Here is a 55,785-nt window from a genome sequence, read left to right on the forward strand (position 1 = left end):
GCGTGGTCACTACTTTAGCGGAATTCCTCGGTGACTCATAATCGAGCCGCGGTCCGAATTTCGGCATGCCGAAATTGTTTCCGGTGAGGAGTCGTGCAGTAGTGGTGTGCCGCGAAGCGGCGGATGGCTGCCGTGGGGCCGGTTGGCTCCGTGGCAACTCGGAGCACACTACACGAGCCCCTGAGGTGCTTCAAACCCGTGCCGGGCAAGGGATTCGCCGGTACGTTGGCCCCATGAATCCGCATGCGCACGGACAGCAGTGGTGGCCCGCCTGACGGCGGCCGACCACCAGCGCATGCATGACCACGGCCGCCGCTTCGGCGGCCGTTCGCGTATCTCCATCCCGCAGCCGGCCGGCGAGGTCCGGCGGTCCCTGAGCGTGGCGCCCGCAGTGGCGGGCGCGCGGTGCGTAGGCACCGGAAAGGGACGAGATGGCGAGGAAGCAGTTTTTCAGCGGTGTGCAGCCGTCGGGGCATCTGACGCTGGGGAACTATCTGGGGGCGGTGCGCCGCTGGGCCGATGAGGACCAGGACCGTGCGGATGCCCTGTTCTGTGTGGTGGACCTGCACGCGCTGACCGTCGAGCACGATCCGGCGCGGGTGCGGCGGCTGAGCCGGCAGGCGGCGACGCTGTTGCTGGCGTCGGGGCTGGATCCGCAGCGGTGCACGGTGTTCGTACAGAGCCATGTCGACGAGCACGTGCGGCTGTCGTACCTGATGGAGTGCACGGCGTCGGACGGTGAGCTGCGGCGGATGCGCCGGTACGAGGAGAGGACCGCGGGCTCGCGGGCGCGCGCGGGAGAGGTGCGGCTGTCCTTGCTGACGTGTCCGGCGCTGATGGCGGCTGACGTGCTGGCGTACGGGACGGATGAGGTGCCGGTCAGGGAGGGCCAGGCGCAGCAGTTGGAGCTGACGCGGGAGCTGGCGGTGCGGTTCAACCGGCGATACGGGCCGACGTTCGTGGTGCCGAAGGCCACCCGTCCCCGGGTGGCGTGGCGGGTGAGGGACCTCCAGAAGCCGGCGTCGGAGATGGGGGCGTCGCAGGCCGGTGCCGCGGGGAGCATTTTTCTGCTGGACGAGGCGGAGACGGTCCGCAGGAAGGTGCTGCGGGCGGTGACCGACGGCCGTCCGGATGTCGCGTACGACCGGGTGGAGCGGCCCGGGGTGGCGAATCTGCTGGATGTGCTGGCGGCCTGTTCGGGAGGTGAGCCGGAGGCGCTGGCCGGTGCGTACGACGCGTGCGGGGCGTTGAAGGAGGACGCGGCCGATGCGGTGGTGGAGCTGTTGCGCCCGGTGCGGGAGCGGCATGCGGAGCTGGCGGCCGATCCCGGGTACGTCGATGCGGTGCTGCGGGCGGGGGCGGTGCGGGCCAGGGAGCTGGCGCGGCCACGGGTGGATGCGGCGTATCGGGCGGTGGGGTTGCTGCCTGCGGTGTGAAAGCAGGGGGGAGAGGGGGAGGGGGCGCGTCCCCTCCCCCCCTTTCTTTATTGGCTGTGGGTCAGCCGTTGCCGGTGGCCAGTTCGCGGCTGCGGTCGCGGGCGGCTTCCAGGGCGGCGAGCATGGCGGCGCGGACGCCGTGGTTCTCCAGTTCGCGGATGGCGTTGATGGTGGTGCCGGCCGGGGACGTGACGTTCTCCCGGAGCTTGACCGGGTGTTCGCCGCTGTCGCGGAGCATCACGGCGGCACCGACCGCGGCCTGCACGATGAGGTCGTGGGCCTTGTCGCGGGGCAGCCCGAGCAGGATGCCGGCGTCGGTCATCGCTTCGACGAGGAAGTAGAAGTAGGCAGGCCCCGAGCCGGAGAGCGCGGTGGCCGCGTCCTGCTGGGTCTCCGGTACCCGCAGGGTCTTGCCGACGCCGGAGAAGATCTCCTCGGCGCGGGTGAGGTGGTCGCCGGTGGCGTGGGTGCCGGCCGAGATGACGGACATCGCCTCGTCCACGAGGGCGGGGGTGTTGGTCATGACCCGGACGACCGGGGTGCCGGCGGCCAGCCGTTCCTCGAAGAAGGCGGTGGGGACGCCTGCCGCGCCGCTGATGACCAGGCGGTCGGCGGGGACGTGCGGCGCCAGCTCGTCGAGGAGGGCGCCCATGTCCTGCGGCTTGACGGTGAGGATCAGGGTGTCGGCGGCCTTGGCGGCCTCCGCGTTGCTGACCGCTTCGACGCCGTAACGGGCGTGCAGTTGTGCGGCGCGCTCGGGGCGGCGCGCGGTGACCAGCAGGTCGCCGGGCGCCCAGCCGCCTCGGATCATGCCGCTGAGCAGGGCTTCGCCGATTTTGCCGGTGCCGAGTACTGCGACCTTCTGGGTCATCGTTCGGGTCCGCCTTTCCGCTGCGCTGGGCTTTCCCGGCCATCCTCGCATCGTGCGGGCGGCGGGTGCGGGGGTGTCCGGTGGGCGGAGGGACGGCGGAGGGGCGGCGCGTCGGCCCGTGGCTTTCGTCAGGCCGTACGGCGTCGGGGTGGGGGCGTGCGGAGGTGTGAATTGCGCTCCGGGGGAGCGCCGGAGTGATCGGAGCTGATCGTTCTCGTCCGATAACTCCGCGTTCACAGGACGGTTACACAGCGGATTGCCTTCCAAGCCGATCGCTTGGACACAATGAAACAAGCTGTCCAACCGCGCCGGAGGGGGGCGACGATGGTGACGTTCACAGTCGGCGCCCGCACGCCGGCCGGGAAACGCCGCGACCGCACGGCGGCGCTGGTCCGGCTGCTGCTGGTGGCCATCGCCCTCATCCTGTCCGTGCCCGCGGCGCCACCCGGTACGTACGGCGCGTCCGCCGCGCGTCTTGTGGCGCCCGTCGCCGCGAACCTGCCCGGCCCGTCCGGCACTTCGGCTCCGCGCACCTCAGCGGTCGCCCGCGACGCCGAGGAGGAGTCGGTGGGCGAGCGCATCCAGCCGCGCCGCAGCGGCCGGTCCGTGGCCGCGCCGTCCGCACCGACGCCGCACTCCGTTCCGCTGCCGTCGTCCGCCCCGGTCCGTACGGCGGGCGGCCTCGCGCTGACGGCTTCGCTGACCGCGCGGCACGCCGTGCCCTTGGCGAGGTCCGGCGAACTCCCGGTCCGGCACGGCGTGTTCCGCTGCTGAGCGGGCCCGGCCCGCGTCGTCAGCTCCTCGCGTCACCTCCTTGCGTCAGCCCCTTGCCGTGACCCTCGTGCCGTAGGCGCGACGTCACAGGCGCAGGTCCCTGACGTCGTAGGCGCAGGTGTCACGCCGTCCCGTCGTGGGCGTCACGCCGTCCCTTCCAGGCCATCCCCGTCCCGAAGGCGTCCCGGGCATTCCAGGTAGCCCGTCCCACGGGCCGTTCCAGGCGCTCGTGCCAGGGGGTTCGTCCCGGTCCGTTCCAGGTGGCCGTTCCCGCACCGTTCCAGGCGTTCGAGGCACGCCGGTCGCGCCGTGCCCGCGACGTCCTGTCCGCACTCGTCCTCGCGACGTCCTGTCCGCACCCGTTCCCGCAGGAGGCATCCGCATGCAACGCATTCCTGTCATCCGCTCCCTACCAACGCTGCGCGCCGACGTCACCGCGTCGCTCGTCGTCTTTCTCGTCGCCGTCCCGCTGTGCGTCGGCGTGGCCGTCGCCTCCGGCGTCCCGGCCGAACTCGGTCTGGTCACCGGCATCGTCGGCGGCCTGCTGACCGGCCTCCTTCCCGGCAGCAGCCTTCAGGTCAGCGGTCCGGCGGCCGGGCTGACCGTGCTCGTGTACGAGGCCGTGCAGGAGTACGGCCTCAGGGCGCTGGGCGCGCTGGTGCTGGCGGCCGGTGTGCTCCAACTGGCCACGGGGGCCCTGCGTCTCGGCCGGTGGTTCCGGGCCATTTCCGTCGCCGTCGTCCAGGGCATGCTGGCGGGCATCGGCCTGGTGCTGATCGCGGGCCAGTTGTACGCGCTGACCGACGCCAAGGCGCCCGGCAGCGGGCTCGCCAACCTGGCCGGGCTGCCCCGGCTGGCCGTCGCGACCGCCGGTTCCGATGCGGCGCTCACCGCGTGCGCCGTGGGGGCGGGCACCATCGCCGTCCTGGCGCTCTGGCCGCGCTGGCGGCCGGCCGCCCGGCTGCTGCCCGCCCCGCTGGCCGCGGTGGCGCTGGCGACGTCGGCGGTCTTCGTCCTCGATCTGCCGGTGGCCAGGGTCGAGGTGCGCGGCCTGCTCGACGCCGTGCAGCCGCCGGGCGGCGCGGACTTCGCGCGGCTCGTGGAACCGGGTGTCGTCCTGGGCGTCCTGGGGACCGTGCTCGCCTTCACGCTGATCGCTTCGGCCGAGTCGCTGTTCAGCGCGGCGGCGGTGGACCGGCTGCACGACGGGCCGGGCACCGACTACGACAAGGAGCTGATGGCGCAGGGCGCGGGCAACGCGGTGTGCGGAGTGCTCGGCGCGCTGCCGATGACCGCGGTGATCGTGCGCAGCGCGGCGAATGTGCAGGCCGGGGCGCGGACGAAGCTGTCGCGTGTGCTGCACGGCGGGTGGATCCTGGTGTTCGCCGCGGCGTTCCCCGCGGCGCTCGGCGTCGTCCCGCTCGCGGCGCTGGCCGGCGTACTGGTGCACGCGGGCTGGAAGCTGATCCCGGTCAGGTCGTTCGGTCCGCTGTGGCGTGCGCACCGGGGCGAGGCCGTGGTGCTGGCCGCGACCGCGGTGGCGATCGTGGTCACCAACATGTTCGAGGGGGTGCTGCTGGGACTCCTGATGGCCGTCGCCAAGTCGGCGTGGGAGACCTCGCACGTCCAGCTGGAGATCACCGACCCGGAGCGTTCCCGGCCCAGGGCGTACCGGGACGAGGCCACCGGGCTGCGGCCGATCCGGGTACGGGCCGTCGGCCATGCGACGTTCCTGCGGCTGCCCAAGGTGCTGGACGAACTGGAGGCGCTGCCCCGGGACAGGGAGATCACGCTCGATCTTTCCGGGCTGCGCCACCTCGACCACGCCTGCGCGGCGGCGCTCGGCGCCTGGGCCGAGGAACGCCGCCCGGCCGGATCCGACGCCGCACCCCCGGCCCCGGCCCCGGCCGACGAGGGGCCGCCCGCCTGACGCCCCCTCTCCCCTCGTTGTCCGCCAAAGGAAGGAAGTGATGTTGCGGCGGAATTGACCGTAGGGTCGTGAGGCTCGTGACCACCGACGGCACGAGCGGTGGGTGCGACCGTCAACAACGCCACCGCCCGCCCGCGCCGTCCCGGCCCACCGGCCGACCGGCCGTCCGCCCGACCCTAGGAGTCCTGTGAACCGCCGGCCCCTCCGCTACTGCGGTGCGACCGCCGCCCTGTCCGTCGCCCTGCTGCTGTCCTCCTGTACGAGCGGGACGGTGGCCGTCAAGGGAACGGCGGGCGCGGGCGGGGTCGGCGACCCGCTGTTCCCCGCGCTCGGCAACGGCGGCTACCAGGTCAGCCACTACGGACTCGACCTCGCCTACGACGTGCCGAAGCAGCACCTCGACGCGACCGCGAAGATCACCGCCCATGCGTCCAAGGACCTCAGCTCCTTCAAGCTCGACCTCCAGGGCCTGAAGGTCTCCGGCGTCCGCGTGGACGGCGAGGACGCCGGCTTCAGCCGTAAGGGGCACAAGCTGACGGTCCGGCCCGCGCAGGCGCTCAGGAAGGGCGCCGAGTTCCGTACGACCGTCGAATACAGCGGCGTACCGCGCGAGTTGAAGGATCCGGACGGCGACACGGACGGCTGGGTGAAGACCTCGGACGGCGCGTTCGTGTCCGGCGAGCCCGCCGGGGCCATGACGTGGTTCCCCGGCAACAACCACCCGTCGGACAAGGCCGCCTACGACTTCCGGATCACCGTGCCCGAGCGCTACACCGCGATCGCCAACGGGGAGCTGCGGTCGAAGAAGACCGCCAAGGGGCGCGCGACGTACAGCTGGCACTCGGCCGAGCCGATGGCGACGTACCTCGCCACCGCCACCATCGGCACGTTCGACGTCCACCAGTCCCGCACATCCGACGGGCTGCCGCTGTACGTCGCGGTGGATCCGAAGGAGGCGAAGGCCAGCGAGAAGGCGCTGGAGCAGCTGCCCGCCATCCTGGAATGGTCCGGCAAACTGTTCGGCGACTACCCCTTCTCATCGGCCGGCGCGATCGTCGACCACACACCGCCGCGGATCGACTGGATAGCGCTGGAGTCGCAGACCAAGCCGGTCTACGCGGGCGCGCCGGACGCCGCGACGGTGGTGCACGAGACGGCCCACCAGTGGTTCGGCGATTCGGTGACGCCGAAGACCTGGGAGGACACCTGGCTCAACGAGTCGTTCGCGACCTACGCCGAGTGGCTGTGGGAAGAGCACAAGGGCGGTCGCACACCCCAGGAGCGGTTCGACGAGCTGGCCGAAACGGACGAGGACGACGATCTCTGGGAGTTCCCGCCCGGCGACCCCCAATACGCCGAGAACGTGACGGCGACGCCGATATACGACCGCGGCGCGATGGTCCTCCAGCAGCTGCGCAACGCCGTCGGCGACAAGACGTTCTTCGGCATCCTCAAGTCCTGGCCCGCCAAGTACCGGCACTCCAACGCCGACACGGATGACTTCATCGACTTCTGCCAGGAGCGCACGGACGAGGACCTGACCGACCTCTTCGACGACTGGCTGTACGGGGAGGGCCAGCCGGATTGGGAGTACTGAGCCGGGGCGGGCCGGGCCGCTTCCCGGCCGTGCCGCTTCCCGGCGGGGCCGGTACCGGCGGCCGGATCGGTCCCCCGGCGGAGGCCGCACGCCACGCCGCTCGCGCATCCCGGCCGGTCCCCCGGCGGGCCCTGTCCGCGCGTCCCGGTCAGTCCGCCGACGGCCGCAGGGCGACCGTGAGGTACACCGCGTACGCCTCCTCCACGACGCCGTCGGGGAAGACCTCAAGCAGCGCGGCGCGTTCGTCCGCCAGCACGGGGGCGCTCGCGGCGGGGCCGATCGTGGCGAAGTAGGAGCGGCTGCCGAGCATGGCGAGGTGGGTCTCGACGGGAATCCGGCGGGTCCAGCGCACGGTCCGCAGGACGGGCCGCAGGCCGAGGCCGAGGCGGCGGATCAGGTCGGGGGCGCGGCGTACCACGTCGTGGCGGTGGTAGCCGGGCAGCCGGCGGGCGAGCCGGTCCTCCTGTTCGGCGGCCCAGGGGACGTCCGGGTCGGGGACGTTCCACCACAGGGCCAGGGCGCCGCCGGGCCGCAGCACCCGCAGGGCCTCGGGGACGGAGTGCGCCGGGTCGGTCCAGTGCCAGGACTGCGCGTAGCAGACGAAGTCGAGGCCGGCGCCGCCGGAGAGGGGCAGCGCGTCACCGAGTCCGCGGATCAGCGGGACACCGGGGTGCGCGGACCGCAGCTCGGCGGCCATCGCCGCCCCCGGCTCCACCGCCGTCACCCGGGCGCCGCGCGCGGCCAGCAGGCCCGTCGAAATGCCGGTCCCGGCGCCGACGTCCAGCACCCGCGCCCCGGAGAGCGGCCGTCCCGCCAGCTCGTCGACCGCGTCGAAAAGCTCCGGCGGATACCCGGGCCTGGCCGCCGCGTACTGGGCGGCGACGGCATCGAACGACCTGGCCAACGCCGCCGTATCGGGCGCTCGGCGGTTCCCGGACGGCATCGGGCTTCGGCGCGGTGAGGAAGAGGGCACCGGCCAAGCCTGCCCCGTCGGCCGCCCCGCGTACAGGGTGCAGGGCCCCCGCTACCGCCGCTTCTTCCCCTTCGGCTTGGGCTTCTTGGCGGCCGGATTGCCGGTGCGGGAGGTGCGGCGGCGTTCGTGGCGTTCGCGGGCCGCGGTGTATTCGGCGCGGCGGAGTTTTTCGCCGGGTGCCTCGATCAGGCTGCGGCAGAAGTAGGCGAGCAGCGAGCCGATGAAGCCGATGAGCAGCAGGCTCTGGGCGGATTTGTCGGCTGCGCTGTCCGATGCGGGCGCGGGGCGGCGGACGTACCCCTCCCAGGTGCGGCGGAACGCCAGCGCGCTGCAGACCGCGAAGCCGACGACGACCAGGAGGCTGACGAACGGGCCGACGTCCCCGAACTCAAGCCCCTGGAAGGCGAAGCGGAGGATGAGCGCGCCGACCGCGGCGAGCAGCAGCGAGCCGACCGCGACTCCGGCCCTGCGCAGGGCGTAGCCGCGGTCGTGGCGGACCCAGCTGGTGCCGAAGAAGCGGATCTCCTCCGGCTCGGGCCCGCCACGCTCCTGGCCGCCGCGCTCGGTGGCGTCCCGCTCGGGGCCGCCCGGTGGCGTCTGCTCGTCGCTCATGCCACCGATTATCCCCGGCGGCAACGGCTCAGGCCGGGCTCAGGCCATGCAGCGCTGCGCGACGAAACCGTCACTGCCCGTCCTGACATAGCTGTCGGAGATGTACTGCCCCGGCCCGATGTTGTCCCAGATGTTCGAGGTGCCGTACGGGCCGACGACCCACTGCCCGTACCGCTGGCAGAGGATCCGGACGTGCGCGCCGTCCGGCAGGTGTCCGACGACCGGCGTGTTGGTGCCCGCGCCCTCGCGGATGTTCACGCGGTAGCCGGGTGCGAGAGGGTACGTGGCCCGCTCGGCGGCCAGGGTGCCGACGGCCGCCTCGCCATCGGCCGGCTCCGCGGCGCGGTTGAGCTGGTCCTGTGTGCTGCTCATGTGTTCTCCCCCGTGGAAAACGCGCACCCCATCGGTGCGCTGTTGCGCGCCGCCCAAGCCGGGCCGCGCGTCCTGCAACGCGCACGCTAGCAAGCCTCGTTCGTCTCGCACGTGTCATCGACTAGGCTCCGCGCGTCGCACCTGCGACCGAATCTCACGGGGGTGGAATCGATGGGGTCGCTGCGTGATCTCGGTCTCGACCCGGAAGCGGAACGTCCGGAATACGCTGGGCAGTACCGCCTGGAGGCGCGTCTCGGGGCCGGCGGCATGGGCGTGGTCCATCTCGCGCGCTCCTCGTCCGGGCTGCTGCTCGCGGTCAAGGTCATCCATGCCGAATTCGCCCAAGACCCGGAGTTCCGGGGGCGGTTCCGGCAGGAGGTGGCCGCCGCGCGACGCGTCAGCGGCGCCTTCACCGCGCCCGTTGTGGACGCCGACCCGGACGCGGGGCGCCCCTGGATGGCGACCCTCCACATCCCCGGACCCACCCTCTCCGACCATGTGAAGCGGAACGGCCCGCTGGCCCCCGGCGAGGTCCGCAGGCTGGCGTCGGGACTGGCCGAGGCGCTGCGCGACATCCACCGCGCCGGGGTCGTGCACCGCGATCTGAAACCGGGGAACGTCCTGCTGGCCGCCGACGGCCCGAAGGTCATCGACTTCGGCATCTCGCGCCCCTCCGACAGCGAGATGCGCACCGAGACGGGCAAGCTGATCGGCACGCCGCCGTTCATGGCGCCCGAGCAGTTCCAGCGCCCGCGCGAGGTGGGCCCGCAGGCGGACGTCTTCGCGCTGGGCTCGGTCCTGGTGCACGCCGCCACCGGCAGCGGCCCCTTCGACTCGGAGAGCCCGTACCTGGTGGCGTACCAGGTGGTGCACGACGAGGCCGATCTGGCGGGTGTGCCCGACGAGTTGGCGCCGCTGATCGCCGCCTGCCTGGCCAAGGACCCGGCACACCGGCCGACACCGGACGCCCTGATGGACCTGCTGCGGACGGACCTGCCCACACCGGCGCACACCGACCTGCCGGACGAACTGCGGGACGCCCCCGGGGAGAACCCGCGAAACGCCTGGGCCCCGTACGCCGCGTTCCCGGAGGCCGTCCCAGGGTCTGCCCCAGGGGCCGCCCCCGAGGCCATCCCGGGGCCTGCCCCTGACGGCTTCCCTGACGCCGCCCCCCATGCCGCCCCCCACGCCGCCCCGGAGCCGCGGATTCCGGGCCAACGCCGCCCGGTACGCGTCGAATCCGCCCCGTCCCCCGGCCCCGCCGACGCCACCCACGGCCCCGCCGACGCCACCCACGTACGCGCCCGCAGCCCGCTCACCACCCCACCACCGGCCGCCCCCGCGAACCGCACCGACGACGACAATCCCCCCTTCACCGCCGACCGCCCCCGCTCCCCCTCCCCCTCCCTCACCACCAAACGCCGACGTCGCCGCCGCGCCTGGCCGGTCTGGGCCGCCGCCGCCCTGATCGTGGCCGGCGCCGGCACCTTCGCCGGCGTACGCGCCCTGTCCGACGGCGCCCCGACGCAGCCGACCCGCCCACCACGCGCCGCGGACGAGTTCAGGCCCTGGCGGACCACGCTGGTCCACCGCCCGGCCGGCTACCGCGCCGAAATGCCGGCCTGCGCCCCCGGAGCCACCCACGGCGACGGCCCCGACGCCCTCTTCTGCGTCCAGCCAGGACTGCTCGCCGCCCGCGTCGACGCCGGCACCGGCACGGTCCGCTGGCGCCGCACCGGACCCAAGCGCGGCCCCGAGGACGCACCCCCCACCCCGCCGGTCCTCTCCGGCGGCCTGCTCTACGTGACCTCCCCCGACGGCACCCGCATCGACGCCCTCGACCCGTCACCCGACGGCCACGGCGCCACCCGCTGGAGCAAGGACCTGACCGGCTACAAAGGCGGCTCGGCCGTCATCGGGAACGTCCTGCTGCTGACCGCCGACGACGGCACCGTCACCGCCCTGGACAGCGCCACCCACCGGCAGCTCTGGCACAAGCCCTTCCCCGGCCACGCCCTGCCGTCCTTCAAGACGTACGGCGCCCCCACCCTCGCGTACGCCGCCGAGCCCTCCACCGACGGCTCCACCACCCGCGTCACCGCCATCGACCCGCGGCACGGCACGGTCCGCTGGCACACCCGCATCGCGGGCTCGCTCACCCCCGTCGGCACCGGCGCGTCCGGCACCCTCTATCTCACCGCGGCCGACCCGAAGTTCACCTTCCGCACCACGGCCGTCGTCCGCTACGACCCGAAGCGCGGACGCGGCGAACGGCTGCCGCTCGCCGCACCGCTCGACGGCGTGACGGCCACCGTGCACGGCGAGACCGCGTACCTGCTCGCGGAGGGCGGCGCACTCCAGGCCGTCGGGGAAAGGCACTGGGACGTCGAAACGTCGGTCGCCCGCGGCTCGTCCCCGGTGGCGACGGCGGACGACCGCCTCTACCTGACCTCCGCCGACGGCCGCCTCCTCGCCGTCGACACCCGCACCGGCGGCCTCACCGGACAGACCCGGGCCCGCCTGACAGCCGCCCGCCACAACGGCTTCCTGGAGTCGCTCCCCGCCCCGGTCCCCGACCCACACCGAGGCCGCATCTACGCCGCCGCCCCCGACGGCACGGTCTTCGGCGCCTCCACCAAGAACCCATCCACCTGGTGACGACCGGGCCTTCGCGCCCGCACGTCCCCCACATGACACGGACACACGCACACCTCCCGCCGCACCCCAGGCACCGGCCGGACAGGCCCCAACTCCCCCTTCTTGCACGCCCCATGAGTGCCGACGTGGCACGCGGGCGACACGTACGGAGCGAGCACGTACGGCCGCGCGGTCACCGCGCCGTCGCCCGCTTGATCACAGCGATCAGCCGCGACGCCGTATCCAGATTGCACCGCCCCAACTCAACCAGGACACCGGCCCGTTCGTAACCGTACGAAGCCGCCTCCACTCCCAACGACGGCAGCACGATCCCCGCCTCTTTGAGTGCCCCCGCCAATTCCTCGCAGGCCGACTCGGCTTCCTCGATGCGGTCTGTCGTCATGGCATTGCTCTCTGCCTGGCGTTCCGATGATTCGACCGTCCCGCCTCGGCTCGCCGGCTTCTGCTTCGAAACCGCCGGAGCGCAGGGCCGACTTGGTCATGCCATGACTATCGATTCGCACCCACGACGCGTGCAGGGGCGTTTCCCTGCCATCCGCGACTCGTTGGCCGTACCGTCGGAAGTGGCAGAAACGTCGAGGGGAAGACCTTGGACACTGCGCTATGTGACGCTATGGAAGCTGCCGAAATGAGCGCCGTCAGGCTCGCACGTACAGTCGGTGTGGACGTGGAGACCGTCAAGAAGTGGCGGGCAAACCCGGCCCGCGCGCCGCACGGGACCACGCGTGCACAGGTGTCGAAAGCGCTTGGAGTGGACGAAATGATCTTGCGGCCCAGGGGCGTGCGCAGCGTCGTGAAAACGGGTGCGAGCCGGGAGATCGTCGCCGCGTACCCATACCGCAACGCCTGCCCAACAATCGTGTGGGGCCGCCTCATTGACGCCGCCGAACGCGACCTCACGTTCGCCGGCTACACCAACTACTTCATCTGGCAGGAACACCAGAAGATCGCCGACCGCCTGCGGGCGAAAGCGGCGTCCGGTGCGGCCGTGCGCTTCCTCGTCGGCGACCCGGAATCGCGGGTCACCAAGGACCGCGAAGAGGTGGAGGGCGTCCCGCTGACGGTCGGAACCCGCATCCGGATCACCCTGGACGCCCTGTCGCGGCTCCAGGACGAGCCCGGTGTATCCGCGCGCCACTCCGACGCGCATATCGCCCTGAGCGTCTTCACCTTCGACGACGACATGCTGGTGACACCCCACCTGTCCAGCCTGCTGGGACACGAGTCCCCCATGCTGCACCTGCGACGCCTCGGCCCGGACGGGCTGTTCGACCGGTTCGCCGGGCACGTGGATGCCCTGTGGAAGGACGGGCGGCCGGTCGAGTTCTGAGGCCCCGGGCACTGGGCACCGGGAGCGGGCGGAATGATCTCGTGGTCCACGGGCATCAGGATCAGAGTCCGGGTATTGCGGCCGTCCTCCGATGTGCGTTCGAGCCCCTCCACTTCAGCTGACTTCATTCTTATTCGCGAGCTTCAGGCCCGCGCTCCCATGCCCTGGTCAGAGCCGATCGGAGAGTAGCCGCGGTGGCCCCTGGCCCGCCTATCGCGGTGGCTGGAACCGGACGGTCGGCGTTTCGCACAACGGTTCAACGGTAATCGGTCGAACCCGGCGAACTGCGCGCGTCAGCGCACGCCCAGAGCGGCATCGCCGACGACATCAAGAAGCCCTGCGACAAGGCCGTCACCGAAACCGGCACGGCCGCGGACTCCGCTCACGGATGGTCGGTCGCCTCGGGGCTGCACATGATCGGCGAGACCTGGAAGCCGGCCCTCGACGGCCTGCACAAGCGGCTGTTGTGGGGCGCGGGCAACCTGCGCGACACCGCTGACAACCATGAGTGGAACGAAGACATGGTTGATCAGGACTTCGAGGACTTCGACGGGGACATGGAGGACGTGATCATGTCCGCGCCCGCCACGGGACCGGCCCTCACCTCGGGGCCCGCGCCCGCCACGGGGCCCGCGCCCGGTTCGGGGCCCGCGCCCGGTTCGGGGCCCGCGCCCGCCGAGCCCGAAGGGAATTCCGCTCGGCGGAGCGCCGAGGCCGAGGACTTCCTCGTCGACGACTCCGGGAGGGTGATGGAGGCCGTCTGCGACGCGGACGAGTCACCGGAGGAGACGCAGGCCAAGCTGGACCGCGTCCAGCGCTTCCAGGAGGAGATCGACACCGCGGTCAAGGACGCCCGCAAGGCCGGCGCCGACGGCCACAAGGCCCTGTCGGAACTCCGCGGCGACCTCATGGACCGCAAGAACAGGCACATGGCAGCCGAGTCCGCGGCCGACACCCAGGAGGCCATGAAGGACCTGGGCATCGAGGGGCCGCAGATTCCCAAGGACCCCAAGGACGCCGCCGCTTGGTGGAAGGGCCTGGACGAGGACACCCGCCAGGAGTACGCCACCATGTACCCGGAGCGGATCGGCAAGACCAACGGCCTCCCGAGCGACGTACGGGACGACGCGAACCGGCTGTCCCTGGACCAGCAGCTCAACTTCGTCGCCGGCAGCGACCAGTCGATATCCGGAATCTCCCAGGACCGTCACAACCTGGAGACCCTGAAGGCCGAACTCGACAAGCGCGACGGCGCGAAGGGGAACAAGAAGCTCTATCTCCTGGATTTCGACGAGTTCGAGGACGGCAAGGCCGTCATCGCCATGGGAAACCCGGACACCGCGGACAACGTCGGCGTACAGGTCCCCGGAACCGCGACGACGATGGACTCGACGGGCGGGCAGCTGTCGCGGATCGATAAGTTGCAGCGGTCGGCCGAGCGGGCCGACCCGTCGGCGAACACCTCGATGGTCTACTGGCTCGGCTACGACGCTCCGGAAGTTCCCGTCTCGGAGGCCCCGAACCTCGCGGTGGGCGGCACCGGCCGGGCCGACGACGCGGCACCGGACCTCCGGGACTTCACCCACGGCCTGCGTGCCTCACACGAGGGGTCCGACCCGGCACACATGACCGTTCTGGGGCACAGCTACGGCGCCACGGTCGTGGGGGACGCGGATGCCGGCGGCAAAGGGGCTCGGCGCCGACAGCATCTCCGTCGTCGGCAGCCCGGGAATGACGGTCGGCAGCGCATCCGACCTGCACGTCGGATCGGACCACTTCTACACCGGGCTCGCCGACGACGACAAAATCAAACTGGCACAAGGGCTGACGCTCGGGCCCGACCCGAACACCGGCGCCTTCGGTGGAACGCGGTTCGTCACTGATACGCATGGCCACAGCGGCTATTGGGACGACCACAGCAAGAGCCTCGCCAATCAGGGGCGGAGCATTGCCGGCCAGGAGCCGGACAAGGCCATTCCCACTCCCATCAACATGTGAGAGCCATTCTTGAGAGGCGCTGTTTCCCCGTGGCGGGCAACGTTTTTGCGACGCACCCTCCCCCTTGTCCTGGCCGCCTCGGTCATCCTGTCCACCGGAGCTTGTATGTCCCAGAATTCCGACGATGCCAACAAGCCGCTGCCGCGTAAGAGCCGTGAGAACGCGCTGACTTGGGCGAAGCGCTACACCTCGACCATGGCGCATTTTGCCGAGGTGAAGGTGGGCAACACGTATGGCCCGTTCACGGACTTCGAGGACTGCGTCGGCCAGAGTGACGAGGTGGCTGAGGACGGCCGGTACACCCTGACCTACACCGTGTACGCCGATCTCCCCCGGGAAGAACACATCGCGGCGGTCCGCAAACTCCGGGCGGCGCTGAAGGAGCACGGCGTGGACGTCTCGTCGTACGAGGAACGCCCGCACACCCATCAGGTCATCCTCGACGGCTACCACGAAAAGGAGAATTTCTCCCTCATCGCCGACACCGCAAAACCCCCCAACACCCTCCGCCTCTCCGTCAGCACCCCCTGCTTCCTGCCGCCCGGCGCGAAACAGCAGAAGTTCTAACGCCCGTTCACGGGCATTCCATCCCGCTCAGCATGCGTTTGATGATGGCGCAGACCATCTCCTCGATGGATCCGGGATCAAGGGGATCGCCCTTGTCCCCCTTTTCGCCTTTGTCGCCACGCGGGCCGGGGTCGCCCTTGGGCCCGGGGTCGCCCCGCTCACCTCGTGGGCCGGGCTCACCCGCGTCGCCCCGCTCACCCGCTTCGCCGTCCCGGCCGGAGCATCCGGGCTCACCACGCTCGCCTTGTGCGCCCGGCTCGCCCCGGGGGCCGGGCGCACCCTCATCGCCTTTGTCGCCCCGCTCGCCTTTGCAGCCCGCCTCGCCCCGCTCCCCCTTGTCGCCTTTCCGGCCTCGTTGCCCCGGGTCGCCCTTGTCGCCCCGCTCGCCTTTCTCGCCGTCCCGGCCCGGATCCCCCCTCCCTCCCTTTTCCCCCTTGCTTCCCTTTTCCCCTTGATCTCCCTTCTCCCCGCGTTGCCCGGGATCACCTCGATCGCCTTTCTCGCCCCGCTCACCCTCGTCGCCCGCATCTCCTTTTCGTCCGCGAGGCCCGGTTTCACCCTTCTCGCCGCGGAATCCCGGAATCCCTCTGGGGGGATCTTTGATGGCGATGCAAACCGTTACGGTGACGCATTCACATTCCGTCCCTTTCCTGAGCATCAGGTCGGTCTCACATAAGGGGGCCTGCGGAGATACTTCGAAATCCCCCACCCAGTAGCACGTTCCGGAAATAGGCGTGAGGCTGTGCCAGATACCTGAACCGCCAGTGACGGCGGAGGTGCTGTATTCGACTTCTCCGCCGCCTGCCGGCCTGGGCCAGTAGACGATAATCTTGGCGCTCACTCCGGGATACAGCGGATCCCCGAAGAAAACGAGGAGGGAAGAGTTCTGATGATCGACAGGCGTGGCCATGTCTTCTCCTTGAGGCTGGCGCTGGAGGGGGTGGGCGGGGCACGTGGGCACTGCTCCCGCGCTTGATTCGGGGGAGCAGAAGCCAGAGAAATCGGGCACGCCGACGTCACGTGGACGAATTCTGTGCGGCCGAGCTGGTGCATCCCCGGAAAACGAAACCTGGTACCGGATGGGGCGCCGACGTCAAAACGCTGCGCGTCGTACTCATCCGGCTCTATACCCACGCAGCCGTCGACTATTTATCGATGTGCCGGGAGCATATGGTTTTAACCCAGTGGAGTGAATCGTAAGGTGATGTACAAAAGCCCGCCCGGCCCCGGAAACAGCAAGAGGCCCCCGTCACCCGACGGGGGCCTCTCAACTGCCGTTCCCTCAGCCCAGCTTGCTCACATCGCGCACCGCGCCCTTGTCCGCGCTGGTGGCCATGGCGGCGTAGGCGCGCAGGGCCTGGGAAACCTTGCGCTCGCGCTGCTTGGGGGCGTAGACGCCGCCCAGGGCGAGCCGGCGGGACTCCAACTCGACGTCGCTGACGAGGAGTTCGATCGAGCGGTTGGGGATGTCGATGCGGATGCGGTCACCGTCCTCGACGAGGGCGATGGTGCCGCCGGATGCCGCCTCCGGCGAGGCGTGGCCGATGGAGAGGCCGGACGTGCCGCCGGAGAAGCGGCCGTCGGTGACCAGCGCGCACGCCTTGCCCAGGCCGCGGCCCTTGAGGAAGGACGTCGGGTAGAGCATCTCCTGCATGCCGGGGCCGCCCTTGGGGCCCTCGTAGCGGATGACGACGACGTCGCCCTCCTTGACCTGCTTGGCGAGGATCTTGTCGACGGCCTCTTCCTGCGACTCGCAGACCACGGCCGGGCCCTCGAAGGTCCAGATCGACTCGTCGACACCTGCGGTCTTCACGACGCAGCCGTCCTCGGCGATGTTGCCCTTGAGGACCGCCAGACCACCGTCGGCGGAGTACGCGTGCGCCAGGTCGCGGATGCAGCCGCCGGCCGCGTCCACATCGAGCGAGTCCCAGCGCTCGGACTGCGAGAAGGCGGTCGCCGAGCGCTTGCAGCCGGGGGCCGCGTGCCACAGTTCGACGGCCTCGGCGGAGGGCGAACCGCCGCGCACGTCCCAGGTCTTGAGCCATTCGGCCATGGAGTCGCTGTGCACGGTGTGCACGTCCTCGTTGAGCATCCCGGCGCGGTACAGCTCGCCGAGGATGGCGGGGATGCCGCCCGCCCGGTGCACGTCCTCCATGTAGTACGTGCCGCCCGGCGCGACGTTCGGGGCGACCTTCGCCAGGCAGGGCACCCGCCGGGAGACCGCGTTGATGTCGTCCAGGTCGAAGTCGAGTCCGGCTTCCTGGGCGGCGGCGAGCAGGTGCAGGATCGTGTTGGTCGAGCCGCCCATGGCGATGTCCAGGGCCATGGCGTTCTCGAAGGCGGCGCGGGAGCCGATGGTGCGCGGCAGGACGGTCGTGTCGTCCTGCTCGTAGTGCCGCTTGGTGATCTCGACGACGGTGCGTCCGGCGTTCTCGTACAGCGCCTTGCGGGCGGTGTGGGTGGCCAGCACGGAGCCGTTGCCGGGGAGGGAGAGGCCGATGGCCTCCGTCAGGCAGTTCATGGAGTTGGCGGTGAACATGCCGGAACAGGAGCCGCAGGTCGGGCAGGCGTTGTCCTCGATGCGGAGGATGTCCTCGTCCGAGATGTTCTCGTTGACCGCGTCGGAGATCGCGTTGATCAGGTCGAGCTTGCGGACGGTGCCGTCGACGAGGGTGGCCTTGCCTGCCTCCATCGGGCCGCCGGAGACGAAGACGGTCGGGATGTTCAGGCGCATCGCGGCCATCAGCATGCCGGGGGTGATCTTGTCGCAGTTGGAGATGCAGATCAGCGCGTCCGCGCAGTGCGCCTCGACCATGTACTCGACGGAGTCGGCGATCAGGTCGCGGGACGGCAGGCTGTAGAGCATCCCGCCGTGGCCCATGGCGATGCCGTCGTCGACCGCGATGGTGTTGAACTCGCGGGCGATGCCGCCTGCCGCGTGGATCGCTTCGGAGACGATCCGGCCGACGGGCTGGAGGTGGGTGTGGCCCGGCACGAACTCCGTGAAGCTGTTGGCGACGGCGATGATCGGCTTGCCGAAGTCCTCGCGCGCTACGCCGCTGGCCTGCATAAGGGCTCGGGCGCCTGCCATGTTGCGGCCATGGGTAACGGTGCGGGACCTCAGATCGGGCACGATGGTCACTCCCTCGGGGTTCGTCCGAACGACCGCCGCGTCCGCCGCCGGACCGTGCCGGGGCGGGCGGCGTCATATAGCAGCCGTCCTTTATCAGCTGAACCCGAGATTACGCTCCCGATCCGCGATCCGGACAGCGCCTCCGCAATGTGAGACGGATGACCGGAGTGCGGACGGACCGCCACCCACCGGTGACGGGCCTCGGCTCACGACCCCGGCACCCACGTCGGCGAGGCGAGATGGAGCCGGGTGAAGGCCAGCGCCTCGGCGAGATCCGCCTCGCGCTCGGCCGCCGACATCGCGCGCCGGGTGTTGACCTCGATCACCACGTGCCCGTCGAAGCCGCTGGTGGCCAACCGTTCCAGCAGGTCGGCGCAGGGCTGGCTGCCGCGGCCAGGCACCAGGTGCTCGTCCTTGTTGGAGCCGTCGCCGTCGGCGAGGTGGATGTGGGCGAGCCGGTCGCCCATCCGGTCCACCATCGCCAGCGCGTCACTGCGCGAGGTGGCGGTGTGCGAGAGATCGACGGTGAAGTGCCGGTAGTCGTCCTGCGTCGGATCCCAGTCCGGTGCGTACGCCAGCATCTCGCGGTCGCGGTAGCGCCAGGGGTACATGTTCTCCACGGCGAACTTCACGTCCGTCTCGCCCTCCATGCGCCACACCCCGCGCACGAAGTCCCGCGCGTAGCCGCGCTGCCAGCGGAACGGCGGGTGCACCACGACCGTGGAAGCCCCCAGCTTCTCCGCGGCGTTCTTCGCGCGCTGGAGCTTGACCCACGGGTCGGTCGACCACACCCGCTGGGTGATCAGCAGACACGGCGCGTGCACGGCGAGCACCGGCACGCCGTGGTAGTCGGAGAGCCTGCGCAGCGCGTCGATGTCCTGGCTGACCGGATCGGTCCACACCATGACCTCGACGCCGTCGTAGCCCAGGCGGGCGGCGATCTCGAAGGCCGTCGCCGTCGACTCCGGGTAGACCGAAGCCGTGGACAGCGCGACCTTCGCATCCGGGATGCGCACCACTGGCTCTGTCACGAGGAACAGCGTACGGGCCGCCCCGCTCAGCCCGGGGGCAGGTGGTCGAGCCGGCGCAGGATGACGCCCTCGCGCAGCGCCCACGGGCAGATCTCCAGCGACTCCACGCCGAAGAGGTCCATCGCCGCCTCCGCCACCAGCGCCCCCGCCAGCAGCTGCGCCGCCCTGCCCTCGGACACCCCGGGCAGCCCGGTCCGCTCCTGCACGGGCATCGCCGCCAGTTTCGGCACCCACTCCTCCAGCTTCTTGCGCTCCAGCTCCCGCAGGACGTAGAGCCCGTCGCCCGAGCGGGCGGCACCGGCGATCCTGGCCAGCTGCCGGAAGGTCTTGGAGGTGCCGACGACGTGATCGGGGGCGCCGTAGCGGGTGAAATCGCTCACCACCTTCGCGATCTCGGCGCGCACCCGGCGCCGCAGCGCCCGTATGGCGTCCGCGCCCGGCGGATCGCCCGGCAGTGCGCCGCTGGTCAGCCGGCCGGCGCCGAGCGGCAGCGACACCGCCGCGTCCGGCTCCTCGTCCAGGCCGTACGCGATCTCCAGGGAGCCGCCGCCGATGTCCAGGACCAGCAGCCGGCCCGCCGACCAGCCGAACCAGCGCCTGGCGGCGAGAAAGGTGAGCCGCGCCTCGTCCTCACCGGAGAGCACCCGCAGCTCGACGCCGGTCTCCTGGGCGACCCGGCGCAGCACGTCCTCGCCGTTGGCGGCCTCACGGACCGCGGAGGTGGCGAACGGCAGCACGTCCTCGACGCCCTTGTCCTCGGCGACCTCGATCGCCTCGTGGAGGGTGGCGATCAGCTTGTCCACCCCCGCGTCGCTGATCGCGCCGTCCGCGTCCAGCAGTTCGGCGAGCCGCAGCTCCGCCTTGTGCGAGTACGCGGGCAGCGGACGCGCGCCCGGGTGCGCGTCGACCACCAGGAGATGGACCGTATTCGAACCCACATCGAGGACACCGAGTCTCATACGGGGAAACCTACTGCGGTGGCAGGAGTAGGAGTCACGCCGCCTTACGCTGGAGACGTGGCTAAGACGAAAAAGGCGAAGCACGATAAATCCCTGAAGAAGGACACAAAGCGGCAGGCCGGCGAAGCGGCGGCGCAGGGGGCCACGGCCGACGAGGTCGGCCTCGACTTCGCCCGTGCCTGGGTCACCTTCCCCGACCCGGCCGACGACGAGCAGCTCTTCCGCTGCGACCTGACCTGGCTGACCTCCCGCTGGACGTGCATCTTCGGCAGCGGCTGCCAGGGCATCGCGGCGGGACGGGCCGACGACGGCTGCTGCACGCTGGGCGCGCACTTCTCCGACGAGGAAGACGAGGAGCGGGTCGCCAAGAGTGTGGCCCGGCTCACGCCGGAGCTGTGGCAGTTCCACGACGTCGGCACCGAGTCCGGCTGGGTCGAGGAGGACGAGGACGGCGACCGGCAGACCCGGCGCTGGGACGGCTCGTGCATCTTCCAGAACCGGCCCGGCTTCCCCGCGGGCGCCGGCTGCTCGCTGCACATCCTCGCGCTGCGCGAGGGCCGCGAGCCGCTGGAGACCAAGCCGGACGTCTGCTGGCAGCTGCCGGTGCGGCGCACGTACGACTGGATCGACCGGCCCGACGACACCCAGATCCTCCAGGTGACGATCGGCGAGTACGACCGGCGCGGCTGGGGCCCCGGCGGCCATGACCTGCACTGGTGGTGCACGTCCGCCACCTCGGCGCACGGCGCGGGCGACCCGGTCTACGTCTCCTACAAGCCCGAACTCACCGAGCTGATGGGCAAGAAGGCGTACGCCAAGCTCGTCGAACTGTGCGAGGAGCGGCTGGCGGCGACGCTGCCGATGGCGCCGCACCCGGCGGATCCGCCGGTGGCCCCGAAGCCCCCGAAGGACTGACGGGCCGGCCGCGTCCCGGCCGGCCGCAGGTCAGCGCGGTGCCTTACCGGTGGCAGGCAGGGGCGAAGGGCTGCCGGGACCGGGGCCGTGCGGGGCCGTGCCGCTCGGCTCGGGCGCCGGCTCGGCCTGCGCCGGCGCCGTGTCACTCCGGCCGGGGCCCTGGTCCTTCGCGCCGTGCCCCTCGATCGTGACGGCGGCGCCGCCGGGGCCCAGCACGACCCGGTTCCGCCAGTGACCCGCGGGCTCCTGGTCGTGATCGACGAAGACCGTGACCGTCACCGTCTGCCCCGGCTTCAACTCACCGGCCGTACGGCTGATTTGGAGCCACGACGCCGCGGTGGCGGCCGTCCAGCGCACCAAAGCGCCGCCGGATGCGCTGAGGGTGATGACGGTGGTCTCGCCGCTCGGCTGCGCGGCGACGGTCAGCCGGCCTGGGCCGCCGCCGGGCGGCTGCGGGGAGCCGTCCGCGCCGGCCACCTCGACCGAGACGTCGGGGGTCCTGCCGCCTGCCAGGAACCTCGGCTGCGGCGTCCTGCTGGCGTTGCCCGCGTTCTCGTACGGGCGGCCGTCCAGCCGGGAAGTGTCCACGTCGCGGGCGGTCACCGACTGCGAGGGATCCGGATCGCCTGCCATCGGGGCGCTGCGGTACGCGGCCCACAGGGCGAGCACCGGCGCGGCCAGCACCGTGGCGACGATGGTGGTCGTCATGGCCCGACTGCGCAGTCGGCGGCGGCGGGCCGCGCGGTCGGTGGGGCCGACCGGGAATCCCGCCCGGTCGTAGCGAGGAGAACCGTTTGGCCAGCCGCTGCGGCCCGCGCGCCTGCCGCCTGCCGCGGTCCCGGCGCCCGCCACCCCCTCGGCACGCGCCGAGCGGCTGCGCCTGGCCGCGGCCAGCGCGCCGAACACGGCCTCCCGCGGCGCCTCGACCAGCGGCAGGGCACCCTGTGCCGCAGGCGCGGTGCCGGGCCAGGGGCCCGCGGCTGTGGCCCGCTCCGCGGTACGCCGGCACTCGGCGCACTCGTCGACATGCCGCACCAACTCCCGCCGCAGCGCGGCCCCGAGCAGCATCTGGGAGCCGCCCGCCGGCCGCGCCACGTCGGGGCAGCGACCGCGTTCGACGACGGCCAGCGCGGCCCGGGTCCGCTCGACCTCGCAGGAGGCGGCGGCCAGCAGGGCGTGGGTGGCGGCGGGTTCGGTGCCGAGTACCGCGGCGACCTCGTCGGCCGCCAGGCGGTGGCGTACCGAGAGCTCCAGCGCCTCGCGCTGCTCGGGTGTGGTGCCCGCGGCCTCGGGCCAGGCCAGGACGGCCAGCTCGCGCCGCTCCGCCTCGGGGTCCGCATCGGCGTCCGGCGCGGCGGACTCGGCGAGCCGGCGCAGGCAGGCCCAGCGGGCGAGCGCGTAGAGCCAGGGGCGGTAGAGCGGCGGCCCCGGCCGCTTGCCCTGCTGCCGCTCGGCGAGCGCGAGGGTCTCGCCGAGCACGGCGCTCGCCGCGTCGTGCGCGCACAGGACGGACAGGCAGTACGTGAACAGCCCGTCCAGATACGGCTCGTAGGGGCGTTGGGGGGGGTCGTGACGGGTGTGGCGATCGGGGCTTGAGTGGTGGTCGTCGCGGGCTGGGCCACCAGGGTGGCGCTGGGCGGTGCCGCGCGACCGGGGTGCGCCGGTGGTGTGCGTGGGGTGCTCGGGCCTGCTCATCACCCGGCGACGGTAGGCGGATGATGCAGCGGTGCTCCCTCTCCGGGCACACATTTGACCCTTACGAGTGACCATCTCACTCAAAAGGGGACAGGAACCACTCGTTCCGCCCATGCCGCCCGCGCGGCAAGCGTGCCCCGGGCCCTCCGCAGGCCACCCGGTCGGCGCAGCGGCCGACGTTGTCACACCCCACGGTTACGGTGGCCGCATGGCAACCCGTAAAACGTCGGCCAAGGAGCGCCCCTCCTATCGCTGCACCGAGTGCGGCTGGACCACCGCGAAGTGGCTCGGCCGCTGCCCTGAATGCCAGGCGTGGGGCACGGTCGAGGAGACCGGCGGCTCCCCGGCGGTGCGGACGACCGCTCCCGGCAGGGTCACCACCGCCGCGGTGCCCATCGGCCAGGTCGACGGGCGGCGGGCCACCGCGCGCTCCACCGGCGTGCCCGAGCTGGACCGCGTGCTCGGCGGCGGCCTTGTCCCTGGCGCCGTGGCGCTGCTGGCCGGCGAGCCGGGTGTCGGCAAGTCCACCCTCCTCCTGGACGTCGCCGCCAAGGCCGCGTCCGGCGACCACCCCACGCTCTACGTCACGGGCGAGGAGTCCGCGAGCCAGGTCCGGCTGCGCGCCGACCGCATCGGAGCGATCGACGACCACCTCTACCTCGCCGCCGAGACCGACCTCTCCGCCGTCCTCGGGCACCTGGACAGCGTCAAGCCCTCGCTGCTCGTCCTGGACTCCGTGCAGACCGTCGCCTCCCCGGAGATCGACGGCGCGCCCGGTGGCATGGCCCAGGTCCGCGAGGTCGCCGGCGCCCTCATCCGGGCGTCCAAGGAGCGCGGCATGGCCACCCTCCTGGTCGGCCACGTCACCAAGGACGGCGCCATCGCGGGGCCGCGCCTGCTGGAGCATCTCGTCGACGTGGTCCTCCAGTTCGAGGGCGACCGGCACGCCAGGCTGCGCCTCGTCCGCGGCGTCAAGAACCGCTACGGCACCACCGACGAGGTCGGCTGCTTCGAGCTGCACGACGAAGGCATCACCGGCCTCGCCGACCCTTCGGGCCTCTTCCTGACGCGCCGCGCCGAGCCCGTGCCCGGTACCTGTCTGACCGTCACCCTGGAGGGCCGCCGCCCGCTGGTCGCCGAGGTCCAGGCGCTCACCGTCGACTCGCAGATCCCCTCGCCGCGGCGTACGACGTCCGGCCTGGAGACCTCCCGGGTGTCGATGATGCTCGCCGTCCTGGAACAGCGCGGCCGGATCAGCGCCCTGGGCAAGCGCGACATCTACAGCGCCACGGTCGGCGGGGTGAAGCTCACCGAACCCGCAGCCGACCTCGCGGTGGCGCTCGCCCTGGCCAGCGCGGCCAGCGACACCCCGCTGCCGAAGAACCTCGTCGCCATCGGCGAGGTCGGTCTGGCCGGCGAGGTCAGGCGGGTGACCGGCGTGCAGCGCAGGCTCTCCGAAGCCGCCCGCCTCGGCTTCACGCACGCGCTGGTCCCGTCCGATCCGGGCCGGATCCCGGACGGCATGCGGGTCCTGGAGGTCGCCGATGTCGGCGAGGCGCTGCGCGTGCTGCCCAAGCGGGCGCGGCGAGCGGCCCCGCAGGAAGAGCCCCCGCAGGAGAGGGAGGTCCGCCGGTAGACTTTGCCCTGGTCTCGCCCAGCGCCGCAGTCTTGCCGTCGGCACACGTACGCTCCCTGGTACGTCCGCCGCAGCAGGGGCCGGGCGGCCTGCGGACCGACAGACCTTGCGACGGAGGAGTGCAGTGGCAGCCAACGACCGGGCATCGTCTCCCGGCAGGTCCGGCGGGAGCTCCGGCACCGACGCCCTGATGCGCGCCTCGCTGAGCGCGGTCGCTCCCGGTACCGCCCTGCGCGACGGCCTGGAGCGGATTCTGCGCGGCAACACCGGCGGGCTGATCGTGCTGGGCTTCGACAAGACCGTCGAGTCGATGTGCACCGGCGGCTTCGTGCTGGACGTCGAGTTCACCGCGACCCGGCTGCGGGAGCTGTGCAAGCTGGACGGCGCGCTGGTGCTCGACAAGGACATCAGCAAGATCCTGCGGGCCGGTGTGCAGCTGGTCCCGGATGCCTCCATCCCCACCGAGGAGACCGGCACCCGGCACCGCACCGCCCAGCGCGTCTCGATCCAGGCCCGCTTCCCCGTCGTCTCGGTCAGCCAGTCGATGCGGCTGATCGCCCTGTACGTCGACGGCGAGCGCCGCGTCCTGGAGGAGTCGGCCGCGATCCTCTCCCGCGCGAACCAGGCGCTGGCGACCCTGGAGCGCTACAAGCTCCGCCTGGACGAGGTCGCCGGCACCCTCTCCGCCCTGGAGATCGAGGACTTGGTGACGGTGCGGGACGTCTCCGCCGTGGCCCAGCGCCTGGAGATGGTCCGCCGGATCGCCACCGAAATCGCCGAGTACGTCGTCGAACTGGGCACCGACGGCCGCCTGCTGACGCTCCAGCTGGACGAGCTGATCGCCGGTGTAGAGCCCGAGCGCGAGCTGGTCGTCCGCGACTACGTCCCCGAGCCGACCGCCAAGCGCTCCCGCACCGTCGCCGAAGCCCTCGCCGAGCTGGACGCCCTCAGCCACACCGAGCTTCTCGAACTCCCCATCGTGGCCCGCGCGCTGGGCTACAGCGGCTCCCCCGAGACGCTGGATTCGGCGGTCTCGCCGCGCGGCTTCCGGCTGCTGGCGAAGGTCCCCCGGCTGCCCGGCGCGGTCATCGACCGCCTCGTCGACCACTTCGGCGGCCTCCAGAAGCTGCTGGCGGCGAGCGTCGACGACCTCCAGGCGGTGGACGGCGTGGGCGAGGCCCGCGCCCGCTCGGTCCGCGAGGGCCTGTCCCGCCTCGCCGAGTCGTCGATCCTCGAACGCTACGTCTGAGACGAGAACCCGGGCGAAACGTTCCGGGGCGGGTACGGGGCACCGCTCCAACAGGCCCCGCCCGCCCCACCGTTCAGCCTGTCAGCCCGTCAGCCCTCCCCCCGGAACGCCGCCTCCTTCTCCGGCGGCAGGCCGACCGCCGGCCGGCCAGGACGCTGCGGCGCCACCCCGCCGAGCGACCGCAGCCACTCCCAGGTGTCCGCCACCGTCTCCCCCACGGGCCGGCACCGCAGCCCCGTGGCCAGCGCCTTCGACACGTCCCCGCGGTGCAGCGTGTCGTGCGCCTCGCCCGGCGGCAGCCAGACCGGCAGCTCCGTCCAGGGCTGGATCCCGGCGGCCTGCACCGCGTCCGGCGCCGCCCAGCGCAGCTCCGCGTGTGCACCTGTCACCCGCACGCAGTGGTCGAGCAGTTCGCCCATCGTGGTGTGCCCCGGCGCGCTGACCAGGTTGTACGGGCCGCCCGCGATGCCGTCCCCGATGCCGTCAAGCAGCCATTCCGCGAGGTCGCGGGCGTCGATGTACTGGAGGGGCAGCTCGCGGGGCCCTGGCGCGAGCACCGGGCCGCCGCGCGCGATCCGGTTCAGCCACCACGGCAGCCGCCCGATGTTCTCGTACGGGCCGAGTATCAGCCCCGCGCGGGCCAGCACCGCCCGGTCGCCGAAGGCTTCGGCGGCGGCGATCTCGGCGCCCCGCTTGGCCTGCGCGTAGTCGTCCGCCGTGGTGGCGTCGGGCGAGCCCGGCACCAGCGGCCCGCTCTCGTCGAGTCCTGCGGCGCACGGGAACGGGTGCACGGACCTGCTGGAGACGTAGACGTAGCGGCCCGCACGGTCCGCCAGCAGCCGCGCCGCGTCCCTGACCGCGACCGGCGCGCCGCTCCAGGTGTCGACGACGGCGTCCCACTCACCCGCCGCGAGGGCCGCGAGGCCCGCCGCCGTGCTCCGGTCGCCGTGCAGCGCCGTCGCGCCAGGTGGCGGGGCGTGGTGCCCGCGGTGGAACACCGTCACCTGCCAACCCCTGGCCAGCGCCGCCTCGGTGACCGCGCGGCCGACGAACTCCGTTCCGCCCAGCATCAGTAGTCTCATGCCGCGACTGTGCCGCACGGCCCGCGGCCCGCGGGGCCCTGCACGCTGTGGGCGGATCCCCTACGAGCGGAACAACCGGAGGAGGCCGCTCCGGACGGGCCCGTTCAGTCCTTGGCGAGCACGAACGACGTACGGGCCGCCGCGAGCCCCGGCACCTTGGCCTCGATCTGGTACTTGCCCGCAGGAACGGCCGCCGCGCTCGGCGTCGCGCAGTCCGGGTGGCTCACCTTGCGGTCCCACGTGACGGTGCGCTGGAGCGAGCCGTGCGCCGGGATCTTCACCGGCGCGGCGGCGGCGCCCGCGGGGCAGTCGTCGGACGCCCACACCGGGTCGTCGCCCGCGGTGTCGGTGATCGTGAGCACCGCGGCCTTGCCGCCGAGGTCCACCTTGCAGTCGGCGCCCGCGGTGTTCTTGACCGTCAGCTCGAACTTCGGCTTCTCGCCCGGCCGGTAGGAGTCCTTGACACTGTGCAGCGCCAACTCCGTGCCGCCATCCGCGCAGTTCGCGAGGGAGCCGCCGGCCGCCACCGCGCCGCCGCCCGTGCCCTCGCCGATCGGCGTGCCGCCGGAGCCGCCGGAACCCGCGCCCGCGCCGCCACCGGAGCCGCCGCTGCCGCCCGCACCCGAGCCGCCGCCCGACCCCGAACCGCCGCCGTCACCGCCGCCACTGCCCGACTCATCGCGCCCGCCCGGCTTTTGACTGATCGCCGGTCCTGTCGATGAGGGACCTGGCGTGATGGACGTCGCGGGCCCCGAGCCGTCGTGGCCCTTGCTCTCGGCGCTGGTTCTGCCGCTGCCCCCGCCCAAGTTGAGGAGCCACACCACCAGGAGGGCGAGCAGCGCGAAGATGCCCAGCGCAACGGCCCTCCGCCGCCAGTAGATGGAGGAGGGGAGCGGCCCGATCGGATTGCGCAGTGATCCCACGCGGAAACTCTACGAGAGAACCCTGGGCACACCGGCCAGTACCCGCCGCACAGAACGGCAACTTTTCCCATGATCGGCCCGGATCCGGGTCCGCGGACCCGATTCCCACCCGATTCCGGTTCCGCCTCCGCCTCTCCCGCCCCTTCCACCCCGCCGCCGCACACCTCCGGGCAGCCACCGCCCCGGCACGGAACGTCACCGAACCCCCACCCGGTGTTCGCCGGAATGCCCTCCGGACGTCGTTCAGGTGCGATCAGTGCCCGGCATTACGTACCGTCGTCCCTCATGAACAGCACCGATCTCTATCGCGACGTCACCGACTTCGCGCATGGCACCCCTGGATGGGTCCATTCCTTCGCCGACGCCGGCACCGAAGGCGGGATTCTGCTCCTGATGGCGGTGGCCATCCTGGGATGGTGGCGGTCCCGTCGGCACGACCCGCGCGCCGTCGCCCTCGCCATACTGGTGCCGGTCGGCACCGTCGTCGCGTACGTCCTGAGCGAGATCGTCAAGGGCATGGTGGAGGAGGAGCGTCCCTGCCGTGCGGTGGCACACGCGGCGGCCTCCATCGCGACATGCCCGCCCGAGGGCGACTGGTCCTTCCCCAGCAACCACTCGGTGATCGCCGCCTCCCTGGCCGTCGGCATCGCCATCGCCTGGCGGGCCGCGATCTGGCTCGCGGTGCCGGTGGCCCTGCTGACCGGCTTCTCCCGGGTCTTCGTCGGCGTCCACTACCCGCACGACGTGGCCGCAGGACTCGCCTTCGGCGCGGTGCTCGCCGCCCTGACCATCCTGCTGCTCAGGCGGCCGATGACGGCGCTGGTGCTGCGGCTGCGCTCCGGGCCGCTGCGCCCGCTGGTCGAGGCGCAGCGGGGCTCGCACGCGGCGGTGTAGGGCCTCCGTTTGGGTCAGGCCGGCGGAACGGGCCGCGTGACACCGCGCAGGGGTTGTCTACGGAGTGGCGGTCGCCGGCCGCCACTCCTCTTTGTGTCCGAAGCCCCGGCCGTTGTCGATCAGCCGCAGCCAGTCGGGGCGCAGCTCCCACAGCTCGGTCCGCTCCAGGGCCGCGCGCAGCCGCTCGTCCGCCGCGACGAACGGGAACCGCCCGGTGTACGCGGCCCAGCCTGCCGCCCGCTCATCGCCCGCCAGCACGCGGCAGCGGCCCCGCCCCTGGAGGCCGGTCAGCGCGGTCCACTCCTGGCCGTCCCGCTGCGCCGTGAACGCCACCCGCGCACCGGGCTGCCGCAGCGCCCTGCCGTGCCGGGTCGTGCCCGAGGTGACGAAGTACGCCACCGGGCCCGCCGCGTCGCCGCCCGCGGCGTAGAGCACCGCACACGCCTGCGGCCCGTCCGCGTCGCCGTACGCCAGCGTCAGCGTCGTGTGACCGGCCAGCGCCCGCAGAATCTCCTCCGGACAGCCGCCGCTCCGGCCCGCGTCCTGCATCTCGCCCGCCCTGCCCATCTCGTCCATCTCCTCCGCCTCGTTCGCTTCATCCGGCATCCCTGCCACTCCTCTCCCGCTTCTCCCGCTTCGCTGCCCGGCTCCGCCCCTGGTCGCATCCTCGCGCGCGGCCCGCGGCCGGCGCGCACCGGCTCCGTGCGGGGCGGCGCGGGCCCCGGCCGCGTACCGCCGGTAAGCGGCCACCCGTACGTACCGGACCGTCCCGCGTGCGGGTGGGCGCGCGACGGCGCGGCCCGGCGCGTTTCCCGGGCGCCGCCGCTCGTGCCACCATCAGCGGTGCCATGACTTCGACGCCTGTCTCCCCCGCTGCCACTGCCACCGCCGCCACTCCCGCGCCCGCCGCCGCACCGGCCGCGGACGCCACCGACGGGACCGGACTGCACGGCCCCGTCACCGCCTGGTTCGACGCCCATGCCCGTGATCTGCCCTGGCGCCGCCCCGAGGCCGGCGCCTGGGGCGTGATGGTCAGCGAGTTCATGCTCCAGCAGACACCCGTCAGCCGCGTGCTGCCGGTGTACGAGCAGTGGCTGGCCCGCTGGCCGCGCCCCGCCGACCTGGCCGCCGAGGCACCGGGCGAGGCCGTCCGCGCCTGGGGCCGGCTCGGCTACCCGCGGCGCGCCCTGCGCCTGCACGCCGCCGCATCGGCCATACAGGAGCGGCACGGCGGCGATGTGCCGCGCGAGCACGCCCAGTTGCTGGCGCTGCCCGGCGTCGGCGAGTACACCGCCGCGGCCGTCGCCTCCTTCGCGTACGGGCAGCGGCACGCGGTCCTGGACACCAACGTGCGCCGGGTGTTCGCCCGCGCGGTGGCCGGCCGCCAGTACCCGCCGAACGCCACCACCGCCGCCGAACGCAAGCTCGCCCGCGCGCTGCTGCCCGACGACGAAGGGGTCGCGGCGAAGTGGGCGGCGGCCACGATGGAGCTGGGTGCGCTGGTGTGCACGGCGCGCGGCCCTGAGTGCGCACGCTGCCCGATCGCCGCGCAGTGCGCCTGGCGGCTGGCCGGATCCCCGGCGCACGAGGGCCCGGCGCGCCGCACCCAGAGCTACGCGGGCACCGACCGCCAGGTGCGCGGCAAGCTGCTCGCCGTGCTGCGCGAGGCCGTCCACCCCGTGCCGCAGGTAATGCTCGACGCGGTGTGGGACGAACCGGTGCAGCGGGCCCGCGCGCTGGACGGACTCGTCGCCGACGGTCTGGTGGAACCGCTGCACGGTGGCCGTTACCGTTTGCCGCTGACGTGAAGCGGCGCACCTGCCCCTGATGGGAATTGAGGGACGCACCCGCGGGTGCGTCCCTCCGTCCGTCCGGCGCACCCCGCTCCGAAGCCCCCGGACCCCCGGTTCGCCGAACGCCCCCCGGAAAACGGCCCGTCGGTCTTCCGGCGGGGACGTCGTCCCCCCGGAGGATGACGCCCCGGGCCCCGCCGTCCCTCCGGAGGAGGACCCGCGGCCCGCTGTTACACAACCGAGGGTTTTCCGTGCACTGCCTGTGGGGCCGACGCACATTACGCCGCAACACCCCCTCCGTAGCGTCCTTCTCGTGCTGGAGACGACCACCGGCACGGTCAACGTGGGGAAGCGCAAGCGGATCGGAGGCGTCGGGATGGCGACCAGCGGCGGCAAGGTACTGGACTTCGAAGAGTACGTACGGACGCGGCAGGAGGCCCTGCTCCGCAGCGCCCGACGGCTGGTGCCCGACCCTGTCGACGCCCAGGACCTGCTGCAGACGGCCCTGGTCCGCACGTACGGCCGCTGGGACGGCATCGCCGACAAGTCGCTGGCCGACGCCTACCTCCGCCGCGTCATGATCAACACGCGGACGGAGTGGTGGCGGGCCCGCAAGCTGGAGGAGGTGCCCACCGAGCAGCTCCCCGACGCGAGCGTCGACGACGGCACCGAGCAGCGCGCCGACCGCGCCCTCCTGATGGACATCCTCGGCGTGCTCGCTCCCAAGCAGCGCAGCGTGGTCGTCCTGCGACACTGGGAGCAGATGAGCACCGAGGAGACCGCTGCCGCGCTCGGCATGTCGACCGGTACCGTCAAGAGCACGCTGCACCGCGCCCTGGCCCGGCTGCGTCAGGAACTGGCGAACCGCGACATCGACGCGCGGATGCTGGAGCGTGGCGAGCAGGAGCAGGAGCGGTGCGCGGCCTGACGGGCGGCGTACGGCGCCGCGCACGGCGCACCACACTGAGCAGCACACCGGCCACGGCATCCGTCCGGGCGCCCGCCGGTGCCACCACAACAGCAACAGCGGCAGGATCAGCGGCTGTGCGAGCAGCACGGTGAGCAGGAGCGGATTGTCCAGGAACAGGTTGACCATGGACAGGTTGACCAGAGGCGGCGCAGCCACGGCGGGGGTGGCCGCCGTCGGCCTGCTGCTGGCCGGCTGCAATCCCGGCGGCGGAGGCGTCCGCAGCGAGGGCTCGGCCGGGCCCACACCGGGCACACCGCCCCGGGGCGCGGCGACCGCGTCCCCCAGCCCGTCCGCCACCGCCGGGTACAAGAAGGTCGACGCGGTCGGCCTGCTGAAGAAGGACCCGAAGGTCGGCGCGGACGTGAAGCGGACCCTCGCCAAACCCTGCGCCGCCGACGAGTACCCGGTCGAGGTGACCTATGCGTCGGTGACCGGCAGCAAAGCTCCCGACGTCATCGTGAACGTCATGACCTGCGCGGACTCCATGGGCATCGGCTCGTACGTCTACCGCAAGGACGAGGACGCGCACGCCGGGACCGACGGGTATGACAACGTGTTCAGCAACGAACAGCCGTCGGTCTCCGCCGGGGTCAACAAGGGCGACCTGGAGATCTCGAAGCAGACCTACGGCAGCGGTGACAAGGTGTGCTGTCCGTCCGGCGAGGACGTGACGACCTACCGTTGGTCCCAGGACCGCTTCACCGAGTTCGCGCGGTCCCACACGGACTACAGCAAGACCGGCGTCGACGGCACCGCGCCCGAAGACGGCAACGCATCGGAGGGTTGAGACAACCGCATGGCCGACACCCATGTGCTCTTCGTCGAGGACGACGACGTCATCCGCGAGGCCACCCAACTCGCCCTGGAGCGGGACGGGTTCGTGGTCACCGCGATGCCCGACGGGCTCGCGGGCCTGGAGGCGTTCCGCGCCGACCGGCCCGATATCGCGCTCCTGGACGTCATGGTGCCGGGACTTGACGGCGTCAGCCTGTGCCGCCGGATCCGGGACGAGTCCACGGTGCCGGTGATCATGCTGTCGGCGCGTGCCGACTCCATCGACGTGGTGCTCGGCCTGGAAGCCGGCGCCGACGACTACGTCACCAAGCCGTTCGACGGTGCGGTGCTGGTCGCCCGGATCCGCGCCGTGCTGCGCCGCTTCGGGCACGCCAGCGGGCCGGACGGCGCGGGCGCCCGCACGGCCGACGCACCGGAGCCCGCCGAGGCGATACTGCGCTTCGGCGATCTTGAGGTGGACACCGAAGGCATGGAGGTCCGCAAGGGCGGTGTGCCGGTCGCGCTGACGCCGACCGAGATGCGCCTGCTGCTGGAGTTCTCCGACGCGCCGGGCACGGTCCTCTCCCGCGACCGGCTGCTGGAGCGGGTCTGGGACTACGGCTGGGGCGGTGACACCCGGGTCGTCGACGTCCACGTCCAGCGGCTGCGCGGCAAGATCGGCCAGGACCGCATCGAGACGGTCCGCGGCTTCGGCTACAAGCTGAGAGGCTGACGGGCCCGGTGGTCAGGCTGGCCCTGCGCACGGGCCTGAGGTGGAAGCTCAGCGCCGCCATCGCGCTCGTCGGAGCGCTGGTCGCGATCGCGCTGAGCATCGTCGTACACAACGCCGCCCGGGTCTCGATGCTCGACAACAGCCGGGACGTGCAGGTCGACCGTCTTGACATCGTCCAGCGGATGTTCGAGTCGACCGGCCGGCTGCAATTCGGCGCGAAGATCGACGATCCCGCGCTGCCGCCCGAGCTGCGCAAGGAAGTCACCGGCTACAAGCGCGCCACCTACCTCCAGGACACCGGCGACACCGCCCCCGAGGTCTGGGCCGCCGCCCCGCTCGGCAACGACCGGGTGCTGTCGATCCACAACCGTTTCCCCGACAGGTTCGCCGTCCTCGACGACCTGGACCAGGCACTGCTCATAGGGTCGGTCGCGGTCGTGGTCGGCGGCTGCGCGCTGGGCGTACTGGTCGGCGGCCGGCTCTCCAAGCGGCTGCGCAAGGCGGCAGCCGCCGCAGGGAAGCTCGCCGACGGCGACACATCCGTCCGGATCCGCGACGAGGTCGGCGGCCGGATCAGGGACGAGACGGACGACCTGGCCTGGGCCGTCGACGCCATGTCCGACGCGCTCCAGAAGCGCATCGAGGCCGAGCGCCGGGTCACCGCCGACATCGCGCACGAGCTGCGCACCCCCGTCACCGGACTGCTCACCGCGGCCGAACTGCTGCCGCCGGGACGCCCCACCGAACTCGTCAGGGACCGGGCGCAGGCGCTGCGCACCCTCGTCGAGGACGTCCTGGAAGTGGCCCGCCTCGACGGTCACGCGGAGCGCGCCGAGCTGCAGGACGTCGCCCTCGGTGAGTTCGTCCGCCGCCGGGTGCGGTCCCTGAACACCGACGTCGGCGTCGAGATCGTCCGCGACGCGGAGGTCACCACCGACCCGCGCCGCCTGGAACGCATCCTCGGCAACCTCATCGCCAACGCCACCCGGCACGGCAAGCCGCCGATCGAGGTGACCGTCGAAGGCCGGGTGCTGCGGGTACGCGACCACGGCACCGGCTTCCCCGAGGCGCTGCTGCGCGAGGGCCCGAGCCGCTTCCGCACCGGCAGCAGCGACCGCGCGGGCCGCGGCCACGGCCTGGGCCTGACCATCGCCGCAGGTCAGGCCCGCGTCCTAGGCGCCCGTCTGACCTTCCGCAACGCCGACGAGGCCGCCGAAGGATCGACCGGCGCCGTCTCCGTCCTGTGGCTGCCGGAGAACGCGCCGACGGCCACCGGCAGCTTCCCCGTCATCCACCTGCCGGACCGCTGACCTGCTGGGCCGGCGGCCCCGCGGGCTCCTCGCCGGCCCCCGTCCCATCGGCCCCCTTCCCGTTCCCCTTGCCCTTCCCGTTCAGGGAGCCGCTCCAGTAGGCGTCCTCCCACCGGCCGGCGTCCGGGCTGAACTCGACCTCGGCCCTGTCGGCGGCATCGGCGGGCAGCGAGAAGGCGTACTTCCCGACGGCCTTCCTGCCGGGGAGGACGTAGCCGGTGATGACCTTCTGCCGCCCGCTCCCGTCGATCACCAGCGACGCCGAGGCTCCGTCGGCGTCGTTGACGTCGGGCAGCCCGGTCTCGACCGCGATCCGCTCGCTGCCGGTGTTGACGACCGTGACCGTCACCTCGACGGCCTTGTTGCCCTTGGCGTGACCATGGGCGTAGGCGTCCGGGGTGAATGGCTCCGGCTTGGCGACCGTGACCTTCAGACCGTCGTCGAAGGTGTACGACTCGCCGAAGGACAGGTGCCGGGCCTCTTCCGCCGCCTCCTCGGACTCCGCCTCGGCCGACGCGGAGGCTTCCGCCTCCTTGATCGTCGTGCGCGCGCGGTCAACGGCCTTGTCCACCACGATGATGCTGAAGACGCCGCCCCCGACCGCGGCCAGCAGCCCGGCCACGCCCAGCACCACACCGGTCACGGCCATGCCCTTGTTCGTCGCCAGGCCCCTGCGCACCTGGCTCAGCCCGACGAAGCCGAATATCAGGGCCAGCAGCGCCGGCAGCCAGGACATCCAGAACAGGAAGACGAACAGGCCGAGCACGACACCGCAGATGCCGAGCACCAGGGCCGCGACGCCCATGCCGTTGCGCGGCTGCGGTGCCCACATCGGCGCCATCGGCACCGGGTAGGGCTCCTGGCCGACAGGAGCCGATCCGGGCGGCGGCGGGCTCCACGGGTTGTAGTCCCCCGCTGCCTGCTCACCAGGCTTCTGACCGTCAGGTATCTGACCGCCGGGCTTCTGGTCGTCGGGCGGAGTGGGCACGGTCATGCGCAGTCCTCGAATTAGGCCGAAAGAGACGAACTGGCGACATTACCAGGCACTTTTGCCCGTTCATTGCCCAATTTCAGACAGCTCCGAGCCCTCGATATCGACCACGGCCACCGGCGGCCCGCGCGCCCCGCCTCAGCTCGCCTCCCCGTCCACACACTCCCCCCATTCCTTGTCCAGATCGAGCTGCTCGCTCGGCTGCGTCAGCGAGAACCAGTTGCCCGAGTCGTCGCGGAATATCGCCTCGATGCCGTACGGCCGTGCCTGCGGTTCCTGGAGGAACTCCACGCCCCGGCCCTTGAGCGTGGCGTACTCGGCATACGCGTCATCGGTCGTCAGGACACCCGCCCCCAGCAGCCCCTTGCGCACCAGCCCCTTCAACGCCTCGGCGGACTCCGCGTCCATACCCGCCCCGCCCGGCACCATCAGCGTCAGCTCAACCCCCGGCTGATCCTTGGCCCCCACCGTCAGCCAGCGCATGCCCTGCTCGCCGCCCATCCGCATGTCCGTACGGACTTCGAGCCCGAGCTTCTCGGTGTAGAACTCCTTGGCACGATCCTGGTCGAGCACCCAGACGGTGCTGATCGCGAGACCTTTGATCATGACTCTCTCCTCCTGCCGTGCGTCACCGTTCGCCCGCCGCCCGCCGTGAGCGCGGCCACATCTCGATGCTGACATGCACCACTGACAACGGCCCGCCGCGTTGCGCATCCGCATCTGCGCTACGCATCGTGACGCACCTCTCACACAGCGCTGCCGGGCGGCGTAACGTGGCCGGGAACGGGGTTGCAGCGGGCAACCCGCAATGAGTGGCGGTGAGTTGTGCCTCCTCGCAAGGACACCGACGCGTCGGTGAGCGTCCCGTGCTTCTACGGCGCCGAGTTGCGCTTCCAGCGGGAGCAAGCGGGCTTAACCCTGGAGCAGTTGGTGGAAGGCAGCTTCCGGGGCCTGTCCTTCCTCAGCCAGATCGAACGCGGCGAGCGCGGCATGCCGAAGGATCTCGCCGTCCACGTCGACAAGAAACTCGGCACGAACGGCTTCTTCGAGCGGCATTGCACGGCGGTGCAGAAGGCGCGGTTGGGCGGCTACGCGGAGCACTTCGCAGACGTCGCGGACATGGAGCCGCGAGCAGCCACCATCGAGGACTGGGCGCCTTTACTCATCCCGGGCCTCCTGCAGACCGCCCCGTACGCACGGGTGATCATGCGGTCAGCGATGCCGTGGTCCCCCGCCGCAGACATAGAGCGGATGGTGAAGGCGCGACTGAAGCGAGCTGACGTCTTCAAGCAGGAGAAGCCGCCCAAGCTCTGGGTGACCCTGGACGAGAACGTCATTCGTCGCCGAGCCCTCCCGCCCGACGGAATGGCGGAGTTGATGGAGCACATCACGCGCGTGATCGAGGGAACGCCGTCCATCCTGCAGATCGTCCCGGCAACGGCAGGCATTCACCCCTTCATGATGGGGATGACGCGGATCATGACCTTCCGCGACGAAGCTCCGCTGATCTATACGGAGGGCCTCCACAGCGGCCAACTCATCGACTACCCACCACATGTGACGCGGTACAGGGAGTCGTACGATCTGCTCAGGGCCGCCGCTCTACCCCCTGAGGCGTCCCTAGCCATGATCGATGAAGCGGCGAGGGGCTACAGAAATGAAGCGCAGCAAGAGGAATGACCTCAGCTCTGCGACTTGGCGCAAGAGCAGCCACAGCAGCGGAACCGGCGGCGAATGCCTGGAGGTCCGCGACGACCTCCCCGGCCTCGTCCCCGTCCGCGACAGCAAGGCCCCGCACGGTCCGGCGCTCGTCTTCCCGGCCACCGGCTGGTCCACGTTCATCTCGGCCGTCAAGGACGGCGGTCTGTCCGGCAGTTGACCGGAGTTCCGCAGCGCACGGAAAAGCGGCCCCCGAACACCGGGGGCCGCTTCCGTATCGAGAACGGTCGACGGGTCAGACGGTCTCCGCCACCGCAGCCCGCGCCGCCGGAGCGTCCCCACCCTCCTTGTCCTCGGTCGGCGTGGGGCCGCCGCGCAGCGGGATCTCCTTGAGGTACCAGGCCGCGACGAAGCCGATGATGCTGACCGCGGCGCCCCACAGGAAGACGTGGTGGGTGCCGGTGGCGACCGCGTGCGTGTAGGCGTCACGGACCGCGGCCGGCAGCTGCGCCAGGCCCTTCGGGTCGAGCTGGGCGGCGCCGCCGGACGGCAGCTTGCCGCCGGCCGAACCGAGCCGCTCGCTCATCGTGTTCTGCACCTGCTTCGTGAAGATCGCGCCGAAGATCGCGACGCCGAAGGAGCCGCCGATCGTCCGGAAGAGGGTCGCGGAGGACGAGCCGACGCCCATGTCCTTCATCTCGACGCTGTTCTGCGCGATCAGCATCGTGGTCTGCATCAGGAAGCCCATGCCGGCGCCGAGCACCGCCATGTAGAGGCCCGAGGTGAAGCGGGTGGTGTCGGTGTCCATCAGGGACAGCAGCGCCAGACCCACGGTGATCAGGCCACCGCCCACCACCACGAAGACCTTGTACTTGCCGGTCGAAGTGGTGACCCGGCCCGCGAACAGCGACACCGCCATCATCGCCAGCAGCATCGGAAGCAGCAGCAGGCCGGAGTTGGTGGCCGACGCACCCTGCACGGTCTGCTGGAACAGCGGCAGGAAGGTCATCGACCCGAACATCACGAAGCCGACGAGGAAGCCGATGAGGGTGACCAGCGAGAAGTTGCCGTTACGGAAGATGTGCAGCGGCAGCACCGGCTCGGCGACCTTCATCTCCACAACGAGGAACAGCCCGATCGCGACGACGCCGAGCGCCCCGAGCCCGATGATCACCGGCGACAGCCAGTCGTACTCGGTCCCGCCCCAGGTGGTGATGAGCACCAGCGAGGTGATGCCGACGGTGAGCAGGAGAGCGCCGACGTAGTCGATCCGGGTCTCCGCGCGCTTCTTCGGCAGGTGCAGCACCGCGGTCACCATGACCAGCGCGATGGCGCCCAGCGGCAGGTTGATGTAGAAGCTCCAGCGCCAGCCGAGGTGGTCGGTGATGGTGCCGCCGACCAGCGGCCCGCCGATCATCGCGACGGCCATGACGCCGGCCATCATGCCCTGGTACTTGCCGCGCTCACGCGGCGGAATCAGGTCACCGATGATCGCCATCACGCCGACCATCAGACCGCCCGCGCCCAGACCCTGAACCGCACGGAAACCGATCAACTGCCCCATGTCCTGGGCCATTCCGGACAGCGCGGAGCCGATCAGGAACAGGACGATGGACGTCAGGAAGACGCCCTTGCGTCCGTACATGTCGCCCAGCTTGCCCCAGATCGGGGTGGAGGCCGCGGTGGCGAGGGTGTACGCGGTGACCACCCAGGACAGGTGCTCAAGACCGCCCAGTTCGCCGACGATGGTCGGCATCGCGGTGCCGACGATCATGTTGTCCAGCATCGCGAGCAACATCGCGATCATCAGCGCGAACAGCACCACCCGCACACTGGCGGACTGTTTGCCGCCCTGTGCCGCTGCCGGTCTGTCCCCCGCTGGGGTCGCTTTCTGCGACATCCCCACATCACTCCCACTTACTTGCCGCCCGGCTAGTTCAGTACAGTGAGGAAAGATAGGCCGCCAACTAGCCGGGCGTCAAGTAAGTTAATTCGGCGCGCCCGCCCGCCGCACCCACTACGCAGGAGAGCACCGTGAGCACACCGCAGGCGCGCAGGAGCAACACCCGCCAGCGCATCCAGGACGTCGCTCTGGAGCTGTTCTCCGAACACGGCTACGAGAAGACATCGCTCCGCGAGATCGCCGAGAAGCTGGACGTCACCAAGGCGGCGCTCTACTACCACTTCAAGACCAAGGAAGACATCGTCATCGGCCTCTTCCAGGACCTCGCGGCGCCGATCGACGAGCTGGTGACCTGGGCCGAGGAGCAGCCGCGCACCCTGGAGACCAAGACCGAGGTGATCCGCCGCTACAGCGAGTCGCTGCGCAGCGCGGAACCGCTGTTCCGCTTCATGCAGGAAAATCAGGCGGCCGTACGGGATCTGAGCGTCGGCGAGACCTTCAAGCAGCGGGTGCTCTCGCTCTTCGCGCTGCTCAAGGAGCCGGACGCGGAGATGATCGACCAGGTGCGCTGCCTGACGGCGCTCTTCTCGATGCACGCGGGCATGTTCGCCATGCAGAACGTCAAGGGCGACCCCGAGGAGAAGCGCAAGGCCATCCTCGAGGTCGCCACAGAACTGGTCACGGCGGCCAACCCGCCGAGCCGCCGGCCAGCCCGGCCGGACTCAGCTCAGACGGAGTCGCCGTGAGCCCGCAGGAATCCGGTCGGCTCGATGCCCGACCCGTAGTTGGGGCCGGTGCGGACCTCGAAGTGCAGGTGGGGACCGGTCGAGTTACCGGTGCTGCCGGACAGACCGATCTGCTTGCCGGTCGAGACCTGCTGACCGACCTGGACCTGGATCTGTGACAGGTGCGCGTACTGGGTGTACGTGCCGTCGTCGTGCTTGATCACGATGGCGTTGCCGTACGCGGGACCGTCGCCGCCGCCGTTCGGCCCTGCCTTGACGACGGTGCCGTGGTGGACGGCCTTGACCGGGGTGCCGGTCGGCACGACGAAGTCCTGACCACTGTGGTTGTGCGACCAGTGGCTGCCGGCGATGCCGAAGGGCTCGCCCATCGTGTACTTGTCGACCGGCTTGACCCAGGCGTTGGCCTTCTCCGCGGCGGCCTTCGCGGCGGCCTGCTTGTTCGCCGCCGCCTTCGCCGCGGCCTGCTTGGCGGTCTGCACCGCCTTCACCTGGGCGTCGGCCTGCGCGGTGACCGTGGAGCTCACATTCGACGTGAGGCTCGTGAGGCCGGAGTCCGCGGCGTTGGCCACACCCGCGCCGAGGGCGACGGTGGCGCCGAGACCGGCCGCGACCACGAAGGTGCGGGACCGGAGAGCGGACTTCTTGGAATTGCGGAACGCGGTGAACTTCGACATGCGGGTTGTACCTCCGAAAAGGAACGGGAAGGGAATGCGATCCGGCTGCGGACCGGCATCGCCATCCCTTGGTAACCCGCCATCGCCGCCCCGCCAAGACCCCTTTCTACTACCCCGAGCCGTATCAGAAGCCGGGGAATTGACCCCACACACTCCCCTCACCCGCCCCCGACCAACCCACCGAAACCTCCCATCCCGAACCCGGACAGATACCCCCCATACCACCACTCAACAGGCAATATCCCCATACACGCCACGCCGACCCGACACCCCACCCCCCACCTGCCACACGCCCTCCACCCCCCAGAGCAAAAGGTCCCGCACCTCCCTCCGGCAATTCCCCTAATGCATCTAGTAGGCCCTTATCGACCTGTGCGACAAGTCACCGACACATAAGATCCAAAGCCTTTTCGCGGGCCTTTGGGGTGTCCGTTTCGGGACCAAGGGCCTTTGTGACGGGGGTTACTCCGGCATTGTGACCGGGGTTACTCGGGCTTTGTGGTCTGGGTTACTCACGACCCAAGAAATGCCCGAATTGCCGGGAAATCGCTCCTGGCGTTTCCGTCTCACGCCCCGGAGAAGCCCCGGATCCGCCACGGGGCCATCGGGCCACCTGACCGGCCCCACGCCCGGATGGACGCCCTGAGGGCGCGCCCACGGCACTGGGCAGCCCCGTGGCCCGCCTACGGCCCAGGAGGCTCCTTGGAGAGTGGGACGTGACCGACAGGGACGCCCCTCTCACGCAGATACGGCACCGCCCCGGACCGAAGAACGGTTCCGGGGCAGTGCCGTATCTGTGCGCGGTGCGCGGGCGCCGGTGGGCGCCCTCGCGGTTACGCGTCCTTGCTGAGGTTCGTCGAACCCGAACCGCCGGCCGTGGACTCGATCGGCGGGGCGTCGGGCAGTGCCGACTTCTCCTCGCCGCGGAAGGTGAACTTGGCGTTCTCCCCCTCGCCCTCGATGTCGACAACCACGATGTGGCCCGGACGCAGCTCGCTGAAGAGGATCTTCTCCGAGAGGGCGTCCTCGATCTCGCGCTGGATCGTGCGACGCAGCGGACGGGCGCCGAGCACCGGGTCGTACCCGCGCTTGGCGAGCAGCGACTTGGCCTCACCGCTCAGCTCGATGCCCATGTCGCGGTCCTTGAGCCGCTCGTCCACCTTGGCCAGCATGAGGTCGACGATCTGGATGATGTCTTCCTCGGTCAGCTGGTGGAAGACGACGGTGTCGTCGACACGGTTGAGGAACTCGGGGCGGAAGTGCTGCTTGAGCTCTTCGTTGACCTTGTTCTTCATCCGCTCGTAGCTGGACTTGCTGTCGCCCTGGGCCGCGAAGCCGAGGTTGAAGCCCTTGGAGATGTCCCGGGTGCCGAGGTTGGTCGTCATGATGATGACCGTGTTCTTGAAGTCCACGACCCGGCCCTGGGAGTCGGTCAGGCGACCGTCCTCCAGGATCTGCAGCAGCGAGTTGAAGATGTCCGGGTGGGCCTTCTCGACCTCGTCGAAGAGCACGACGGAGAACGGCTTGCGGCGCACCTTCTCGGTGAGCTGGCCGCCCTCTTCGTAGCCGACGTAGCCGGGAGGCGAACCGAACAGCCGCGAGACCGTGTGCTTCTCGCTGAACTCCGACATGTCGAGGGAGATCAGCGCGTCCTCGTCGCCGAACAGGAACTCCGCCAGCGTCTTGGACAGCTCGGTCTTACCGACACCGGAAGGACCGGCGAAGATGAACGAACCACCGGGACGCTTGGGGTCCTTGAGGCCGGCCCGCGTACGGCGGATGGCCTGCGAGAGCGCCTTGATGGCGTCCTTCTGGCCGATGACGCGCTTGTGCAGCTCGTCTTCCATCCGCAGCAGCCGCGAGGACTCCTCCTCGGTGAGCTTGAAGACCGGGATGCCGGTGGCCGTCGCCAGAACCTCGGCGATCAGCTCCTCGTCCACCTCGGCGACGACATCCATGTCGCCGGCCTTCCACTCCTTCTCCCGCTTCGCCTTCGCGGCCAGGAGCTGCTTCTCCTTGTCGCGCAGGCCCGCGGCCATCTCGAAGTCCTGCGAGTCGATCGCGGACTCCTTCTCCCGGCGCACATCGGCGATCTTCTCGTCGAACTCGCGCAGGTCCGGCGGTGCGGTCATCCGGCGGATGCGCATCCGCGAGCCGGCCTCGTCGATGAGGTCGATCGCCTTGTCCGGCAGGAACCGGTCCGAGATGTAACGGTCGGCGAGGGTGGCCGCGGCGACCAGCGCGGAGTCCGTGATGGACACCCGGTGGTGCGCCTCGTAGCGGTCCCGCAGGCCCTTGAGGATCTCGATGGTGTGCGGCAGCGACGGCTCCGCGACCTGGATCGGCTGGAAGCGGCGCTCAAGGGCCGCGTCCTTCTCCAGGTGCTTGCGGTACTCGTCGAGCGTGGTGGCGCCGATGGTCTGCAGCTCGCCTCGGGCCAGCATGGGCTTGAGGATGCTCGCGGCGTCGATCGCGCCCTCGGCGGCGCCCGCACCCACCAGGGTGTGGAGCTCGTCGATGAACAGGATGATGTCGCCGCGGGTGCGGATCTCCTTGAGGACCTTCTTCAGGCGCTCCTCGAAGTCACCGCGGTAGCGGGAGCCGGCGACCAGGGCACCGAGGTCGAGGGTGTAGAGGTGCTTGTCCTTGAGGGTCTCGGGCACCTCGCCCTTGACGATGGCCTGCGCCAGGCCCTCGACGACCGCCGTCTTGCCGACGCCGGGCTCGCCGATGAGGACCGGGTTGTTCTTGGTACGGCGGGACAGCACCTGCATGACCCGCTCGATTTCCTTCTCGCGCCCGATGACCGGGTCGAGCTTGGTCTCGCGAGCGGCCTGCGTGAGGTTGCGGCCGAACTGGTCCAGGACGAGCGAGGTCGAGGGGGTGCCCTCGGCCGGGCCGCCTGCGGTGGCGGCTTCCTTGCCCTGGTATCCGGAGAGCAGCTGGATGACCTGCTGCCGCACCCGGTTCAGATCGGCGCCCAGCTTCACGAGGACCTGGGCTGCGACGCCCTCGCCCTCGCGGATCAGGCCGAGCAGGATGTGCTCCGTACCGATGTAATTGTGGCCGAGCTGAAGGGCCTCGCGGAGCGAAAGCTCCAGCACCTTCTTGGCACGGGGGGTGAAGGGAATGTGGCCGGACGGAGCCTGCTGGCCCTGCCCGATGATCTCCTCCACCTGCTGGCGGACCGCCTCGAGCGAAATCCCGAGGCTCTCCAGGGCCTTAGCGGCGACACCCTCACCCTCATGGATCAGGCCCAGGAGAATGTGCTCGGTGCCGATGTAGTTGTGGTTGAGCATCCGGGCTTCTTCCTGAGCCAGGACGACAACCCGCCGCGCGCGGTCGGTGAACCTCTCGAACATCGTAAATCGCTCCTCAGAGCGGTCGGGCAGATGAGGGGGCGGTCCCCTCCCTGTCCTTCCGCATGCTAGTCCCGCAGGGCGGGACAGCTCATTCCAACTGCCGACACCCGTACGCGGCTCACCCCACTCTCGTAGGGAAGTCACCTGCCCCGAACAGCCGACAACTGCTCCAACCCGATGGTGCGAGACGATGTTCCCGCAGGCCAGGCATATACGCCCACCACCACTACGCCCGTGGCGAACGCTGCCCGTTCCGACGCGCCTGCCCCGCCGCCCGCCGTGAAGCCGGGCGGAGCGCATTCTGCGCCGTCACACCGTCTTTTCCCATGGTGAATGTCTTACCCGCTGCCACTGACACTCCATGCGACAACGGCCCGGTCCATCCGCTACGGGCGAACAACTCTGACCGGATCCCTCCCGCCGAATACCCCCGCACACCCGGCTCACCAGGCACGTCGCGTATCGAGGCGTCAACCCAGCGTAACTTCCCGGGTTTTCGGGAGTTGCACCGGGCATGGCCCACGCGCTCCCGCGTCCCCGTCCGCCCCGCGCCGCCGTACGCCGGTGGTACGAGGAGGAGATGGGCTGGCCGACCACCGGTACGGAGCCGGTGGAGCTGCTCACGGGGCTGCGTTTCGACGTCCTGGAGATGCCGGCGGAGGCGGGTCACGCCGTTCTGCGACGGCTGCCGCGCACCGGCCCTGTGGCGCTCGTCGGCGGCGCCCCGCCTCCCTGCGCGCCGCACGGAGCGGCTCTTGTGGAGGGCGGTCACCGCGGCTGCGCCCCTGCCGCGAGCGACGGGATTCTCCCTGCCGATCGGCCGAAAATCCTCATGCTCGTGGCGGCCGGTGGCGCCGAGGAACTGCCCGGAATCCTGGAATGGCTGGAGTGGGGGGCGCTCGCGCCCGATCTCACGGCGCGAGGCGCCGGAGGGCGGATGCCCGCTCCGTCATTCCCGAGTTCCGGACCGTCGTCGTACGGATTCGGCTCGCGGGAGGCCGCGGGATGGGTGCGGCCTCCCGAACCGGGATACGAGGCCGAGAATTCCCTGCCCACCACGGGGTTCGGGGCAGGTTTCGGGGACGGTGGTGACGCTCCCGATCTCGTACGGCTCGTGAGCGCGGCGGCGACGGAATGCCACCGGGCCCGGTTGCTGCGTGCTCGTAATGACCAAACCGATCGCGCCGGTGGCGATCAGCCGTTGGCCTTCTCGTATGCCTCGCGAATGTCGGCGGGCACACGGCCGCGGTCATTGACGTTGTAGCCGTTGTCCTTGGCCCACGCGCGCACCTTCGCGGTGTCCTGGCTGCCACCGGAAGCCGCACGGGCCTTGCCGCGGCCGGAAGAAGAACGACCACCGGTACGGCGGCCGGCCTTCACGAAGTCGCCAAGCGCGGTGCGCAGCTTGTCGGCGTTGGCGGTGGTGAGGTCGATCTCGTAGGACTTGCCATCGAGAGAGAACGTCACGGTCTCGTCGGCCTCGCCGCCGTCGAGGTCGTCGACAAGAAGAACCTGAACCTTCTGTGCCACCGGGTTTCCCTTTCATCGAATGTGGATTACGACGGAAAGCAAACCGCTTTTCCCGGAAAAACACAAACCCCTGGGTAGGGTTCACTTGCCCGCCGACAGGGGAACGCATCGCCCGGTAGGCATGAGATAGGGGCGCGATTCGGACATAGAACGCTGTCAGAGGTGCAGAAGCATGCGACTGTTACCCAGGGTGTTGGGCTTCACTCGTTCGAGTCCCAGGAACTCGGCAACGCCCTCGTCATAGGAACGCAGCAGCTCGCTGTAGACATCACCGTCCACGGGAGTCTCACCGATCTCCACGAACCCGTGCTTGACGAAGAAGTCGACTTCGAAGGTGAGACAGAAAATGCGGCGCACTCCGAGCCAGCGCGCGGTGCTCAGCAGCTTGGCGAGGACTTGATGGCCGACGCCGGCGCCCTTGAGCTGGGGATCCACCGCCAGTGTGCGCACCTCGGCGAGGTCTTCCCACATGACGTGGAGCGCACCGCAGCCCACCACCTCGGCGTCTTCGTCGCGCTCGGCGACCCAGAACTCCTGGATGTCTTCGTAAAGGGTGACGGTGGCTTTGTCGAGCAGGATCCCGTCGCGGGAGTAGGAGTCGATGAGGTGGCGGACGGCCGGTACATCGCTGGTCCTGGCGCGGCGTACGGTGAGCCCTATTGAATGCGGAGGCATGCCGGGACGCTATCGCCCCTTGCCACCGGGGGCCGCTCCGGGTTCATCGCCTTCCCCTGAAGCCGCTGCGTCCGCACCGTGCGCCTCCTGGGCACCGGTGGTGCGTCCGGTGTCCGGGGCGGGTTCCGCGTCCTGCCGGGGAGTGTCACCCGGTGCGGCGGCGCGTTCCACGGCTTCCGTGAGTTCGGCCGGGTCTTCCGGGTCACCGGGTTCGTCCGGTTCATCGGCCTGCACCATTCGTACGGCGTCCCGGAGTGCGTGGCGCTGTTCCGGCGACATCATGCCGAAGAAGGCGACGAGAGCAGCCGCCTGGTTGTCACTGGTCGACCATGCTTCGTTCATCAGTGCGGCCGAGTAAGCGGCGCGAGTGGAGACCGCTTCATATCGATAGGCGCGGCCTTCTGCTTCGCGGCGCACCCAGCCCTTCTGATGAAGGTTGTCCAATACGGTCATGACCGTCGTGTAGGCGATCGACCGTTCCTTCTGCAGATCTTCCAGGACTTCTCGAACGGTGACCGGGCGGTTCCACTCCCAGACCCGCGTCATGACCGCGTCTTCCAGATCACCCAATGGTCTCGGCACACCTGAAGAATAGTGGGAGATGTCTCGAATGCCGGTTCATCTCGGGTGCGTTTACGCAGGAAAACGACGTACGGCCCGGGATACCCGTCCCGGGCCGTACGTGGTGTGCGGACGGTGGCCGCCCGCGGAAATTCGCTGGATTCAGGCGCCGTGCACGGTGGGTTCCTGACGGGCCGACTCGGCGCGGCTGAGCACCTCGGCCGCGGCGTCTTCCTTCGCCTTGTTCTCGCCGCCCTGGCTCTTGATGATGACGACGATCAAAGCGGTGAACGCCACGGCCATCACTACCGGCGGGAACAGCGCTGCGACGTAATCCATGGCGTTGGCCTCCTTGGGGCGAGAGGATTCCAGAGTACGCAGCGCTCAGGCGGTGCGGGCCGCGGGGGGCGGTGCGGGCTTGCGCCGCGGCGGGAAGACCTCGCCGGGTGTGGGGATCGGGCGGTCGGGCCGCGGCGCCTTGCGTTCGCCCGGCCGCGGTGTGGGGCGCGGGGCCGGCCGGGGCGGCTCGTCGGCGCTGCGGGCGGCCGGCAGGACCCGCAGCCGGGCCCGTACGGACAGTTCGGCGAGCTGCTCGCAGCGGCGCAGCAGGGCGGCCCTGCGGTCGCGCTCGGCCGGCCCCGCGGGCTGCCCGGCCAGTGCGCGCAGGGCCGCGAGGTCGTCGGGGCCCGGTACGCAGTCGGCGGACAGCACCTCCTGGAGCCGTGCGAGGTAGCCGGCGGCGGAGCCGGGCAGGGTTTCGCGGTAGCGGGCGAGGTCGGCGAGCAGGAAGGCGCGCAGCCGGCCGCCTTCGCGGACCGCTTCGTCCACCGCTTCGTCCAGCCGGAGGTACTCCTGGAGGTCCGTCTCCCCGTCGGGGCCGAAGGCGCCGAGCGGGGCGGTGGGGGACGTCGACCGGATGGCATGGGCGAGGGCGCGACGGAGCACACGCAACTCGTCGGCGCTGAACGCCATGCCGCCGCGGGATCCGTATGGCATAGGCATGCGGCGGACTTTACGACCAATTAAGACAAAAGCCATTCAATTGCGAGCGGCGGCGCGGCCACGGGCGAGGCCGTGGCGGGCGCCACGCGGCCCCGGCGGGCGGCCGGGGCCGGATTCCCGGGGCCGCGCGCCCGCGGGGGCTCCGTGGGCCCTTTGCGGGCCCTCTCGGCGGCCGTCGGGGCCATCCGTCCGCGTGCCGGGCGCTCAGGGCCGGGCGACGTTGCGCTCGTAGACCAGGCGCAGGCCGATCAGGGTGAGCCAGGGCTCGTGCTCGTCGATCACCGACGACTCGCCCAGCACCATCGGCGCCAGCCCGCCGGTGGCGATCACGGTCACCTCGTCGGGGTCGTCGGACAGTTCCCGCGCCATGCGCTGGACGACGCCGTCGACCTGGCCTGCGAAGCCGTAGAGGATGCCGGACTGCATCGCCTCGACGGTGTTCTTGCCGATGACGCTGCGCGGCCTGGCCAGTTCGATCTTGCGGAGCTGGGCGCCCTTGACGCCGAGTGCCTCCACGGAGATCTCGATGCCGGGTGCGATGACGCCGCCGACGTACTCGCCGCGGGCGCTCACCGCGTCGAAGGTGGTGGCGGTGCCGAAGTCGACGACGACGGCGGGTCCGCCGAACAGTTCGACGGCCGCCAGCGCGTTGATGATCCGGTCCGCGCCGACCTCCTTCGGGTTGTCCATGAGGATCGGCACGCCCGTCTTGACGCCGGGCTCCACCAGGACGGCAGGGACGTCCCCGTAGTAGCGGCGGGTGACCTCGCGCAGCTCGTGCAGGACGGAGGGGACGGTGGAGCAGATGGCGATGCCCTCGATGCCGTCGCCCAGTTCGTCGCCGAGCAGCGGGTGCATGCCCATCAGGCCGTGCAGCAGGACGGCGAGTTCGTCGGCGGTGCGGCGGGCGTCGGTGGAGATCCGCCAGTGCTCGACGATCTCCTCTCCGTCGAAGAGCCCGAGGACGGTGTGGGTGTTGCCCACATCAATGGTCAGCAGCATGGCGGTCAGTGGTCCTCGCGCTGGTCGCCGGTCACGTCGTGGCCGGCGCCCGGCCCGCCGTCCGCGTCATCGGCGTCGCCCTCGCGCAGGTCGAGGCCGATGTCGAGCACCGGGGACGAGTGCGTGAGCGCGCCCACCGCCAGGTAGTTGACGCCGGTCTCCCCGTACACCCGGGCGTTGTCCAGGGTGAGGCGGCCGGAGGACTCCAGGATCGCGCGGCCCGCCACCAGGGCGACGGCTTCCGCGGTCTGCTCCGGGGTGAAGTTGTCCAGCAGGATGAGGTCGGCGCCCTCGGCGAGGATCGGCGGGATCTGGTCGATCCGGTCGACCTCGACCTCGATCGCCACCCCGGGGAACTCGGACCGTACGGCGGTGAACGCCTCGGCCACGCCGCCGGCCGCGACGACGTGGTTGTCCTTGATCAGCGCGGCGTCCGACAGCGACATCCGGTGGTTGACGCCGCCGCCGCAGCGCACCGCGAACTTCTCCAGGGCGCGCAGTCCGGGCGTGGTCTTGCGGGTGTCCCTGACCTTGGCCTTGGTGCCTTCCAGTGCGTCCGCCCAGGCGCGGGTCGCGGTGGCGATGCCGGACAGCCTGCCCAGGATGTTGAGCGCGCTGCGCTCGGCGGTGAGCAGGTCGCGGGTGCGGGTGGTGACGCTGAGCAGCTTGGTGCCCGCCTCGACGCGGTCGCCGTCCTCGACGTGCCGTTCGACGGCGAACTCCTCGGTGCAGACGATGGAGAGCACCGCCTCGGCGACCCGCAGCCCGGCGACCGTTCCGGCCTGGCGGGCGGTGAAGTCGCCGGTGGCCACCGCGTCTTCGGGGACCGTCGCGACGCTGGTGATGTCCACACCCTGGTCGAGGTCCTCCTCGATGGCGAGGTGCGCGATGTCCTCCACCTGGACGGGGTCGAGGCCCGCCGTCACCAGGAGGGCGGCCAGATCCGGGTCGAGTCCGCAGCTGAGCGGGTCGAGTTCGTACCCGCCGTCGTCGGGCCCGCCGCAGCCGCAGGCATCGCCGCAGCCACCGCCGGCGGCGTCCGCGGCTGCGGCGTCGCGCCCGCCGATCTGGAGGAGGGGGAGGTCGTCGGGGGTGCTGCTCACGGGGTGCGCTCCGAATCGGGGAGGGAAGTAACGGGTGATGCGGGACGGTTGGTGTCCTTCTCGGGGACCGTGGGCGGGAAACCTGCCGACCCGGTGGTACGGACGGACAGGGCACGGTCCGCATCCAGGGTGATGCGGAAGTGGCGGCTCCAGGAGGTGTCGTCCCGGTCCGGGTGGTCCTCACGCCAGTGGCATCCGCGCGTCTCCTCACGGCGCTGCGCGGCGGCGACCAACACCCGGGCGACACAAAGGAGGTTGGTCGTCTCCCACGCCTCGACACCGGGCTCGGGTGCCTTGGGCGCCGAGGCCGGCACAGTGGCGGCTTCCGGCGCGGCCGTGCGGGCCGTGGCCTCGCGGTGGAGGCGGTCGAGCTGCGCGGCGGCCCGCGCGAGGCTGTCGGCGCTGCGCAGCACTCCGGCGCCCGCGGTCATGATCCGCTGCACCTCGATACGCGCATCGGGGGCGAGCAGCGGTAGCGGGGCACCCGGGGCGGGCGGCGCGTCCGCGCGTCCCGTCCCGTCGCTCCCGGTGGCGTCGGCGCTCCCGATGGCGTCGCCACTCCCGGTGATGTCGGCCGCGATGCGTTCGGCGAAGACCAGGCCCTCCAGAAGGGAGTTGGAGGCGAGCCGGTTGGCCCCGTGGACGCCGGTGCAGGCGACCTCACCGCAGGCGTAGAGGCCCGGCACCGTCGTCCGGCCGTGGAGGTCGGTGCGGACGCCGCCGGAGGCGTAGTGGGCGGCCGGGGCGACCGGGATGGGCTCCGTGACGGGGTCGATGTCATGGCTGCGGCAGGCCGCGAGGATGGTCGGGAAGCGGCTCTCCCACATGTCCGCGCCGAAGTGCCTGGCGTCCAAGTACATGTGCTCGGCGCCCTGTTCGGCCGCCCTGCGCATGATCTCCTTGGCGACGATGTCGCGCGGCGCCAGTTCGGCGAGTTCGTGCCTGCCGACCATGAAGCGGGTGCCGTCGGCGTCGACAAGGTGGGCGCCCTCGCCCCGTACCGCCTCGGAGATCAGCGGCTGCTGGCCCTCGGCGTCGGCGCCCAGGTAGAGGACCGTCGGGTGGAACTGGACGAACTCCAGGTCGGACACCTCGGCTCCGGCGCGCAGCGCGAGCGCGACGCCGTCGCCGGTGGAGACCGCCGGGTTCGTGGTCGCGGAGAAGACCTGGCCCATGCCGCCGGTGGCGAGGACGACGGCCGGGGCGTGCACGGCGCCGACGCCGTCGTGCTGCCCCTCCCCCATCACGTGCAGGGTGACGCCGGACGCACGGCCCCTGGCGTCGGTGAGCAGGTCGAGGACGAGGGCGTTCTCGACGGTGCGCAGTCCGGCGGCGCGCACCGCCGCGACGAGCGCGCGGGAGATCTCCGCTCCGGTGGCGTCGCCGCCCGCGTGCGCGATGCGGCGGCGGTGGTGGCCGCCCTCCCGGGTGAGCGCGATGTCGTCGCTGTCCGGGGCGGTGTCGAAGCGTGCGCCCGCGGCGATCAGCCGGTGCACCGCGGCGGGGCCCTCGGTCACCAGGGTGCGGACGGCCGCTTCGTCGCAGAGGCCGGCGCCCGCCACCAGGGTGTCGGCCAGATGCTGCTCCGGGGTGTCACCCTCGCCGAGCGCCGCGGCGATCCCGCCCTGGGCCCAGCGGGTGGAACCGTCGTCCAGGCGTGCCTTGGTGACGACCACCGTCCGGTGTCCGGCCGCGGCGCACCGGAGCGCGGCGGTCAGCCCGGCGACACCGGACCCCACGACCACCACGTCCGCCTCGATGGCCCATCCCGGGGCGGGGGCCTGGAGGCGTATGCCGGTCGGGCCGGGCTCGTTTCCTGTTCCGGTGGCGGTCATCGGGGCGCTCCGAGGGGGCCTTGAGGAATGGGGGGAGAAGGAGGAGCTGTGGGGCGGGGAGTGCCCTCCGGGGCGGCAGGACAGGGCTGTTGGCCACCGAAGGTGAGACGGATGTTGTCGATGAGGCGTGTGGTGCCCACGGTGGCGGCGAGGGCGAGCACCGCCTCGCCCTCGTAGCCGTCGGCGACCTCGGTGAAGTCGGACGGGTCGACCAGCGCCACATAGTCGACCGCGAGCGGCGGGTCGAGGACGGCGGCGTCCGCCAGGACCGCGCGGGCGGCGGCGCACGCCACGGACGGGCCGCGCGCCGCCTCGGCCGCCGCCTGCGCGACGGCGTGCGCGTCCGCGGCGGCCCGGTCCTCGCCCAGAGCCGCCAGCGCTTCGGAACGGCGTTGCGCACGCTGCCCGGCGGAGCCGGCGCGTTCCCGCAGCGCCTCCTGGGCGGCGGTACGGTCACGGGCCGCGAAGAGCGCGGCGGACAGCGCGAGCGCGGTCCTGCGCTCCGGCGTGGAGAGGTAGCGGTTACGGCTGGAGAGGGCGAGACCGTCCGCCTCCCGGACCGTCGGAACGCCGACGATCTCCACGGGGAAGTTGAGATCGTCGGCCATCCTCGTGATGACCGCGAGCTGCTGGGCGTCCTTCTCGCCGAAGAGCGCGACGTCAGGGCCGGTGAGGTGCAGCAACTTGGCGACCACCGTCAGCACTCCGTCGAAGTGCCCCGGGCGGCTGGCGCCCTCCAGGACCGCGCCCATGGGCCCCGCGATGATCCGCACCTGGGGCTCGCCGCCCGGATAGACCTCGTCGGCGGAGGGGGCGAAGACGGCGTCGGCACCGGCCGCACCGGCCAGCACCACATCGGCGTCGAGGGTGCGCGGATAGCGGTCCAGATCCTCGCCCGCGCCGAACTGGAGCGGGTTGACGAAGACGGTGACGACGACCTGCCCCTGGGGGCCGACCCGCTCCCGGGCGGCCCGCATCAGGGTGGCGTGGCCCTCGTGCAGCGCCCCCATGGTCATCACGACGGCACGCCCGCCACCGGAGCGCGCCAGACCGCGCAACTCGGCGGCGGTGTGCACCAGTTGGGGGCACGGCTGCCGGCTCGGGGCGGTCATCGGGTGTCGCCTCCGTGGGGGCCCTGGCCGGGGCCTTCGTCGGGGTGGCCGGAGCCGGGGCCTTCGTCGGGGCGGTCGGGACCGTCGTCGGACGGCCCGCCTTCGGGGGACGGCCCGTCCCCGGGGTCCTCGTCCGCGGACGGCCGCCCCTGGGAAGCCGGGCTCCCGGACGCCTCCCCTGTGGCGACGTCGGCGAGCACGCCGAGGAGGTCCTCGGCCAGCTCCGGCTTGAGAAGGCCGTGGGCCAGCGCCCGGTCCGCCGTCGTACGGGCCATCGCCAGGTAGCCGGCGACGCTCTGCGGGGCGTGCCGGCGCAGTTCGGTGACGTGGGCGGCGACGGTGCCCGCGTCGCCGCGCGCGACCGGCCCTGTCAGGGCGGCGTCACCGGAGCGCAGCGCATTGTCGAGGGCCGCGCCGAGCAGCGGGCCGAGCATCCGGTCCGGGGCATCGACCCCGGCGGCGCGCAGCAGCTCCAACGACTGGGCGACGAGCGTGACCAGGTAATTCGCGCCGATGGCGAGCGCCGCGTGGTAGAGCGGACGAGCCGATTCCGCGATCCACTCGGGCTCCCCGCCCATCTCGATGACCAGCGCCTCGGCGGCCATCCGCAACTCATCGGGCGAGGTGACGCCGAAGGAACAGCCGGCCAGCCGCTGGACGTCCACCGGCGTACCCGTGAACGTCATCACCGGGTGCAGGGCCAGCGGCAGGGCACCGGCCCGGGTGGCCGGATCCAGCACGGCGGTTCCATAGCGGCCGGACGTGTGCACCAGCAGCTGCCCAGGCCGCACCGCGCCGGTCGACGCGAAGCCCGTCACCAGATCGGCCAGGGCGTCGTCGGGAACCGTCAGAAGTACGAGGTCGGCGCGGGCCAGGACCTCGGCGGGCGGCACCAACGGCACGTCGGGCAGCAGCGCAGCCGCACGCCGCACGGAGGCGTCGGAGACTCCGGAGACGGCGACCGGACGGTGCCCTGCGAGCTGTAGCGAAGCGGCGAGGGCCGGGCCGACGCGCCCCGCGCCGACAACTCCGACGGTCAGTCGGGCCGGGCGGTCGTGGGCCTCGATGGGCGGGATTGCATTCACGCGGCGGTGCCTTCCGTTCCAGTCCGCGGGGGGTACCGGACGATTCATCGCCATGCTACGCGAGTGCTTCCTGCGCACTTGAGGGTCTTACGAAGGGTGAGACGCGCGTCTCGTCGACCGCTCGGGCCGGGGCCGCGGCGGGCTCGGCGCAGCCGCTTCCGAGCTTTTCCGAGAGTTATCCACAGGGCTCGCGGCGTCGTGCGCGACTGCGTCATGATCTGGGCAACGACGCGGAGCGGAAGGTCAGGTGGGGGATCATGAGCCGGAGCGAGCGGGACACGAACCAGGACACGACGGCGCGGGACGACAGCGCCGAAACGCCGGACGACAGCCCGGCGGAGAGCGAACGGTCACGGCGGCTGACGGCCTGGCACGGCACGAAGCGGACACTCAGCGGCCCCCCGGTCGCAACGCTCCGCGAGCGCCTGGAGCGCCTGGCCGCCGACGCCCCGGGCGCCTACGACCTCGACCGGTGGCCCGACATATACGGCAACGGCGACGGCATCGTCGGCGAACTGGAGCGCCGCACCGCCGACGCGCTGGGCACCGAAGCCGCCGCGTTCTTCCCCACGGGGACGATGGCGCAGCAAGTGGCACTGCGCTGCTGGGCGGGGCGCACGGGCAGCACGACCGTCGCCGGCCATCCGCTGTCCCACATGGAAGTCCATGAGCGCGATGCCTACGCGACGGTCAGCGGCCTGCGGATGGTGCACCCGACGCACGCTCCGCGGCTGCCCACGGCCAAGGAGATATACGACCTCCAGGAGCCGTTCGGCACCCTGGCGCTGGAGCTGCCGCTGCGGGACGCGGGCTTCGTCCTGCCGGACTGGGAGGAGCTGACGTCCACTGTCGTCGCGGCCCGGGAGCGGGACGCGGTGGTGCACTTCGACGGCGCCCGCATCTGGGAGTGCACCCCGCACTTCGGGCGCTCCCTCCCGGAGATCGCCGCCCTCGCGGACAGCGTGTACGTCTCCTTCTACAAGTCGCTCGGCGGCATAGGAGGCGCCGCGCTGGCCGGGACCGAGGACTTCGTCGAGGAGACCCGGGCCTGGCGGCACCGCTACGGCGGGCAGATCTTCCAGCAGTGGCCGACGGTCCTCACCGCGCTCGCCGGCCTGGACCGCGAACTCCCGCGGCTGCCGGAGTACGTCGCGCACGCGAAGGTCGTCGCGCGGGCACTACGGGAGGGCCTGGCCGCGGCCGGGGTGCCGTGGTTCCGGGTACAGCCGGACGAACCGCTCACCCACCAGTTCCACCTGTGGCTGCCGTACCCGGCAGAGGTGCTGAACGACGCGGGCATGCGGCAGGCGCAGGAGACGGACACCAGCCTGTTCCGGGCGTGGTCCGACGAAAGCCCGCCCGGACTGGCGATGACGGAGGTGATGGTGGGTTCGTCCGCACTGCACTGGACGGCCGACGGCATACGGGCGGCGCTGACGGACTTCCTCGACCGCGTGCAGAAGGGACACCGGACATGAACCGCCAGGAGCGGACGGCAGCGACAAGTAGCAGAGAGGGGTGTGACCATGCCGTTCCCCGATGAGAACGCTCCGCCCACCGTGGTCGCCCATCGGCCGGAGTGGCAGGCCGAGTTCGGACAGCTGGCGGAACGGCTGCGCGGCGCCCTGGGTGAAGACGCGGTCGCCATCGACCACATCGGCTCCACCTCGGTTCCGGGGCTCCAGGCCAAGGACTGCATCGACGTGCAGGTGCGGGTCGGGTCGCTCGACGCGTCGCGGGACGTGGCACGGCTCACCGGGATCGGCTTCCGCCTGCGGCCCGAACCGTGGAACACCACGGAGGTGTCCTTCGGGACGCAGTGCCGCAAGCGCGTCTTCGCGCCGCCGGTCGGCGCCCGGTCGTGCAATGTCCATGTCCGCGAGGCCGACGGCCCCAACGCCCGCTTCGCCCTGCTGTTCCGCGACTACCTGCGCGCGGACGACCCGGCTCGGCGGGCGTGGGGAGACTTCAAGGAGCGGCTGGCGCTGAGCGTGCCGGAACTGTCTTCGTACGGGCGGATCAAGGCGCCGGCGGCGACCGTGCTGCTGGGCGCGGCGGAACGGTGGGCGGCCGACGTCGGCTGGTCGGCCGATTCCGGGTGGACGGCCGGCATAGGCCCGCCCTCCGGATAGCCGCCTCGGCCTCCCCGGGTGAGACGGGCGAAGGAAGCGCCCAGGGCCCGTACAGCGCGCAAGGTGCGGGCCGGGAGGCGGTCGGCGGGGTCGGTGATCACCGCGTTGAAGCGTCGCCACCGGTGGATCTCGCGGACGGTACGGACGGTGTCGGCGCCCGGCAGAACCGGGGCCCGCTCGCCGCGCTGGGCGGCACGG

Annotated in this window: 50 protein-coding genes and 3 pseudogenes; 25 read left to right on the top strand and 28 right to left on the bottom strand. The window is 71.4% G+C overall.

Going from position 1 to position 55,785, the window contains the following annotated elements:
• Positions 1-431 precede the first annotated feature (431 nt).
• Positions 432-1,436, top strand: a complete 1,005-nt coding sequence (gene trpS, locus ACGFNI_RS23010; protein WP_393686499.1) for a tryptophan--tRNA ligase — start codon at positions 432-434, stop codon at positions 1,434-1,436.
• Positions 1,437-1,497: 61 nt separating this feature from the next.
• On the opposite strand, the gene proC is transcribed toward trpS, so the two are convergent.
• Positions 1,498-2,307, bottom strand: a complete 810-nt coding sequence (gene proC / locus ACGFNI_RS23015) for a pyrroline-5-carboxylate reductase (protein WP_393686500.1) — start codon at positions 2,305-2,307, stop codon at positions 1,498-1,500.
• A gap of 324 nt (positions 2,308-2,631) precedes the next feature.
• On the opposite strand from proC, the gene ACGFNI_RS23020 reads away from it, so the two are divergent.
• From ACGFNI_RS23020 to ACGFNI_RS23030, 3 genes are all read left to right on the top strand, one after another.
• Positions 2,632-3,081 (top strand): hypothetical protein, encoded by a 450-nt coding sequence (locus ACGFNI_RS23020; RefSeq protein WP_393686501.1) that lies wholly within the window; start codon positions 2,632-2,634, stop codon positions 3,079-3,081.
• 382 nt (positions 3,082-3,463) lie between these two features.
• On the top strand, positions 3,464-5,011 hold the full coding sequence (locus tag ACGFNI_RS23025) for a SulP family inorganic anion transporter (protein ID WP_393686502.1): 1,548 nt from the start codon (positions 3,464-3,466) through the stop codon (positions 5,009-5,011).
• A gap of 187 nt (positions 5,012-5,198) precedes the next feature.
• Positions 5,199-6,608 carry a M1 family metallopeptidase gene (locus ACGFNI_RS23030; protein ID WP_393686503.1) on the top strand — a complete coding sequence of 470 codons (1,410 nt, stop codon included), beginning with the start codon at positions 5,199-5,201 and terminating at the stop codon, positions 6,606-6,608.
• A 148-nt stretch (positions 6,609-6,756) separates the two neighbouring features.
• Here the strand turns inward: ACGFNI_RS23030 and ACGFNI_RS23035 are convergent, their stop codons facing one another.
• The 3 genes from ACGFNI_RS23035 to ACGFNI_RS23045 form a co-directional block, all read right to left on the bottom strand.
• Positions 6,757-7,551, bottom strand: a complete 795-nt coding sequence (locus ACGFNI_RS23035; RefSeq protein ID WP_393686504.1) for a class I SAM-dependent methyltransferase — start codon at positions 7,549-7,551, stop codon at positions 6,757-6,759.
• 81 nt (positions 7,552-7,632) lie between these two features.
• Positions 7,633-8,193 carry a hypothetical protein gene (locus ACGFNI_RS23040; RefSeq protein WP_393686505.1) on the bottom strand — a complete coding sequence of 187 codons (561 nt, stop codon included), beginning with the start codon at positions 8,191-8,193 and terminating at the stop codon, positions 7,633-7,635.
• A 39-nt stretch (positions 8,194-8,232) separates the two neighbouring features.
• A complete protein-coding gene (locus ACGFNI_RS23045) occupies positions 8,233-8,565 on the bottom strand; it encodes an SH3 domain-containing protein (RefSeq protein ID WP_393686506.1) in 333 nt (110 codons plus the stop codon).
• A 171-nt stretch (positions 8,566-8,736) separates the two neighbouring features.
• Here ACGFNI_RS23045 and ACGFNI_RS23050 point away from each other — a divergent pair, with 171 nt between their 5' ends.
• Positions 8,737-11,223 carry a PQQ-binding-like beta-propeller repeat protein gene (locus ACGFNI_RS23050; RefSeq protein WP_393686507.1) on the top strand — a complete coding sequence of 829 codons (2,487 nt, stop codon included), beginning with the start codon at positions 8,737-8,739 and terminating at the stop codon, positions 11,221-11,223.
• 172 nt (positions 11,224-11,395) lie between these two features.
• Here ACGFNI_RS23050 and ACGFNI_RS23055 read toward each other — a convergent pair whose 3' ends face one another.
• Complete coding sequence (locus ACGFNI_RS23055) at positions 11,396-11,605, bottom strand: hypothetical protein (protein ID WP_393686508.1); 210 nt, start codon at positions 11,603-11,605, stop codon at positions 11,396-11,398.
• A gap of 285 nt (positions 11,606-11,890) precedes the next feature.
• Between ACGFNI_RS23055 and ACGFNI_RS23060 the strand changes: the two genes are divergently transcribed.
• The 4 genes and pseudogenes from ACGFNI_RS23060 to ACGFNI_RS23075 all read left to right on the top strand — a co-directional run bounded on the left by ACGFNI_RS23060 (position 11,891) and on the right by ACGFNI_RS23075 (position 15,118).
• Positions 11,891-12,553, top strand: a complete 663-nt coding sequence (locus ACGFNI_RS23060) for a hypothetical protein (protein WP_393686509.1) — start codon at positions 11,891-11,893, stop codon at positions 12,551-12,553.
• Positions 12,554-13,623: 1,070 nt separating this feature from the next.
• Positions 13,624-14,214: pseudogene (locus tag ACGFNI_RS23065) on the top strand (alpha/beta hydrolase); the annotation flags it as partial.
• Positions 14,215-14,284: 70 nt separating this feature from the next.
• The gene (locus tag ACGFNI_RS23070; RefSeq protein WP_393686510.1) at positions 14,285-14,551 is read left to right on the top strand and encodes a hypothetical protein; all 267 of its coding nucleotides are present in this window, start codon (positions 14,285-14,287) and stop codon (positions 14,549-14,551) included.
• A gap of 105 nt (positions 14,552-14,656) precedes the next feature.
• Complete coding sequence (locus ACGFNI_RS23075) at positions 14,657-15,118, top strand: hypothetical protein (protein WP_393686511.1); 462 nt, start codon at positions 14,657-14,659, stop codon at positions 15,116-15,118.
• Positions 15,119-15,125: 7 nt separating this feature from the next.
• Here the strand turns inward: ACGFNI_RS23075 and ACGFNI_RS23080 are convergent, their stop codons facing one another.
• From ACGFNI_RS23080 to ACGFNI_RS23095, 4 genes are all read right to left on the bottom strand, one after another.
• Positions 15,126-16,028 (bottom strand): hypothetical protein, encoded by a 903-nt coding sequence (locus tag ACGFNI_RS23080; RefSeq protein ID WP_393686512.1) that lies wholly within the window; start codon positions 16,026-16,028, stop codon positions 15,126-15,128.
• Positions 16,029-16,400: 372 nt separating this feature from the next.
• The gene (ilvD, locus tag ACGFNI_RS23085) at positions 16,401-18,251 is read right to left on the bottom strand and encodes a dihydroxy-acid dehydratase (protein ID WP_393686513.1); all 1,851 of its coding nucleotides are present in this window, start codon (positions 18,249-18,251) and stop codon (positions 16,401-16,403) included.
• 206 nt (positions 18,252-18,457) lie between these two features.
• Positions 18,458-19,270: a sugar phosphate isomerase/epimerase family protein gene (locus ACGFNI_RS23090; protein ID WP_393686709.1), complete on the bottom strand. Its 813-nt coding sequence runs from the start codon at positions 19,268-19,270 to the stop codon at positions 18,458-18,460.
• Between the two features lie 38 nt (positions 19,271-19,308).
• A complete protein-coding gene (locus ACGFNI_RS23095) occupies positions 19,309-20,241 on the bottom strand; it encodes a Ppx/GppA family phosphatase (protein ID WP_393686514.1) in 933 nt (310 codons plus the stop codon).
• Between the two features lie 57 nt (positions 20,242-20,298).
• On the opposite strand from ACGFNI_RS23095, the gene ACGFNI_RS23100 reads away from it, so the two are divergent.
• Positions 20,299-21,156, top strand: a complete 858-nt coding sequence (locus ACGFNI_RS23100) for a hypothetical protein (RefSeq protein WP_393686515.1) — start codon at positions 20,299-20,301, stop codon at positions 21,154-21,156.
• 30 nt (positions 21,157-21,186) lie between these two features.
• Here ACGFNI_RS23100 and ACGFNI_RS23105 read toward each other — a convergent pair whose 3' ends face one another.
• Positions 21,187-22,851 (bottom strand): sigma-70 family RNA polymerase sigma factor, encoded by a 1,665-nt coding sequence (locus tag ACGFNI_RS23105; protein ID WP_393686516.1) that lies wholly within the window; start codon positions 22,849-22,851, stop codon positions 21,187-21,189.
• 208 nt (positions 22,852-23,059) lie between these two features.
• Here ACGFNI_RS23105 and radA point away from each other — a divergent pair, with 208 nt between their 5' ends.
• Together radA and disA are read left to right on the top strand one after the other, a co-directional pair.
• Complete coding sequence (radA, locus tag ACGFNI_RS23110) at positions 23,060-24,487, top strand: DNA repair protein RadA (RefSeq protein WP_393686517.1); 1,428 nt, start codon at positions 23,060-23,062, stop codon at positions 24,485-24,487.
• A gap of 124 nt (positions 24,488-24,611) precedes the next feature.
• Entirely contained in the window at positions 24,612-25,736 is a 1,125-nt protein-coding gene (gene disA / locus ACGFNI_RS23115) for a DNA integrity scanning diadenylate cyclase DisA (RefSeq protein ID WP_227049993.1), read from the top strand.
• An 89-nt stretch (positions 25,737-25,825) separates the two neighbouring features.
• On the opposite strand, the gene ACGFNI_RS23120 is transcribed toward disA, so the two are convergent.
• Both ACGFNI_RS23120 and ACGFNI_RS23125 read right to left on the bottom strand, forming a co-directional pair.
• Positions 25,826-26,818, bottom strand: a complete 993-nt coding sequence (locus ACGFNI_RS23120) for an NAD-dependent epimerase/dehydratase family protein (protein ID WP_393686518.1) — start codon at positions 26,816-26,818, stop codon at positions 25,826-25,828.
• A gap of 104 nt (positions 26,819-26,922) precedes the next feature.
• A complete protein-coding gene (locus tag ACGFNI_RS23125) occupies positions 26,923-27,741 on the bottom strand; it encodes a hypothetical protein (RefSeq protein ID WP_393686519.1) in 819 nt (272 codons plus the stop codon).
• Positions 27,742-28,026: 285 nt separating this feature from the next.
• Between ACGFNI_RS23125 and ACGFNI_RS23130 the strand changes: the two genes are divergently transcribed.
• Positions 28,027-28,635, top strand: coding sequence for a phosphatase PAP2 family protein (locus tag ACGFNI_RS23130; protein WP_393686520.1), 609 nt, complete (start codon positions 28,027-28,029; stop codon positions 28,633-28,635).
• 57 nt (positions 28,636-28,692) lie between these two features.
• Here ACGFNI_RS23130 and ACGFNI_RS23135 read toward each other — a convergent pair whose 3' ends face one another.
• Positions 28,693-29,241: a pyridoxamine 5'-phosphate oxidase gene (locus tag ACGFNI_RS23135; RefSeq protein ID WP_393686521.1), complete on the bottom strand. Its 549-nt coding sequence runs from the start codon at positions 29,239-29,241 to the stop codon at positions 28,693-28,695.
• Positions 29,242-29,483: 242 nt separating this feature from the next.
• On the opposite strand from ACGFNI_RS23135, the gene ACGFNI_RS23140 reads away from it, so the two are divergent.
• The 5 genes from ACGFNI_RS23140 (at position 29,484) to cseC (ending at position 34,215) form a co-directional block, all read left to right on the top strand.
• Positions 29,484-30,443: an A/G-specific adenine glycosylase gene (locus ACGFNI_RS23140; protein WP_393686522.1), complete on the top strand. Its 960-nt coding sequence runs from the start codon at positions 29,484-29,486 to the stop codon at positions 30,441-30,443.
• Between the two features lie 298 nt (positions 30,444-30,741).
• The gene (locus tag ACGFNI_RS23145; RefSeq protein WP_393686523.1) at positions 30,742-31,356 is read left to right on the top strand and encodes a SigE family RNA polymerase sigma factor; all 615 of its coding nucleotides are present in this window, start codon (positions 30,742-30,744) and stop codon (positions 31,354-31,356) included.
• A 166-nt stretch (positions 31,357-31,522) separates the two neighbouring features.
• The gene (locus ACGFNI_RS23150; RefSeq protein WP_393686524.1) at positions 31,523-32,185 is read left to right on the top strand and encodes a hypothetical protein; all 663 of its coding nucleotides are present in this window, start codon (positions 31,523-31,525) and stop codon (positions 32,183-32,185) included.
• Positions 32,186-32,194: 9 nt separating this feature from the next.
• A complete protein-coding gene (gene cseB, locus ACGFNI_RS23155) occupies positions 32,195-32,905 on the top strand; it encodes a two-component system response regulator CseB (protein WP_393686525.1) in 711 nt (236 codons plus the stop codon).
• Between the two features lie 8 nt (positions 32,906-32,913).
• On the top strand, positions 32,914-34,215 hold the full coding sequence (cseC, locus tag ACGFNI_RS23160; RefSeq protein WP_393686526.1) for a two-component system sensor histidine kinase CseC: 1,302 nt from the start codon (positions 32,914-32,916) through the stop codon (positions 34,213-34,215).
• On the opposite strand, the gene ACGFNI_RS23165 is transcribed toward cseC, so the two are convergent.
• Entirely contained in the window at positions 34,193-35,209 is a 1,017-nt protein-coding gene (locus tag ACGFNI_RS23165; RefSeq protein WP_393686527.1) for a DUF4190 domain-containing protein, read from the bottom strand. The two genes, cseC and ACGFNI_RS23165, sit on opposite strands and share 23 nt — an antisense overlap.
• A gap of 135 nt (positions 35,210-35,344) precedes the next feature.
• A complete protein-coding gene (locus tag ACGFNI_RS23170; RefSeq protein WP_227050003.1) occupies positions 35,345-35,812 on the bottom strand; it encodes a VOC family protein in 468 nt (155 codons plus the stop codon).
• Between the two features lie 219 nt (positions 35,813-36,031).
• Here ACGFNI_RS23170 and ACGFNI_RS23175 point away from each other — a divergent pair, with 219 nt between their 5' ends.
• Both ACGFNI_RS23175 and ACGFNI_RS23180 read left to right on the top strand, forming a co-directional pair.
• The gene (locus ACGFNI_RS23175) at positions 36,032-36,886 is read left to right on the top strand and encodes a helix-turn-helix domain-containing protein (protein WP_393686528.1); all 855 of its coding nucleotides are present in this window, start codon (positions 36,032-36,034) and stop codon (positions 36,884-36,886) included.
• The gene (locus ACGFNI_RS23180; RefSeq protein WP_393686529.1) at positions 36,864-37,085 is read left to right on the top strand and encodes a DUF397 domain-containing protein; all 222 of its coding nucleotides are present in this window, start codon (positions 36,864-36,866) and stop codon (positions 37,083-37,085) included. Before ACGFNI_RS23175 ends, ACGFNI_RS23180 begins: the two co-directional genes overlap by 23 nt.
• Positions 37,086-37,160: 75 nt before the next feature.
• Here the strand turns inward: ACGFNI_RS23180 and ACGFNI_RS23185 are convergent, their stop codons facing one another.
• Entirely contained in the window at positions 37,161-38,765 is a 1,605-nt protein-coding gene (locus ACGFNI_RS23185; RefSeq protein ID WP_393686530.1) for an MDR family MFS transporter, read from the bottom strand.
• A gap of 134 nt (positions 38,766-38,899) precedes the next feature.
• Between ACGFNI_RS23185 and ACGFNI_RS23190 the strand changes: the two genes are divergently transcribed.
• Positions 38,900-39,514: a TetR/AcrR family transcriptional regulator gene (locus tag ACGFNI_RS23190; protein ID WP_393686531.1), complete on the top strand. Its 615-nt coding sequence runs from the start codon at positions 38,900-38,902 to the stop codon at positions 39,512-39,514.
• Here the strand turns inward: ACGFNI_RS23190 and ACGFNI_RS23195 are convergent.
• Together ACGFNI_RS23195 and ACGFNI_RS23200 are read right to left on the bottom strand one after the other, a co-directional pair.
• Positions 39,496-40,188 carry a M23 family metallopeptidase gene (locus ACGFNI_RS23195; RefSeq protein WP_393686532.1) on the bottom strand — a complete coding sequence of 231 codons (693 nt, stop codon included), beginning with the start codon at positions 40,186-40,188 and terminating at the stop codon, positions 39,496-39,498. The genes ACGFNI_RS23190 and ACGFNI_RS23195 overlap by 19 nt on opposite strands.
• Positions 40,189-41,021: 833 nt before the next feature.
• Positions 41,022-43,550 (bottom strand): ATP-dependent Clp protease ATP-binding subunit, encoded by a 2,529-nt coding sequence (locus ACGFNI_RS23200; RefSeq protein WP_393686533.1) that lies wholly within the window; start codon positions 43,548-43,550, stop codon positions 41,022-41,024.
• Positions 43,551-44,064: 514 nt separating this feature from the next.
• Here ACGFNI_RS23200 and ACGFNI_RS23205 point away from each other — a divergent pair.
• Positions 44,065-44,268, top strand: a pseudogene (locus ACGFNI_RS23205) (hypothetical protein); the annotation flags it as partial.
• A 102-nt stretch (positions 44,269-44,370) separates the two neighbouring features.
• A pseudogene (locus tag ACGFNI_RS23210) lies at positions 44,371-44,814 on the top strand (SCO3374 family protein); the annotation flags it as partial.
• Here the strand turns inward: ACGFNI_RS23210 and ACGFNI_RS23215 are convergent.
• The 10 genes from ACGFNI_RS23215 to ACGFNI_RS23260 all read right to left on the bottom strand — a co-directional run bounded on the left by ACGFNI_RS23215 (position 44,745) and on the right by ACGFNI_RS23260 (position 53,455).
• Entirely contained in the window at positions 44,745-45,080 is a 336-nt protein-coding gene (locus tag ACGFNI_RS23215; protein WP_393686534.1) for an Lsr2 family protein, read from the bottom strand. The pseudogene ACGFNI_RS23210 and the gene ACGFNI_RS23215 overlap by 70 nt on opposite strands.
• Before the next feature lie 156 nt (positions 45,081-45,236).
• Positions 45,237-45,755, bottom strand: coding sequence for an amino-acid N-acetyltransferase (locus ACGFNI_RS23220; RefSeq protein ID WP_393686535.1), 519 nt, complete (start codon positions 45,753-45,755; stop codon positions 45,237-45,239).
• Between the two features lie 9 nt (positions 45,756-45,764).
• Positions 45,765-46,301 (bottom strand): BlaI/MecI/CopY family transcriptional regulator, encoded by a 537-nt coding sequence (locus ACGFNI_RS23225; protein WP_393686710.1) that lies wholly within the window; start codon positions 46,299-46,301, stop codon positions 45,765-45,767.
• A 177-nt stretch (positions 46,302-46,478) separates the two neighbouring features.
• Complete coding sequence (locus ACGFNI_RS23230; protein WP_393686536.1) at positions 46,479-46,655, bottom strand: hypothetical protein; 177 nt, start codon at positions 46,653-46,655, stop codon at positions 46,479-46,481.
• Positions 46,656-46,700: 45 nt separating this feature from the next.
• Positions 46,701-47,318, bottom strand: a complete 618-nt coding sequence (locus tag ACGFNI_RS23235) for a hypothetical protein (protein WP_393686537.1) — start codon at positions 47,316-47,318, stop codon at positions 46,701-46,703.
• A 204-nt stretch (positions 47,319-47,522) separates the two neighbouring features.
• The gene (locus ACGFNI_RS23240) at positions 47,523-48,320 is read right to left on the bottom strand and encodes a type III pantothenate kinase (protein ID WP_393686538.1); all 798 of its coding nucleotides are present in this window, start codon (positions 48,318-48,320) and stop codon (positions 47,523-47,525) included.
• Between the two features lie 5 nt (positions 48,321-48,325).
• A complete protein-coding gene (nadC, locus tag ACGFNI_RS23245) occupies positions 48,326-49,423 on the bottom strand; it encodes a carboxylating nicotinate-nucleotide diphosphorylase (RefSeq protein ID WP_393686539.1) in 1,098 nt (365 codons plus the stop codon).
• Complete coding sequence (locus ACGFNI_RS23250) at positions 49,420-51,258, bottom strand: L-aspartate oxidase (RefSeq protein WP_393686540.1); 1,839 nt, start codon at positions 51,256-51,258, stop codon at positions 49,420-49,422. Before ACGFNI_RS23250 ends, nadC begins: the two co-directional genes overlap by 4 nt.
• On the bottom strand, positions 51,255-52,370 hold the full coding sequence (gene panC, locus ACGFNI_RS23255) for a pantoate--beta-alanine ligase (RefSeq protein ID WP_393686541.1): 1,116 nt from the start codon (positions 52,368-52,370) through the stop codon (positions 51,255-51,257). Before panC ends, ACGFNI_RS23250 begins: the two co-directional genes overlap by 4 nt.
• Positions 52,367-53,455 carry a DUF2520 domain-containing protein gene (locus tag ACGFNI_RS23260; RefSeq protein ID WP_393686542.1) on the bottom strand — a complete coding sequence of 363 codons (1,089 nt, stop codon included), beginning with the start codon at positions 53,453-53,455 and terminating at the stop codon, positions 52,367-52,369. The genes panC and ACGFNI_RS23260 overlap by 4 nt, the downstream gene beginning before the upstream one ends.
• A 257-nt stretch (positions 53,456-53,712) precedes the next feature.
• Between ACGFNI_RS23260 and ACGFNI_RS23265 the strand changes: the two genes are divergently transcribed.
• Both ACGFNI_RS23265 and ACGFNI_RS23270 read left to right on the top strand, forming a co-directional pair.
• Positions 53,713-54,933: a threonine aldolase family protein gene (locus tag ACGFNI_RS23265; RefSeq protein WP_393686543.1), complete on the top strand. Its 1,221-nt coding sequence runs from the start codon at positions 53,713-53,715 to the stop codon at positions 54,931-54,933.
• A 48-nt stretch (positions 54,934-54,981) separates the two neighbouring features.
• The gene (locus tag ACGFNI_RS23270) at positions 54,982-55,587 is read left to right on the top strand and encodes a GrpB family protein (RefSeq protein WP_393686544.1); all 606 of its coding nucleotides are present in this window, start codon (positions 54,982-54,984) and stop codon (positions 55,585-55,587) included.
• Positions 55,588-55,785 lie beyond the last annotated feature (198 nt).

The sequence above is a fragment of the Streptomyces sp. NPDC048644 genome, assembly GCF_043199105.1.
Taxonomy (GTDB): domain Bacteria; phylum Actinomycetota; class Actinomycetes; order Streptomycetales; family Streptomycetaceae; genus Streptomyces.

What these genes read in the sequence shown, in the direction of transcription:
- trpS (WP_393686499.1), top strand. Translation starts at nt 432, where the DNA reads ATGGCGAGGAAGCAGTTTTTCAGCGGTGTGCAGCCGTCGGGGCATCTG.
- proC (WP_393686500.1), bottom strand. Translation starts at nt 2,307, where the DNA reads ATGACCCAGAAGGTCGCAGTACTCGGCACCGGCAAAATCGGCGAAGCC.
- ACGFNI_RS23020 (WP_393686501.1), top strand. Translation starts at nt 2,632, where the DNA reads ATGGTGACGTTCACAGTCGGCGCCCGCACGCCGGCCGGGAAACGCCGC.
- ACGFNI_RS23025 (WP_393686502.1), top strand. Translation starts at nt 3,464, where the DNA reads ATGCAACGCATTCCTGTCATCCGCTCCCTACCAACGCTGCGCGCCGAC.
- ACGFNI_RS23035 (WP_393686504.1), bottom strand. Translation starts at nt 7,551, where the DNA reads ATGCCGTCCGGGAACCGCCGAGCGCCCGATACGGCGGCGTTGGCCAGG.
- ACGFNI_RS23040 (WP_393686505.1), bottom strand. Translation starts at nt 8,193, where the DNA reads ATGAGCGACGAGCAGACGCCACCGGGCGGCCCCGAGCGGGACGCCACC.
- ACGFNI_RS23045 (WP_393686506.1), bottom strand. Translation starts at nt 8,565, where the DNA reads ATGAGCAGCACACAGGACCAGCTCAACCGCGCCGCGGAGCCGGCCGAT.
- ACGFNI_RS23050 (WP_393686507.1), top strand. Translation starts at nt 8,737, where the DNA reads ATGGGGTCGCTGCGTGATCTCGGTCTCGACCCGGAAGCGGAACGTCCG.
- ACGFNI_RS23055 (WP_393686508.1), bottom strand. Translation starts at nt 11,605, where the DNA reads ATGACGACAGACCGCATCGAGGAAGCCGAGTCGGCCTGCGAGGAATTG.
- ACGFNI_RS23070 (WP_393686510.1), top strand. Translation starts at nt 14,285, where the DNA reads ATGACGGTCGGCAGCGCATCCGACCTGCACGTCGGATCGGACCACTTC.
- ACGFNI_RS23075 (WP_393686511.1), top strand. Translation starts at nt 14,657, where the DNA reads ATGTCCCAGAATTCCGACGATGCCAACAAGCCGCTGCCGCGTAAGAGC.
- ACGFNI_RS23080 (WP_393686512.1), bottom strand. Translation starts at nt 16,028, where the DNA reads ATGGCCACGCCTGTCGATCATCAGAACTCTTCCCTCCTCGTTTTCTTC.
- ACGFNI_RS23095 (WP_393686514.1), bottom strand. Translation starts at nt 20,241, where the DNA reads ATGAGACTCGGTGTCCTCGATGTGGGTTCGAATACGGTCCATCTCCTG.
- ACGFNI_RS23105 (WP_393686516.1), bottom strand. Translation starts at nt 22,851, where the DNA reads ATGAGCAGGCCCGAGCACCCCACGCACACCACCGGCGCACCCCGGTCG.
- radA (WP_393686517.1), top strand. Translation starts at nt 23,060, where the DNA reads ATGGCAACCCGTAAAACGTCGGCCAAGGAGCGCCCCTCCTATCGCTGC.
- ACGFNI_RS23120 (WP_393686518.1), bottom strand. Translation starts at nt 26,818, where the DNA reads ATGAGACTACTGATGCTGGGCGGAACGGAGTTCGTCGGCCGCGCGGTC.
- ACGFNI_RS23130 (WP_393686520.1), top strand. Translation starts at nt 28,027, where the DNA reads ATGAACAGCACCGATCTCTATCGCGACGTCACCGACTTCGCGCATGGC.
- ACGFNI_RS23135 (WP_393686521.1), bottom strand. Translation starts at nt 29,241, where the DNA reads ATGCCGGATGAAGCGAACGAGGCGGAGGAGATGGACGAGATGGGCAGG.
- ACGFNI_RS23140 (WP_393686522.1), top strand. Translation starts at nt 29,484, where the DNA reads ATGACTTCGACGCCTGTCTCCCCCGCTGCCACTGCCACCGCCGCCACT.
- ACGFNI_RS23150 (WP_393686524.1), top strand. Translation starts at nt 31,523, where the DNA reads ATGGACAGGTTGACCAGAGGCGGCGCAGCCACGGCGGGGGTGGCCGCC.
- cseB (WP_393686525.1), top strand. Translation starts at nt 32,195, where the DNA reads ATGGCCGACACCCATGTGCTCTTCGTCGAGGACGACGACGTCATCCGC.
- ACGFNI_RS23165 (WP_393686527.1), bottom strand. Translation starts at nt 35,209, where the DNA reads ATGACCGTGCCCACTCCGCCCGACGACCAGAAGCCCGGCGGTCAGATA.
- ACGFNI_RS23170 (WP_227050003.1), bottom strand. Translation starts at nt 35,812, where the DNA reads ATGATCAAAGGTCTCGCGATCAGCACCGTCTGGGTGCTCGACCAGGAT.
- ACGFNI_RS23180 (WP_393686529.1), top strand. Translation starts at nt 36,864, where the DNA reads ATGAAGCGCAGCAAGAGGAATGACCTCAGCTCTGCGACTTGGCGCAAG.
- ACGFNI_RS23185 (WP_393686530.1), bottom strand. Translation starts at nt 38,765, where the DNA reads ATGTCGCAGAAAGCGACCCCAGCGGGGGACAGACCGGCAGCGGCACAG.
- ACGFNI_RS23195 (WP_393686532.1), bottom strand. Translation starts at nt 40,188, where the DNA reads ATGTCGAAGTTCACCGCGTTCCGCAATTCCAAGAAGTCCGCTCTCCGG.
- ACGFNI_RS23200 (WP_393686533.1), bottom strand. Translation starts at nt 43,550, where the DNA reads ATGTTCGAGAGGTTCACCGACCGCGCGCGGCGGGTTGTCGTCCTGGCT.
- ACGFNI_RS23220 (WP_393686535.1), bottom strand. Translation starts at nt 45,755, where the DNA reads ATGCCTCCGCATTCAATAGGGCTCACCGTACGCCGCGCCAGGACCAGC.
- ACGFNI_RS23225 (WP_393686710.1), bottom strand. Translation starts at nt 46,301, where the DNA reads ATGACGCGGGTCTGGGAGTGGAACCGCCCGGTCACCGTTCGAGAAGTC.
- ACGFNI_RS23230 (WP_393686536.1), bottom strand. Translation starts at nt 46,655, where the DNA reads ATGGATTACGTCGCAGCGCTGTTCCCGCCGGTAGTGATGGCCGTGGCG.
- ACGFNI_RS23235 (WP_393686537.1), bottom strand. Translation starts at nt 47,318, where the DNA reads ATGCCTATGCCATACGGATCCCGCGGCGGCATGGCGTTCAGCGCCGAC.
- ACGFNI_RS23240 (WP_393686538.1), bottom strand. Translation starts at nt 48,320, where the DNA reads ATGCTGCTGACCATTGATGTGGGCAACACCCACACCGTCCTCGGGCTC.
- ACGFNI_RS23250 (WP_393686540.1), bottom strand. Translation starts at nt 51,258, where the DNA reads ATGACCGCCACCGGAACAGGAAACGAGCCCGGCCCGACCGGCATACGC.
- panC (WP_393686541.1), bottom strand. Translation starts at nt 52,370, where the DNA reads ATGACCGCCCCGAGCCGGCAGCCGTGCCCCCAACTGGTGCACACCGCC.
- ACGFNI_RS23265 (WP_393686543.1), top strand. Translation starts at nt 53,713, where the DNA reads ATGAGCCGGAGCGAGCGGGACACGAACCAGGACACGACGGCGCGGGAC.
- ACGFNI_RS23270 (WP_393686544.1), top strand. Translation starts at nt 54,982, where the DNA reads ATGCCGTTCCCCGATGAGAACGCTCCGCCCACCGTGGTCGCCCATCGG.